The organism is Collinsella sp. LCP21S3_D3, from assembly GCF_052118305.1.
Classification (GTDB): domain Bacteria; phylum Actinomycetota; class Coriobacteriia; order Coriobacteriales; family Coriobacteriaceae; genus Collinsella.
In genome coordinates this window covers 230,229-276,062 of the sequence record NZ_JBQKHK010000001.1, presented here as the reverse complement: position 1 = coordinate 276,062, position 45,834 = coordinate 230,229, and the positions used below count along the sequence as shown (strand labels likewise).

Annotated in this window: 33 protein-coding genes and 3 tRNA genes (1 of these 36 cut by a window edge); 13 read left to right on the top strand and 23 right to left on the bottom strand. The window is 58.1% G+C overall.

Going from position 1 to position 45,834, the window contains the following annotated elements; all coding sequences use genetic code 11:
- Positions 1-221 precede the first annotated feature (221 nt).
- From ACTQ1S_RS01115 to ACTQ1S_RS01070, 10 genes are all read right to left on the bottom strand, one after another.
- Positions 222-2,432 carry an N-acetylmuramoyl-L-alanine amidase family protein gene (locus tag ACTQ1S_RS01115; RefSeq protein ID WP_441535737.1) on the bottom strand — a complete coding sequence of 737 codons (2,211 nt, stop codon included), beginning with the start codon at positions 2,430-2,432 and terminating at the stop codon, positions 222-224.
- 80 nt (positions 2,433-2,512) lie between these two features.
- Positions 2,513-3,742, bottom strand: coding sequence for a hypothetical protein (locus ACTQ1S_RS01110; protein ID WP_441546861.1), 1,230 nt, complete (start codon positions 3,740-3,742; stop codon positions 2,513-2,515).
- A 560-nt stretch (positions 3,743-4,302) separates the two neighbouring features.
- Positions 4,303-4,515, bottom strand: a complete 213-nt coding sequence (locus ACTQ1S_RS01105; RefSeq protein ID WP_441535736.1) for a glycosyltransferase family 2 protein — start codon at positions 4,513-4,515, stop codon at positions 4,303-4,305.
- Positions 4,516-5,147: 632 nt separating this feature from the next.
- On the bottom strand, positions 5,148-6,227 hold the full coding sequence (locus tag ACTQ1S_RS01100; RefSeq protein ID WP_441535735.1) for an acyltransferase family protein: 1,080 nt from the start codon (positions 6,225-6,227) through the stop codon (positions 5,148-5,150).
- 40 nt (positions 6,228-6,267) lie between these two features.
- The gene (locus tag ACTQ1S_RS01095; RefSeq protein WP_441535734.1) at positions 6,268-6,834 is read right to left on the bottom strand and encodes a hypothetical protein; all 567 of its coding nucleotides are present in this window, start codon (positions 6,832-6,834) and stop codon (positions 6,268-6,270) included.
- A 193-nt stretch (positions 6,835-7,027) separates the two neighbouring features.
- Positions 7,028-9,514: a glycosyltransferase gene (locus tag ACTQ1S_RS01090; RefSeq protein WP_441535733.1), complete on the bottom strand. Its 2,487-nt coding sequence runs from the start codon at positions 9,512-9,514 to the stop codon at positions 7,028-7,030.
- Positions 9,515-10,582: a glycosyltransferase gene (locus ACTQ1S_RS01085; RefSeq protein WP_441535732.1), complete on the bottom strand. Its 1,068-nt coding sequence runs from the start codon at positions 10,580-10,582 to the stop codon at positions 9,515-9,517. It lies immediately after the preceding gene.
- Positions 10,583-10,594: 12 nt separating this feature from the next.
- On the bottom strand, positions 10,595-11,713 hold the full coding sequence (locus tag ACTQ1S_RS01080; protein ID WP_441546860.1) for a glycosyltransferase family 2 protein: 1,119 nt from the start codon (positions 11,711-11,713) through the stop codon (positions 10,595-10,597).
- A 74-nt stretch (positions 11,714-11,787) separates the two neighbouring features.
- A complete protein-coding gene (locus ACTQ1S_RS01075; RefSeq protein WP_441546859.1) occupies positions 11,788-12,828 on the bottom strand; it encodes a glycosyltransferase family 2 protein in 1,041 nt (346 codons plus the stop codon).
- 6 nt (positions 12,829-12,834) lie between these two features.
- Positions 12,835-13,938 carry a glycosyltransferase gene (locus ACTQ1S_RS01070; RefSeq protein WP_441546858.1) on the bottom strand — a complete coding sequence of 368 codons (1,104 nt, stop codon included), beginning with the start codon at positions 13,936-13,938 and terminating at the stop codon, positions 12,835-12,837.
- A gap of 111 nt (positions 13,939-14,049) precedes the next feature.
- Here ACTQ1S_RS01070 and ACTQ1S_RS01065 point away from each other — a divergent pair, with 111 nt between their 5' ends.
- Both ACTQ1S_RS01065 and ACTQ1S_RS01060 read left to right on the top strand, forming a co-directional pair.
- A complete protein-coding gene (locus ACTQ1S_RS01065; protein WP_441546857.1) occupies positions 14,050-15,195 on the top strand; it encodes an acyltransferase family protein in 1,146 nt (381 codons plus the stop codon).
- Positions 15,196-15,350: 155 nt separating this feature from the next.
- Positions 15,351-16,370 (top strand): glycosyltransferase, encoded by a 1,020-nt coding sequence (locus ACTQ1S_RS01060; protein WP_441546856.1) that lies wholly within the window; start codon positions 15,351-15,353, stop codon positions 16,368-16,370.
- An 11-nt stretch (positions 16,371-16,381) separates the two neighbouring features.
- Here ACTQ1S_RS01060 and ACTQ1S_RS01055 read toward each other — a convergent pair whose 3' ends face one another.
- From ACTQ1S_RS01055 to ACTQ1S_RS01045, 3 genes are all read right to left on the bottom strand, one after another.
- On the bottom strand, positions 16,382-18,178 hold the full coding sequence (locus ACTQ1S_RS01055) for an AAA family ATPase (protein ID WP_441546855.1): 1,797 nt from the start codon (positions 18,176-18,178) through the stop codon (positions 16,382-16,384).
- A 202-nt stretch (positions 18,179-18,380) separates the two neighbouring features.
- Positions 18,381-20,048, bottom strand: a complete 1,668-nt coding sequence (locus ACTQ1S_RS01050) for a hypothetical protein (RefSeq protein ID WP_441546854.1) — start codon at positions 20,046-20,048, stop codon at positions 18,381-18,383.
- A 138-nt stretch (positions 20,049-20,186) separates the two neighbouring features.
- Entirely contained in the window at positions 20,187-20,618 is a 432-nt protein-coding gene (locus tag ACTQ1S_RS01045) for an RrF2 family transcriptional regulator (RefSeq protein WP_441546853.1), read from the bottom strand.
- A 223-nt stretch (positions 20,619-20,841) separates the two neighbouring features.
- On the opposite strand from ACTQ1S_RS01045, the gene sufC reads away from it, so the two are divergent.
- The 5 genes from sufC to sufU are packed head-to-tail and all read left to right on the top strand — an operon-like array spanning position 20,842 to position 26,195.
- The gene (gene sufC, locus ACTQ1S_RS01040; RefSeq protein ID WP_441546852.1) at positions 20,842-21,642 is read left to right on the top strand and encodes a Fe-S cluster assembly ATPase SufC; all 801 of its coding nucleotides are present in this window, start codon (positions 20,842-20,844) and stop codon (positions 21,640-21,642) included.
- Between the two features lie 12 nt (positions 21,643-21,654).
- Entirely contained in the window at positions 21,655-23,067 is a 1,413-nt protein-coding gene (gene sufB / locus ACTQ1S_RS01035; RefSeq protein WP_154518287.1) for a Fe-S cluster assembly protein SufB, read from the top strand.
- The gene (locus ACTQ1S_RS01030) at positions 23,067-24,446 is read left to right on the top strand and encodes a SufB/SufD family protein (protein ID WP_441546851.1); all 1,380 of its coding nucleotides are present in this window, start codon (positions 23,067-23,069) and stop codon (positions 24,444-24,446) included. The genes sufB and ACTQ1S_RS01030 overlap by 1 nt, the downstream gene beginning before the upstream one ends.
- Complete coding sequence (locus ACTQ1S_RS01025; RefSeq protein WP_441546850.1) at positions 24,443-25,768, top strand: aminotransferase class V-fold PLP-dependent enzyme; 1,326 nt, start codon at positions 24,443-24,445, stop codon at positions 25,766-25,768. The genes ACTQ1S_RS01030 and ACTQ1S_RS01025 overlap by 4 nt, the downstream gene beginning before the upstream one ends.
- On the top strand, positions 25,761-26,195 hold the full coding sequence (gene sufU, locus ACTQ1S_RS01020; protein ID WP_427718807.1) for a Fe-S cluster assembly sulfur transfer protein SufU: 435 nt from the start codon (positions 25,761-25,763) through the stop codon (positions 26,193-26,195). The genes ACTQ1S_RS01025 and sufU overlap by 8 nt, the downstream gene beginning before the upstream one ends.
- A 632-nt stretch (positions 26,196-26,827) precedes the next feature.
- On the opposite strand, the gene ACTQ1S_RS01015 is transcribed toward sufU, so the two are convergent.
- Entirely contained in the window at positions 26,828-27,640 is an 813-nt protein-coding gene (locus ACTQ1S_RS01015; RefSeq protein ID WP_441546849.1) for a transposase, read from the bottom strand.
- A 403-nt stretch (positions 27,641-28,043) separates the two neighbouring features.
- Between ACTQ1S_RS01015 and ACTQ1S_RS01010 the strand changes: the two genes are divergently transcribed.
- From ACTQ1S_RS01010 to ACTQ1S_RS01000, 3 genes are all read left to right on the top strand, one after another.
- The gene (locus ACTQ1S_RS01010; protein WP_006235554.1) at positions 28,044-28,778 is read left to right on the top strand and encodes an iron-sulfur cluster assembly scaffold protein; all 735 of its coding nucleotides are present in this window, start codon (positions 28,044-28,046) and stop codon (positions 28,776-28,778) included.
- An 18-nt stretch (positions 28,779-28,796) separates the two neighbouring features.
- Entirely contained in the window at positions 28,797-29,801 is a 1,005-nt protein-coding gene (locus ACTQ1S_RS01005) for a GGGtGRT protein (RefSeq protein WP_154518278.1), read from the top strand.
- A gap of 256 nt (positions 29,802-30,057) precedes the next feature.
- On the top strand, positions 30,058-31,584 hold the full coding sequence (locus ACTQ1S_RS01000) for an FAD-dependent oxidoreductase (protein ID WP_441546848.1): 1,527 nt from the start codon (positions 30,058-30,060) through the stop codon (positions 31,582-31,584).
- 493 nt (positions 31,585-32,077) lie between these two features.
- Here ACTQ1S_RS01000 and ACTQ1S_RS00995 read toward each other — a convergent pair.
- From ACTQ1S_RS00995 to ACTQ1S_RS00985, 3 genes are all read right to left on the bottom strand, one after another.
- A tRNA-Lys gene (locus ACTQ1S_RS00995) sits at positions 32,078-32,153 on the bottom strand.
- Positions 32,154-32,196: 43 nt separating this feature from the next.
- Positions 32,197-32,272 (bottom strand) — tRNA-Lys (locus tag ACTQ1S_RS00990).
- 22 nt (positions 32,273-32,294) lie between these two features.
- Positions 32,295-32,371 (bottom strand) — tRNA-His (locus ACTQ1S_RS00985).
- Positions 32,372-32,536: 165 nt separating this feature from the next.
- Between ACTQ1S_RS00985 and ACTQ1S_RS00980 the strand changes: the two genes are divergently transcribed.
- Both ACTQ1S_RS00980 and ACTQ1S_RS00975 read left to right on the top strand, forming a co-directional pair.
- Complete coding sequence (locus ACTQ1S_RS00980) at positions 32,537-33,718, top strand: pyridoxal phosphate-dependent aminotransferase (protein ID WP_441546847.1); 1,182 nt, start codon at positions 32,537-32,539, stop codon at positions 33,716-33,718.
- Between the two features lie 140 nt (positions 33,719-33,858).
- Entirely contained in the window at positions 33,859-34,749 is an 891-nt protein-coding gene (locus tag ACTQ1S_RS00975) for an ROK family protein (protein ID WP_441546846.1), read from the top strand.
- A 112-nt stretch (positions 34,750-34,861) separates the two neighbouring features.
- Here ACTQ1S_RS00975 and ACTQ1S_RS00970 read toward each other — a convergent pair whose 3' ends face one another.
- The 4 genes from ACTQ1S_RS00970 to argS all read right to left on the bottom strand — a co-directional run bounded on the left by ACTQ1S_RS00970 (position 34,862) and on the right by argS (position 42,292).
- On the bottom strand, positions 34,862-35,311 hold the full coding sequence (locus tag ACTQ1S_RS00970) for a VanZ family protein (RefSeq protein WP_427727924.1): 450 nt from the start codon (positions 35,309-35,311) through the stop codon (positions 34,862-34,864).
- A 6-nt stretch (positions 35,312-35,317) separates the two neighbouring features.
- Complete coding sequence (locus ACTQ1S_RS00965) at positions 35,318-36,766, bottom strand: hypothetical protein (RefSeq protein ID WP_441546845.1); 1,449 nt, start codon at positions 36,764-36,766, stop codon at positions 35,318-35,320.
- Between the two features lie 313 nt (positions 36,767-37,079).
- A complete protein-coding gene (gene rho, locus ACTQ1S_RS00960) occupies positions 37,080-39,458 on the bottom strand; it encodes a transcription termination factor Rho (protein ID WP_441546844.1) in 2,379 nt (792 codons plus the stop codon).
- 980 nt (positions 39,459-40,438) lie between these two features.
- Positions 40,439-42,292, bottom strand: coding sequence for an arginine--tRNA ligase (gene argS, locus ACTQ1S_RS00955; RefSeq protein ID WP_441546843.1), 1,854 nt, complete (start codon positions 42,290-42,292; stop codon positions 40,439-40,441).
- A gap of 342 nt (positions 42,293-42,634) precedes the next feature.
- Between argS and ACTQ1S_RS00950 the strand changes: the two genes are divergently transcribed.
- Positions 42,635-43,120: a CarD family transcriptional regulator gene (locus tag ACTQ1S_RS00950; protein ID WP_427727935.1), complete on the top strand. Its 486-nt coding sequence runs from the start codon at positions 42,635-42,637 to the stop codon at positions 43,118-43,120.
- Positions 43,121-44,004: 884 nt separating this feature from the next.
- Here ACTQ1S_RS00950 and ACTQ1S_RS00945 read toward each other — a convergent pair.
- A complete protein-coding gene (locus tag ACTQ1S_RS00945) occupies positions 44,005-44,604 on the bottom strand; it encodes an HD domain-containing protein (RefSeq protein WP_154518251.1) in 600 nt (199 codons plus the stop codon).
- Positions 44,605-44,775: 171 nt separating this feature from the next.
- Positions 44,776-45,834, bottom strand: partial view of a glutamate-5-semialdehyde dehydrogenase gene (locus ACTQ1S_RS00940; RefSeq protein WP_441546842.1) — the 3' portion only. The gene runs 228 nt beyond the window's last position; only the last 1,059 of its 1,287 coding nucleotides appear in the window; the start codon falls outside the window, past its right edge; its stop codon occupies positions 44,776-44,778.

The following is a 45,834-nucleotide window of genomic DNA, read 5'->3' as shown; positions in this document are numbered from 1 at the left end:
GTCCTTTCCTAGAACCTGTTGTTGTGGTGATTTCAGATTCTAGGACGAAGGCCGTTCTTCGTTAAACGAGCGCTAGGGTGTCACCCTTACACCAACATTTTCGACGCGATCATCTAGCACCCATCGTTTAACATATTAGAAATATGTTGGACACAGTCATCAAAAAGACGCCAAAAAGATGCAAAGAAGTAGGGGCAACTTGGCCCCTACTTCTTTGCAGTTTAGCGAATCAAGATTACTTTCGATGGACCCAAAGCAGTCAAACCGGAGATGCGATTTCCATAACCATCACTATGCCAGAACAAATTTTCGCTCGGCGAATTGCCCCAGAAAAAGCCAATGTGGCTATCGTCCGCATATGGGTTGTAAGGATTGAAGAACACAATGTCCCCCTTACGAGCCAAACCGCTACGTAACAACTCATCAATAGAGTTGAAATAAGTCACGTTCGCGCACGTATCGATAGCGTAGCCGTACCAACGATACGCGTTTACGCAGCCGCCCCTTCCGGGACCTCCACTCCAAGGGGAATGGCTCTGCTCGGCGGCAATGGGAGCTAAATTACCGCCCGCTTTCATATACGCATGCGATACAAATCCACCACAATTCATGCCCGTATAACCGTCCCAACGCGGATCGCCCTTTGGGTATATGCACGTTTCCTGGCTGAGATGTGTGTCGTAGCGTGTTCCACGGTAATAGCCATCGTTTTCGTGGCTCATAAGCCAATTGACCAGGCTGGACCTATTGACCCCCAAAACAGAACCAGACGTATTCAACCATGCACCGCTTGCATTGAAGTAGTAGTCGACGCCATCAATTTTCAGCCACCCATTAGCAAACATGGCGCCCGAAGGCTGGAGCCAGTACCACGTACCGCCGTCATTAAGCCATCCAGTTTTCATCTTGAATGTAGAAGGGTCCATCCAATACCACGCACCGTTGACATATTGCCAACCAGACTTAAGGACACCATTGGAAGATGCGTAGTGCCAAGAATTGCCATTTTCGTCAGAAGCGTCATTCGACATAATCCAACCAGATGCCACATTAACGACACCGTTTGCGTCCGCATAGAAAACCGCGTCTCCAATATGAATTGTACCTGGCAATGAAGACAAGTCGGCACGATCAGCGATTACGGGAGATCCATCAGATGAAGTAGGCAACGGCTCGCTCAGTGCTCCAGACGAATTCGCCCATGACATACCGTCGCCCAAGTTAATCCAGCACGAAGATGCCATCGCGCCGGAATCATAAGAAAAATAGCGCGTGCTTCCTACCGCGAATTCACCAGTACGCATTGCGCCGGATACATCATCAAGGTAATACCAGGCGCTTCCGGACTTTATCCACCGTCCTCGTTGAATAGCTCCGCTTGATGCGGCGTAATACCAAGTACCATCAGCAAGTGCCCAGCCTGTTGCCATGGCACCTGAACTCGTAAGGAAATAGGTGGACGAGCCCACTTGCACAAAGCCCGTGAGCATAATATGGCTTCCTGGATCCAGGTAATACCAAGAATTCCCTAGAAGCAACCAGCCTCCATGCAGCAAGCCGTTGGAGTCAGCGTAATACCAGTTATTGTCAACAAGTGCCCACTGAGAGGAGAGCATGGCCCCCGACCCGTTAAAGATATAAGGGGTTCCATTGCATGCATTCAGCCCGGTTGCCATAGAACCGTCCGCAGGATCAAGCCAGTACCAACGGCCCCCATCCGAGAGCCAGCCCTTTACCAGGGCGCCAGAGCCGGAGAAATAATGCCAGACGGAAGCATCAAGGTGCCATCCGATAAGCATTGCGCCAGAAGAGGAGAATCCATACGTGGCTTCCCCGATCTGCAGCATTGTATCGTGGACCATCTTGCCCTCATCATCCAGCCAATACCAGTTGCTGCCGTCTGAAAGCCAGCCTTTTACCATGGCGCCAGAACCGGAGAAATAACGCCAAGCAGAAGTGGAGCCCGTAGAATCTAGGTACCAGCCGACACGCATTGCGCCAGAAGAGGAGAATCCATAAGTCGCACCACCGACTTGGACCAATCCATCCTGAGCCATTCGGCCTTCGTCGTCGAACCAGTACCAGCTACCGTTTATATGTCTCCAAGAAGAAACAGCAATTGTTCCGTCGGACAAGCCCCAACGCCAAAAACCAGCCCCCTCTTCGGGCGATATCCACCCCTGATGCCAAATAATTTGATTCGAAACCTCAGAAGAGACCTCATTATCCACCTGAGAGTTCTGCTCAACGGCGAAGGCCGATTCGCGCTGAGCATCAACACATGATTCGACAGAAGCAATAACAACGGCAGAAGAAGGGCCCTCATCATGGTTTGCCAAATCAAGAGCGCATGACATCGAGGGAGAACCCAATAGGAGCCCAAAAGAAATGAGGCCCGAAAAAACCAGCACTCCGAATGACCATTTCTTCATAGCAGCACGGTATCCAATCACGCAGCGACCCCGTCACCTCAGGGCAACGGGGCCTCAATCAAAACTAGCTCAATAATGCGTTAGCCAATTTGTTGGCAGTTCTTGCACTCTCGTAAAGCACCGCGCTTCTGGGCCTCCTGGATAGAGATCTGCGAATAGCCCTTTGCGTCCTTGCCAACGGTACGACACTTATGCGTATGGTAAACATCGCTACCGCTCTTATACCAAACTAAACCGTAGCCCGGAATCCACTTGCCGTCCTCGCCGACATAGTAGGAGCCAACCCAGGCATTCGTAGCCATGGCGCCAGAAGACTGGAGGTAGTAGTCGCCGACCCAGGCGTCGTGGGCCATAGCGCCGGAACCGCTAAAGTAGTACCAGGCGCCGCCGACCTGACGCCAGCCGGTGGCCATCGCACCGGAATCGTCGAACCAGTACCAAACTCCACCAACGTTAGCCCAAGAGTTAGAGGCCATAGCGCCCGAACCTCCGAGCCAATACCACGTGCCGCCATTGCTGAGCCAGCCGGTTGCCATGGCGCCCGAACCGCTCGCATAGTACCAAGAGCCGCCTGCCAAGAACCAGCCAGTGGCCATTGCACCGGAGTCGCCGAACCAGTACCAGGAGCCGCCGAGGCTGCGCCAGCTGTTAGCGACCATGGCGCCCGAGCCGTCGAGGTAGAACCAAGTACCGCCGATGTTGAGCCAGCCAGTGACCATCGCACCGGAGGCATTAGTGTAGTACCAGGTACCCGAATCGTTGATCCAGCCAGTCAGCATGACCCCAGATTCATTGAAATAGTACCAAGCCCCGCCGAGATTATGCCAACCGGTCAATAGCTCACCGTCGGAGGTCGCATAGGACCACTTTCCGTAGATGGAGTCGTAGAACCAGCCGCCATGCTGCATGCGGCCATCGGCGTTGGCGCCAGGGGTGTTCAGGAAGTAATTCTTGCCGTCAATTTGAACTCGGCCGTATGCCATATCATGGCTTTCGGGGTAGAAGTAGTACTTGTCCCCACCGATAGACTGCCAGCCCGAAACTGCGGTCCCGTCAGCGCCAAAATAGTACCAGACGGCTTCGTAATCGTTATGCCACTGGTTCGTGACCATGGCGCCAGTTTTCGGATCGAAATAGCGAAGTTCGCCGTCCTCGCACCAGACGAGTCCGGTCTTCATGAAACCATCTTTGTTGAAATAGTATGTACCTGCGGGACGTGATGTAACTACAGAAGAATCGGTCCTCGAGGCGCTCTGATCAATTGAGTTTAAGCCTACTAGAAAATCCCTGTGAGTAGTCCCCCCCAGCATTGCACTCAACGCTATACCGCGTAAGAGGGTCAGACGTCTGTTCATTTTGAGTGCCGTTCCAACCGTCATAGCCCCAGTAAGAAATCGGACGACCGTCGGAACACCATTCCGTAATCGGTCCACCGCCTCCGCCACCGCCAGCAATATCAGCAAATGAGGGCGCCGGGGCAACCGTCATGCAGGCAGCAGCAAATGCAACAACTCCCAGCACTGTTAGTCCGTGCCATCTTTCTCGAAGGTTTTTCATACGACATCCTTTCTCCGAGATTTAAGGCTCTCTAAAGTTATTTTTAAACTATCAATTCAGTTTTTCAACGGGAATTCGATAAAAGGTGTCTTTGTAGCTGCAATTTAAATATGAGTCACCACACCTCAACCGTTACGTCAAATAGCTTCTGAGTCAAACCGAGCACATAAGCGAACCAATTTAATACAACCACCTGTAAAAATTCTGAGGCACGTTTTCGATATGACAAGAGCTGCTTGAACGAGGAGTACTTGAACCCCACCGCTCTTGCAGCTCTTGAGGGCACTTTGCCGGATCTTGAAATTACTTCGCTCTAAAGCAAGAAGTACTCACTGTCGGAGGATAGGTTCGGCCCGAGCCACGGATCGCCATCCAAGAAGAACTCAGGCCAGCGCCGCATGAACAGTGCTTGCAAGCGCTTCCAGCGGCGCAGTTTTTCCTCGTTGCCCTCTCCCCTGCCGCGCGAGGTGAACTCGTGGTGGTACAGCTCTGCATAGGGCGTAAAGATGGTGCGGTAGCCGGCCACCCACACCCGAGGGCAAAAGTCTGCGTCGTTAAAGCCGGCGGCGAGTTCCTCGTTGTAGCCTCAAACCTGCTCAAATACGTCGCGTAGGACCATCTGGTAGGCGCCCGTCACGGCACTGAAGTTGCCCGGGCGCACAGCACGGGCAAGATAGCCCCCACGCTTTGCAAAAGGCATCTTTGTGGCCGCAAATTAAAAAACGCAATATCATGCCCATATCGATACGTCATATGCGGCCAGCGCATTCTATTGATGTGGAAACCGGTTCGATTCCTTGATTTAAACCGAAGCCTCTACAGCAATTAATAGCGCCTCCAACAACACCAGCACCAGAGGCATACCGACCGAGTCATCATCGACGGTCTCAGAAACTTAGCAACGGTTACCATGTCAGCCTTCGGCTCGATCGGCTTCTTAACAGCAGCCTCGGTGATAGTCGTCTTAGTTGCAACAACCGTGGGCGTTACCATGCCTCTAACAGGTTTCGCGTGCTCACGACGCGCTTTCCTAGATGATTATCGACCAATCCGCTACAACCAGTGAACGTTGGTTCGGAATCCCAATCTTTCCACCACCAGCGTAGCGGGATCGTCGTCAAATCACGTATGCGAAAGAAAATATCAAAAGTCTTGGTTCTACGACAAAGCTTTATTTAACAAATCGAAAGGGCCGATAAAACGTATGATGAAACCAATCAAGAGCTTCCTGAGACCTTCCAACATTAAGCAAATCGTGAACACAGCTGTTGGAACCAGAAGCACCTGCAACATTCCCAGTCCAACGCCGACACGCGTAAAGGGAAACTGCGAGCTCCAGAGCCAACTTTGGATAGGCCCATAGTCAGAAATAAGATAAGTAGCAAAACAAAGTTTCGCAACAGTGTTAACGAAACGGGAGGAAAAATGCGGCATTTTTAAATCAATCAACAAGACAGAGATGGCTATAACTAGTGAAAAAATAGACGCCGGCGAACCAAAAAAGCCGTTATACAAATTCGCAAAGGTCGAGCCCAGCAAACCATCAAAATGGAATTGACCATAAAACGAGATTGCAACTCCAACAAAAGAAGCAATGCAGCAAGCAACCAAGTGCCTTATATTCACTGTTGACAAATCTACATACCAGCGAATATAGCAAACAAGAACGCAAATTATAATAAAATCCACTAGTAGCCCGTCGATGGGAATCCAAAAGAGCGGCACATAACGCAGGAATCCAAAGGCGAAGACCAGAAAGATTGATAGATAAAGATGTAGTTTCTGGTCCAACGCATGCAAAGCCGGAATTAAAAAGGGCAGTAAAAATACAAGCCAAGCATAGACGGTTACAAACCACCAACTAGAACCAGTAAGAATTGGTGCAAAAATATCTATCAAATTGGTTGGACTTACTTGAATATCGCCGCGAAGCATGAAGAAAAAACCCAGCGCAACACTATAAAAGAGAACCGTGCCTTCAATTGAAGCTATCTGTTTGACAGCTTGTTTAATGGAGTATCCAGCTTTCCCCGCAACAAACCAGATTGTTATTGCAACAAAACAGCCGACCGCAGTTCTTCCAATTGGATAGAAAAAGATATTGTAGAAAAACCTAGTAAACGAACCAGGAAATACGGAAACAGAATCAGCGTTGTGAACAACAAAATGATGAGCCATTACCGTCCACATAAGGACAATGCGAAGTAATTCGATACGGGAATCTCGTATTTTTGCCATAATGCCCCCAAGTAAAATCAAAACCTAATTAAGCCTCGACCTAGAACCGCTCGAGAATCTCCTCGGCATTTTCTCGCAGATAAATATCTAAATCCGGCACGGCAAACTGCACGTAACCCCTCTGTGGTGCCTGAATAACCTCTCTTTGTAGCAATTTGGCCCTAATAGAGCTGATCTCATTGGTCTTTTTACCCATGCGCCTAGCAATCTCGGCTGATTTGGACTGTTGTTTATCCTCGCACATGGCCAAAAGGTATTTGATATCGTTGAGCCCCAGTCCAGAAATCGCGGGCTCGTGAACAACATCGTGAAAACGAGCCTCTGCCAGCGCAATGCCTTCGGTGACGTCGCGCTCGCTCACAATGGCACTTTTAGCACGATGCAAGTTGACGCGCTGCCAAATGGAATAACCGACCAGTTGCACCAGATAGGCATAGCCCTTAGTGGCCTTAGCGGCTCTCGACAGAAGATCGTCCTCTATGGTCAAACCAGTCGCGACAAAGCTATCGCCCATAGAGAGCGCTACCTCCACCTGGTTGATAGGCGCCAGATCTTCGGGGAGGGCACGACGCAAGAACGTAAGCGCCTTGCCGTTAATAATATCCATAACGCCGGCCGGTAAGCCGGCAAAGGCAAGTGCGATATCTACTTATATCGGATAATATCGAGTTATATAAGCGTGTATAAACTTATCGCGAAAGTATCGACCTTTCGTAATTTGTCTTAAATAAGTAGTCCAATGTTGCTTTCTTCCAAGCTCATAGCGAAAGAAAGTTAAGGACTTCCTAAAAACCATTGCCTTAATACGAGAAATACTCGCTCTCAGCGGATAAATTCGGCCCCAACCACGGATCGCCCGTCAAAAAGAACTCCGGCCAGCGCTGCATGAACAGGGCCTGTTCGCGTTTCCAACGGTGCAGCTTTTCCTCGTTGGCCTCTTCCCTGCCGCGCGAGGTGAACTCGTAGTGGCACAGCTCGGCATAGGGTGTAAAGATGGTACGGTAGCCCGCCTCCCACACACGCAGGCAAAAGTCCGCATCGTTAAAGCCGACTGCGAATTCCTCGTTGTAGCCTCCGACCTGCTCAAATACGTCGCGTCGGACCATCTGGCAGGCACCTGTTACGGCGCTAAAGTTACCCGGACGTACGGCGCGGGCAAGATAGCCCTCGCACTTTGCCGAGAAATCCTGATTGGCATGGGCAAGTGCGCCACGCACGCCAACCAATACGCCAGCATGTTGCACCAGATGATCGGCAAAATAGAGCTTGGCGCCCACCACGCCCGCATCGGGACGCTGCAGATAGCCCATCATCTCTTCGATAAAGTCCGGGCTTATGACCTCGGTATCGTTGTTCAGCAGCAGCAGGTAGTCGCCCTTGGCATGCTCAACGCCAAAGTTGATGATTTGCGAATAATTAAACTCGCCCGGCCAGTACGCAACGCGTGCGCTACCTTTGCCTTCAGATACTGCGACCACGCGCTCCGGAAGGGTTTCGTAATACGAAAACGTCTCCGGATCTTCGCTGTTGTTCTCCACCAAGACGATCTCGTAGTTGGTATACGTGGCCTTCTGGGCGATCGACATCACACAGGCGTCGAGCGTCTCGACGTGGTCCTTGGTGGGAATCACAATACTTACCAGCGGTGCAGGCTCCGGCAGCGCATAGCGCATGCGGTAGACAAACGGCGTCTCAGTCTCATCCGCCGTTCCGTGAACGTCCAGCGAGTCAAAGTGACGTTGCAGCGCAAGGCGTCCGGCCTCGATGGCATACGGCTTGCTATCTGCAGAGCCATCGGCGGTAGAACCGGGATGCACGCGCCAGTGATACAGCACGTGGGCAATATGCCCAAAGCGTGCGCCCGATGCAAGGCAGCGAAGCGTCAGATCATAATCCTGGGCGCCCGCAACGTCTTCCGGCGACATGCCAATGCGATCGATAAGCGCCTTCTCCACCATCAGAAAATGCGTCACGCAGTTATGGCTATAGAGAAGGTCGACGTTGAGCTGCGTCTTAAAGACTGGCTGACCCCACTCCCCCGTTTTCTGGAACATGTCCTCGTCACAGAACAGGACCTGCGGACGCTCTCCCTCTGCCGCTTTGTTCAACGCGGCGACATAGTGGAACAACGCATCCGGCTCCAAGATGTCATCGTGGTCCAAAAATGCGATATAGTCGCCCGACGCTTGTTGAATGCCAGCGTTGGTGTTGAGCACAATTCCGCCGTTTCCCGGCAGCTCAACACAACGAATCCGCTTGTCATTGGCGACGGCCGCAAGATTGGACACCGCGCCCCATTCGGGCGAGGCGTCCATAAGCAGCAATTCCCAGTTGTCATAGCTCTGGGATAGCACAGAGTCCAGCAGCTCGCGCAGATAGACCCGATCGGTCTTATAGCACGGCACCACAACGCTCACGAGCGGCCTGTAGGCGAATGCCGCCGCTGCAACGCACTGACACGCCAGGTCGCCCAGCTTCGCGCGATGCTGCTCGAACCAACGTCGATAAGCAGCGTCGTCCGCGCGTGCATCCTTCATGCGGTTCCAGCTATCGTCGACCATGCCGTTGTACAGACGACCATCCATGGCACAAAACCCGCTCTGGATCTGCTCTGTGGGATCGCTCGCAATCGCGACAAAATCTCGTATATCCTGAGGTATCTCAACGCTCAGATACGTTTTATTGACGCGGCATCCGTTCTGCTGCGGCACGTCGACCTGCGACTCAAACACATGCACGGTAGCATCAATCGCATTCATGTGCGTATCGAAGATCTGGAGCCCAGGGACGCGCTGGGGATCTCCCGCCCACTTGACCTCATAGCGCCAGACGGCGCCCTCATCTGCCGGTAAATAACGAACGGCATCAATCTCGTAGCGACCGCAGCACTCGCCGCGCTGCGCATCGCGGATAAGCGCGCACATCGCAGGCTTAGCCTTGTAGTTAATCTTAGATTCAAGCTTGGCAATACGACTATCAAGGCGAATGGAGCCCAGCCTTTTGCCGCCGGGCGCAAATGAGACATCAATTGTAGAGCCGTCCATAAACGGAAGCACCAAAACGACGAGTTCGCGCTCATAATCGGCAACGGAGGGACAAAGTGCAAGCACGCGGCCATGATCGACCGGCAGTGCCAAAGACGGCACGCAAGCGCGATTGGTCGTCGCGCGAGCAAAGGCCTGGGAACCCTCCTGCTCAATAAGCCCCGCGATATCCTGGCCGACAAAGCGAAGCAGGACAAACAGACGACCCTGACTGCGGCAAAGCGCCAAACGCTTGATACTCATCTACACTTCTCGCTTTCCCAGAGCGTTCGCAGCCATGCGCTTGCACGCGCCCAGGCGCCCAAACCTCAAGACGTCGTAATCGAACATGAGTTTTTTGCGCGAACGAGCAGCAGGAGCCTTACCGACAAGCGCCGCACGCACCATAGCGGCAACAGAAGGAGCGCATTGTGCGAGCGCAGCATCGCTGCCCACGGCAGAACCGGCAAGCGCCGTGGCAACGGCAGCAAACACCTTGCCGCAGTCCGTACCCAACAGCCTGAGCGCATCGTACAGCACCAGATCGCATAGAAAGTACGCCAGGTCATCGGCATGCTGGGCATCGAGACCGTGGCGCCGCCAGTCAGCCAGCACCGCGGAGTAAATCTTCACGTGCTCCAGCAGACGTGTCTCGTCGTCGTAGCGCATGGTGTCCATGAGCGAACCCTTGCGCGCCACGCGGTAGTCGTACAGCTTGTTCGAGATAAGCGCAGTCTTGCGCGAACGACCATAGACGGCAAAATCGAAGACCTGATCCTCGCCATACTTAACGGTTTCATCAAACACGATCCCGCTACCCAGCAAAAAAGCGCGCTTGCAGGCGGTGCGCCATGCAAAGGGGCGAGACGCTTCCTTAAACAGCAGGTCGGAGCTATAGCCCTCAAACGAAACGTCGCGTGGACTCAGCACATAGTTAAGCCACGGATACCCCGCCTCCAAGGGATACGGGTTCGCGCCAAAGGTCAAAACGTCGCAGTCCTCGCGCTCAAAGGCATCGACGATCACACGGCATGCATCGGACGTAAAGCGGTCGTCGGAATCCAAAAACGCGACGATAGGCGCCGTGGACGCAGCGATGCCTGCATTACGTGCACTCGACAGACCACCGTTGGGCTTATCGACAAGCTTAAAGCGCGTATCCTTTTCGCAATAGGCAGCGGCGATGTCGCGCGACCCATCAGGCGAGCCATCGTTAACCAGCACACCTTCCCAATCGGGCATATCCTGCGCGAGCAGGGAGTCCAGGCACCATGCCAGACAATCCTCCACCTTGTAGATGGGAACGACAACGGAAATCTTAGGGGTAACCATAATCACGCGCTCCTACTGTGCCGCCGGCACGTCATCGGGATGCGGGTTATCGCCATAGGCGCGCTGATACGTCAGCACGCGCCAGACCAGCGGCAGGCCGCCAATCTTAAAATAATGCTTAAACGTATTGAGCTTGCCCGGCTTCTTAAAATCAAAACGCGAATCGATATAAGCACGGGGCGACTTGATCATCAGGCGCAAGTCGGTCTCGCCACGCGGATCGAAGAGCGACAGGTCAAAGCGACCGGCATCCCAATCGGCCTTGAGCTCAGGTGAAGCCTTCTCCCAAAACTGCTCGCGCAACTCATCAACCAGGCGCTCATCATTCCAACGGTACGTATCGACCTTCATGCGCATTAAAATGCCCTGAAGCCGAGCCTTAAGCTCGGGGCGTTCATCCAAAAAGCGCTGCATCTCGGCATATTCGTCGCGCACGCAAAATACCTTGTTGGGCGAATTAACAGAGCTCTTCTCGTTGTCTTGGCGATAGCACAAAATGGGGTCCGCAATAAACGCGGCACGCTCGGCGCATGCCCAAACCTTAAAGTTAAAGCCTGCGTCCTGATACGAGGCGCCCGGCGTGGGAAGAAACCGAATCTGATTGTCGTTGAGGAACTCGCGCCGATAGATGGCAGACCAAATGGAAGGCTTGCGGTAGAAGATGCCCGGGCGATCGACGGGGCGATACGCGGCGCCCGTCATATGCTCGTCGATAATCCCAAACAGCTCACGGCGCTCGCTGGGCGCAGACCAGTACAAGTAAAAGTCGCCCTTAACGACATCGGCATGCTCAGCATCGGCCTTGGCGACCAGCTTTTGGAGCGAATCCTCAAACATAAAGTCGTCGGACTCAAGGATGCCCACGTACTCGCCGCGTGCCATCTCCAGGCCGCGATTCATCGAGTCGCCGTAGCCGCTGTTGGCCTTGTCGATCATCTTTACACGGGGGTCGCGCTCCATGTACTCGCGGATGATATCTGGCGAGCTATCAGTAGAGCCGTCGTTGATGCAGATGATCTCAATGTCCTTGAGCGTCTGCGCCACGGCGGAATCGAGGCACTCGCGCAGGTAGCGCTCAACATTGCAGATGGGAACAAGCAGCGAAACTTTAGGGGTATCAGAGTTCTGCAAGAGAACCTCCTGTTGAATAGCGTGTAACAGGGTTATTTTAGCAGCCGAGTTGCGGCGGGCGGCAGCGCTTGGAATTAGATAAAGCGTTCCAGGCAGGCCTTAAGACCGCGGGTCGAAAGATAGAACAGCGTGGCATCTGCCATCGAAACGCCCGAGGTCGCCGCTACGAGCTTATGGGCAACACGGCGAACGGCGCCCTGAGCAGGCATATCCGCCCACTCCGTTCCCAAAAACGTCGTGAGGTCCATGTTGACGCGAGCCGCCACGCGATGGAAGTCATCGGCATCCAAGCGTGCCAGGTCGAACACAATGAGGTCCAAAAACCAAGTTATCAGCTCGCCGGGGCACAAGTCCAAAAGACCGTAGGCCGCCCAGTCCTCCAAGACCTCCTCGAGCATCCGCATGTGGGCGTCAAGCTTTTTGGCACGAGCCTCGGCGCTGTTGAACTCGTGCGTCGCCGATTTGCTCTCCATCACGTAGTGGTAGAACCTGTCCGGCATAACAACGGTCTTGCGGGCAAGCGCATAAGCCGCAAATTGGAATACGACATCCTCGCCCAAGGCCAAGCCGGGGGCAAAGCGTATGCCTTCGCGATTGAGCAGTTCGCGCGAAAAAGCCGCGCGGCACGCATAGGGCTGTGCGTTTGCGTGGAACAGCAGCTGGGGATCACGAGCGCCAAAAGTGCCCACTTTGGGGCTCATGAGTTGCTGGACGCGTTTGGGTGCGGCGTCGGACGGCTCGCAGACACCACCGAATACGGCGACCTCGGCATCCGACGACTTCATGGCCTGCAGCACGCGCTCCACCGTTTGGGCGTCGATGTAATCGTCGGCGTCCACAAAGAAGATGACCTCGCCCTCGGCGGCATCGATACCGGCATTACGAGCGTACGAGACGCCCGCGTTTTCCTGGTCAATCACAAGCACACGGTCGTCGGCCTGCGCAATCTGGCGCAAAACGTTCAACGAATCATCAGTCGAACCGTCGTTGACGCAGACAACCTGAATCGAGCGCTCGGACTGTGCCAACAGCGAGTCGAGGCATCGCCGAATCGAGCGCGCCGAGTTGTATACGGGAACGACAATAGTCGCTTTGGGGCTCGTGGCCTCTCCCATGCCGATCTACCCCCTCAGCGATTCGATGAGAAAGGCGGCGACCACGCCAGGGCCTCCAACCGATGCGTAGTACTTGGCACGCCCCAAGGCACCATCCGTCGCAAAACTCGGATGCTCGTCAACCCAGCCCTCAGGATCTTTGAGGATGGCAGCAAGATTCGCGCGCTTCCACGGCTTGAGGTCGTCAAGCGAAAAATCCCCCGCGTCCAAGGCCGCCTGAAATTCCTTGGCCATCTGAACCAGGAACTCCTTATAGAATTTGGGCGCCAGGCGCACGTAGTTCCACATGTACGAATCGTACTTAATGAGCTGATTGAACTTGAGCATGCGGGTGACGTCATCACTTGCGTGGTCGCGAGCATAATCCTCTCGAATCCAACGCTCGATCTCGGCATACTCGGTATTGACGCAAAAGACCTTGGCTGAAGAATTAACCGAGGAATTCTCGTTGTCCTGGCGATACGACAGCACGGCATCATGCAGGTAAATAGCCTTATCGGCACACGCGATCACCTTAAAGGCAAACGACGTGTCCTGAAAGGATGCCCCCGGAGTCGGCAAGAACTTGATGCCGTTGCGCTCAAGAAAATCGCGACGGTACACGGCCGACCAAATCGACGGCTTTTGCTTAAAGAACTGCGTCGTGTCGCTCGGATGCACCGGCTTGTCACAGTCCCTTGCCTTAAACATCTCGTGCAGCGAGCGGCGCTCCTCGGGCTTAGACCAGTAGAAGTCAAAATTCGCCTTCGCAAAGTCGGCGTTACTGCTCTCGGCTGCCAAGACCAGCTTCTCCAGCGCATCGGGTGCCATAAAGTCATCGGACTCTAGAATGCCCACGTACTTGCCGCGCGCCATATCGAGCCCGCGGTTCATCGAGTCGCCGTAGCCACTGTTGGCCTTATCAATCATCTTCACACGCGTATCACGCTCCATGTACTCGTGGATGATATCCGGCGAGCTATCGCTAGAGCCGTCGTTGATGCAAATGATCTCAATGTCCTTGAGCGTCTGCGCCACAGCGGAATCGAGGCACTCGCGCAGGTAGCGCTCAACGTTGTAGATGGGAATAAGCAGCGACAGGACGGGGCTGCCAGAGGAATTAGTAGACAAATGTGCTCCTTAGGAAATACCTGCCGTTAATGGTATCAAAGGGTCGTCCCGCCCGCGGTCGTTTATATAATCTATGGAGCTCGCAGAAGGAAACCGATACGAAAGGATGTCATGCAGCCCAAAGCCGCACGCAACATACCCATCGAAGCTCTGCGCTTAATCGCGATCGCCGGCATCGCGGTATTCCACACGTTTCAGTGGACCTTCCAAGCCGTCTGCGTCGGCTTGCCGGAATACGCGCCACTCACGGTCTTACCTTATTCAGGTATCTTGGGGTTCATCAACCTGCTTGGCTGCTGGGCCAATGAGGTCTTCTTTATGATCTCGGGTTACTTTCTCATTGCCTCGGCGGCTCGCGCCTGGAGTGACGGGGCCACATGGACGTCGCAACTACAGCGGACAACGCAGCGCCTTAGCAAGGTCATCTTGCCCACCGCTTTTTATTGCCTCGCGGCACTCGCATGGTCCACAGCCGTCTCCCCCATTCCCGGCGTCTCCTTTCACACGCACTATTGGTACATGCTAGGCCTTGAGTTTATCTGGGTCTATGCCGCCACGGTCTTTATGGCGCCGTTGTTTGGACTGGCTAAAAACCGACTCGGTAAGAAAAGCCACACAGCAGCAGTTGTCGCCGTCGGCGTCCTCGTTTTTATTGTCAATGGCCATCTGGCGACGCAATACTCGGCAAGCAGCGCTGAGTTTTCTTGGCTGCAGAAGATCATGAGCGCCGTCACCTACGTCGTCGCCTTTTTGATGGGAGGGCTGCTCCGCGACTATACCGGGACGACAACTCCGCGCAAAGCGCGCACCGTCGCCAAACGATTGCTTGCAGCAGTTTTGATCATCACGATCGCCCTGGAAGCCGCACTCTCCGCAACCGGTAATCTGTCGGCAATGGCAATGCTTTCCTATAAGTCGACCTCGTTGATCTCGTTTGCCCTCGCCGCCGCCTCCCTGCTCTTTGCGGCAACCCGACGCAGCTCCTTAGGCAATCCGCGGACTGCAGGTATCATCGTCACCCTATCGGCCGCCACACTCGGCTTCTATGTGATGCAGTCGCTCACCAGCAGCCTTTGGCGTCCAATCTTCAACACGACGCTTGCAAACATACTGGTCAGCACAAACAACCCGGCAGCCATATGCATCGTTACCGGCACGGCCATCAGCATTTTCTTTGCGCTGACGCTTCTCATCATCGATGCAGCTAGAAGCCTTATCGCCCGTAGTCTCAAGCAGCGATCGACGCATCACCATTGAGTATCGCGGCCACCATGCCCATGGCAGGTTCCTGCGTTTTATTCAAACCTTGCCTACATGGCGCAGCGACCCTTTACAATAGGTGCCGTCCAACGGACGTATTCGATAGCTTCCGCGCAGCGCTCGCCCGCCGCGCGTGAAAGGATATATTCCCCATGACTTCTACCCTCCCCGCCCCCATCGACAAGCTCGCCATCGTCGTCGTCACGTACAAGCGCCAGGAACTTCTGGCCAACTTGTTCGACTCCATGACCGAGCTCACGGCCGCGCCGTGGCGTATCGTGATCGTCGACAACGAGAATTCGCGCGAGACCGAGGCCATGTGCGCAGCATTTAACGAGCGCCTCGCCAACTTGTGGGGTATCGACGCCGATCAGCCCGACGCGCAGGGTGGCACCGACCGTGTCATCTACGCCCCGCAGCTCGAAAACGGCGGCGGTGCGGGCGGCTTCTCCGCCGGCACCAAGTGCGCCTACGATCTGGGCGCCCAGTGGTTTTGGGTGATGGACGACGACGTGCTCGTCATCCCGGAGGGCATCGAGCGCCTGGCCAAGTGGACGGACCGCTACGACGTTATCCAGGGTTCGCGCCTGGACTTTGACGGCGGCGCCTTCTTTTGGCAGTACCAGCTCATCCTTTCGCTTGGTATCCCCAACCCCATCGCTAAGTGGGACCTGGGCCCCGAGGGCTACCGCGCCATGAACCAGTTGTGCTTTGAGGGCGGCCTGTTCTCACGCCGCGTTGTCGACAAGATCGGCCTGCCCGACGCTCGTTTCTTTATCTACGGCGACGATGCCTGCTATGGCTATGTCGCCAGCCAGCATTTCCCCGCTGCCGTAGTCGCCGATGTGGTGCTCAAGCGCGCCCGCGCCGTCTCCAACTGGGATATCGCCGGTAAGCGTCAGCTCAATTCCACCAGTGACACCAATCGCTACTACATCATGCGTAACCGCGGCTACTTGGCCCGCTACATGCAAATCTACGGTGATTACCACCCCATTTTGTTCCGTTTGGGCAATGTGGCGACCTTCTGCAAGGAGTTTATCCGCCTTGCCGCCGTCGACAAGTGCTTTAAGACCGGCATTCCGGCGCTGCGCCGTGGCATGAAGGATGCCCGCAAGATCGTGCGCGACCCCAACTGGAAGCCCATGCCGCCCATGAAGGAAACCGAGTAAAGCCGGCCCTCCTATAACCTCTGACATGCGACGGCAACTCGTTGTCCATCAAAGCCAAACCCCCAGCGCATGCGGCCCACGGCAGGACGTGGCACGCGAATGTCGTCGAGACCGCTCCGCTCGATATCGAGCAATGCCTGTACTGACAGAAGCTCTAGGCCCAACGCATCGACATCGGGGTCGTACAGCATGCTGACCGAGATCAGCGGGCGGCTATCCAATATGCCAAGCGTATCCGCCGCATCAAAGGTATTGACGGTCGGAAACACCTGGAAACCCCCAAGCTCCGAACCGTGCGCTCGTTTTGTAACGGGGTCGGCATACCCAGGCAACCCAAAACAAAGACCCTGCAGTGCCAAACGAAAAGCCAGCAGCAAATCCGACTCGTCTCCATTGACGCCCAAGTCATTAATAATTACGCCCAAAGCTCGCCTAACTGCACGCTCGTCTCCGCGGCAAAGACCCTCTTGGAAATCATCGATAGCCTCGGCACTCTCGGCAGCGCACTCGAACCATTCGACAATCACAAGACGCAGCGCATACCGGAGCTCGTTATTGGGAAGGCGCAGGGCGCGGGGCAGACTGCCGTCCGCCTGGCGATCAGTCGCATCTGTCGTCAGGAGTCCACTCAAATACAAATCGGTCCAAATACCTTCCGCTGTCCCGGCATCAGGCTTCACGGCGTCTATGCACAGCGGCGCCTCAACACAGCCATACGGATTAAGCAAATCAAACATTGCCGCAAGCCATCTCAAATCCCAGGCGCCCACAGTCTCGTTCAGACAATCGGCATAGCAACATACATCAAAGCGCGTTGGCGGCAGGCAGCCCCGAGCCAAGAACTCAACCACACGAGCCGGGTTCGAACAATAGAACCCGCCAAACCGGTAGCCTTCGAACCATTCACGCGCGCAAGCCAGTCTGTCGCTCTGACCAGTGTAATCTAGCAGCGCCCTGTTTTCGGCATCCGAAAAACCAAACCGACGATCGCACCAGCTCGATAAGGGCGAAGCCAAACAATACGGGCAGTTGCGATGCGCAAATGCCGCCTGTGCGGGGCCGGGTCGCTCCCCCATCAAGCAAACCAGCCGCAAAGAATCGACCGAGGAGACAATGCCCTCAAAGAGCAGGCGGTCAAGCAACTCGATAAAGCACGAGCCATAGGCGGCCTGCACCTGCATATGATTCGTAAACGCCGCGTCATACCCATCAACCAGCAGCACAACCTGTTCATCACATGCCATACGGAGGAGCTCGATTAACACGCCAAGAGCCGAATCGATTTCATCAGAACCGGCAACACCGCGCGCTACGCGCTCGATATGGCGCACGTCGCCGCGCGCTAAATCGGGAACTTCCAGCAGCGGCAACAGACGAGCGCACTCACGAGCGACGACATCGCGCATGGTGGCCTCGACATCGGCGCCTCGATAGGAGGAAGTGGAAAAATCCAAAGCAATGACCGGATAGCGTGCATACTCATCACGATAGATGCCATCTTCTGCGTCCCATATTTGGCTACCGATGAACAGATTCACGCTCGACGAGCCGGGCACAGGACGCTCCAGATAACATTTGAGCATGGAGAGGTTCATACTCTTGCCAAAACCATGAGGCCGACAACAGAGCGCCACAGTCGATTCGCAATCTAAGATATCGGCAATAAACATGGTCTTATCAACTAAAACACAATGATCGGCGGCGTCGGCAAAATCATGAATATCAATCGGCAGAACGGCATTTCCGCCGGGATTGAGCAACTTCACGTCAAAGGTGTTATCAATATCATACATTGCCTGTTCAGACACCGTTTTATCTCCCCTTTTAGAACAACGATGCCATTTTAGCGACCATCTTGATAACAATTTTATTGTTCAACAAATGATTCGGGTAACGGTAGAAATGACTCCATAAGGGGGGCATAACAAAACGATTCGCAACAAATAGGGGTCCGGTGCTATCGCATCGGGCCCCTATTTGAATCGCTAAGGCAAAACGCTCGCTGAGAGCCTACTTTTGGGCGTCTTTCTCCGCAGCGTCTTTGTTTTGCTGGTCAAGTTTATGCTTACCGCTCACAATAGACGTAGCGCCCAATGTGGCCAAGCTCGCGCTGGCAAGGCTCGCCATCAAAATCAAGTCACCCGTCTTGGGCATGCTGCCCTTAGAGGACTGAGTCGTCGTGGCTGAGGCAGTCACAACCTTGGTTTTACCCTGGTTCTGATCGGCGGCATCATCAACCAGGCCCTTGGACCCATTGTTATCCGCCTGCTTGCCATCCTTACCAAGGCGGGGATCCTTCGATTCCGCACCGTCTGATTCCGTGCCCTTGTCGGAATCGGACCCCTTAGAACCCTCGTCCTTCGAATCGCCCTTAGCGTACTCGGTCTGTTCCGTAGCGCCCTCGTCGGATCCATCCTTCTTGGAAGACGATCCGCTGTTGATGCCAGACATCAGCGAGAAGCCAAACATGGAGCCAAGCTGTTCGCTCGCAGAGGGTTTGTCATTCGTCGACGAGTCGCTCGAACCGGCAGTCGATCCACCGGCGGAAGAACCAGACCCTGCCGCAGCATCTGCGGAATTCGAAGGCGAGGCAGACCCCGCGCTGCCGGCCGAAGCGACATCGCCATTTCCATCGCTTGCTCCGGCATCGTTCGAAGGAGTATCGACGGTATCCTCGTCAGCACCATTGGTATCGGCACTAGACCCAGAGGGAGCAACGGGAGCGGCGGGCGCCGGAGTCACGGGCACGGGCTCGGGCTCGGGCTCAGGCTCGGGCTCGGGCTCAGGCTCAGGTTGAGGCTCGACCGGCGGCGTCGCCGCGGCCTCGTCCTCGGTAATATAGACCAGGCAATCCTTAAGCTCGTTCTTGTAACGGTTCTTCCAGCCCTCGTGATATTGCGGCTGGCTCGAGTACTTACGGGCAACGTTATTGACCACGCTGCTGGAAAGCGCCGTCACAAATTCACGGTCGGTCATATCGTTTGTAAGATTTGCCCAGCGGAAAAAGTCCTGGCAGCCATAGGTGCCGCACATGTTGGTGATGCTCCACACCATACCCTTGACGCAATCGGCGCGGCCAGAGATATCAATACCAAGCGCGCTCTTGAGCCAGGCCTCGGTCACCGCGTAATAGGAGTTGTATGCATATGAATCTTGCAGCGCCGAGAACTCAGCCGGATCGGCGTTATAGGCGCCCTGGAAGGCCTCCTGTGCAATGCGGCCCAGATCCGTCAGCTGACCGTTCGAATGCATGGGGTTGCTTGCGTTGGAGATATCGCCCCCGCGGTCAATTGCAGACTTAAGCATGCCGTACTTGGCAGGATTGTAGTTATAGACCTGCTTCATAAACGGAATGAGCGACCAACGACGGTCGAACTGGTAATAGCCCAGCGCGTTATAGCCGTCGCCGTACGAAAAGCCCTGGTTATAGTTGCCGTGGCTCTCATACTTGGTAAAGTACTTCATCTCGCTGGTCACATTGACAAACGAGACGCCTTGGACCGACCTCAGCACGCCCGAGAAAGACTGCTGGGTATAAAGGCCCTTATCGATATCGGTGGCATCCGAGGCAACGCCCGGCGTGGGCTCATCCGCAGCAGCGGGCGCGGGCGCGGCAACGGCGCCAAACGAAAGAGCCAGCGTCAATCCGGCAACAATCGCAGAATGCTTGGGCTGCATAAGATCCTCCTTGCATTGGTGTAGTTAAAGTGCAGTTTGCAAAGATAGATGTAAGTATCGCAGCAAGACCGATGTCGTACAACAACAACTCGACAAACGGTGACGCCCTCCGCGAAATCTTGAGGAATTGCGCTCGAGTTACAGCTTGATATCGAAGTTAATCTCGGGCACGGCCGCCAAGTCGGCCAACGTCACGCCGTCGACGTACTTTTCAATCACGTCGTCCAGACCGCGCCAGAATCTCACAGTAGAGCACAGATCGCTGCGAGTGCAGTTGTTATCGATGCCATCGCATGCGACGGGCGCCGTGCTGCCCTCGACGGCGCGCAGTATATCGCCGGCTCGCACCTCGGCCGGGTCCACGGCCATCATGTAGCCGCCGCCCTTGCCGCGCACACTCTTGAGCAGGCCCGCCTTCATAAGCGGACGGACCAGCTGCTCCAAATACTTTTGCGAAATATGCTCACGATCGGCAATCTCGCGCAGGGCGATTTTGCCCTCGGCGTCACCGAGCGCCGCGATATAAATCATCAAACGGAGGGCATAGCGGCCCTTAGAAGAAATGAGCATACCTACCCTCCCGGTGCGCTTGAGACAAAATCATCAGCAGAGTTTGCCCCCGATGCCAAGCGTGTGGGACAGACGATCCCGACTATTATGTCCCACATCTGAAAAGTCGAGTGGATTAGTCGGGTTTTCCCTTGACTAACGCCGAACCCATAGTAACTTTATTCCGAGAAGATTCCTAGGGTTTAGTACACCTATGAGTACACCATAAACAGAGAGGGACAGCATGAGCGCAAATCCGCTGCTTTCCATCGAAGGTCTGACCGCCTCCGTGGACGAGAAGACCATCCTCCACAACGTCAACCTCAACGTCGCCGCCGGCGAGACCCATGTGCTGATGGGACCCAACGGCGCCGGCAAGTCCACCCTCGGCCACTTAGTCATGGGCGATCCCGTCTACACCGTGCAGAACGGCCGCATCGTCTTTGACGGCCAGGACATCACCGAGCTCACCACCGACAAGCGTTCGCGCGCCGGCCTGTTCCTGAGCTTCCAGGCTCCGGTCGAGATCCCGGGCGTGCCGCTGTCGAGCTTTTTGCGCGCCAGCATCGCTGGCCGCCCCGGCCTGGAGATGAAGGGCAAGGAATTCCGCCGTCGCGTCAAGGCGCTCGCGGCCGAGCTCAACATGGATACCGCCTACCTCAACCGCGAGCTGGGCGTAGGCTTCTCGGGCGGCGAGAAAAAGAAGGTCGAGATGCTCCAGCTTCTGCTGCTGCAGCCCAAACTCGCCATCCTGGACGAGACCGACTCCGGCCTGGATGTCGACGCCCTGTCCACCGTCAGCCACGGCATGGACGCCTACCGCAAGAGCTGCAACGGTTCCATGCTCATCATCACGCACAACACGCGCATCCTGGAGCACCTGGATGTCGACCGCGTCCACGTTATGGTCAAGGGCCACATCGTGCGCGAGGACGACGCCTCGCTGATCCCCTGGATCGACAAGAACGGCTTTGAGACCTTCGAGCGCGAGGCCGCCGAGCAGCGCGCCCAGGCCGAGGCCGCCGCTGCCGAGCAGCAGGCGTAAAGGGGCGACGCAATGACCAAGAACCGCACCGAGGTCGCGGACATCGACCGCAGCCTCTACGACTTCACCTATGGCGAGGAGGGATTCGAGCGCCTCGACGCCGGCATCACGCCCGACATCGTGCGCGAGATCAGCGCCAAAAAGGACGAGCCACAGTGGATGCTCGACCTGCGCCTCAAGTCCCTCGAGATCTTCAACCGTTTTCCCGACCCAACGTGGGGCCCCTCCATCGAGGGCCTGGACATGGACAACATCGTCACCTACGTCAAGCCCAACACCGACCAAAAGCACGACTGGGAGTCGGTGCCCGACGACATCAAGAACACCTTTGAGCGCCTGGGCATCCCCGAGGCCGAGCGCAGCTACCTGGCAGGCGTCGGCGCGCAGTACGACTCCGAGCTCGTCTACCACAACATGCAGGACACGGCGTCCAAGATGGGCATCGTCTACTCCGGCATCGAGGAGGCCCTGCACGACCCGCGGTGGGAGCCGCTCATCCACGAGAAGTTTATGACGCTCATCCCGCCCACCGACCACAAGTTTGCGGCCCTGCACGGCGCCGTATGGTCGGGCGGCTCGTTTGTCTACGTGCCCAAGGGCACCAAGCTCGATTTTCCGCTGCAGAGCTACTTCCGCCTCAACGCCAAGGGCGCCGGCCAGTTTGAGCACACGCTCATCATCGTCGAGGACGACGCCGACCTGCACTTTATCGAGGGCTGCTCCGCACCCAAGTACAACGTGGCCAACCTCCACGCCGGCGCTGTGGAGCTCTTTGTGGGCAAGCGCGCGCACCTGCGCTATTCGACCATCGAGAACTGGTCCAAGAACATGTATAACCTCAACACCAAGCGTGCGCGCGTGGATGAGGACGGCGACATCGAGTGGATCAGCGGCTCCTTCGGCAGCCATGTGGGCTACCTCTACCCCATGAGTGTGCTCAACGGCCGCCGCGCCCGCTCGAGCTTTACCGGTATCACCTTTGCCGGCGCCGGCCAGAACCTCGATACCGGCTGCAAAGTCGTGCTCAACGCGCCCGATACCTCGGCAACCGTCGAGACCAAGGGCATCTCCAAGAGCGGTGGTATCCAGACCTTCCGCAGCTCTATCGTGGCCACGCCCAAGGCCGAGGGCTCCAAGGCAACCGTGAGCTGCCAGTCGCTCATGCTCGACGACCAGAGCCGCTCCGATACCATCCCCGCCATGGACATCCGCGCCAAGAATGTCGACATCGGCCACGAGGCCACCATCGGCCGCATCGGCGACGACAAGGTGTTCTACCTGATGAGCCGCGGCATCTCGGAGGAAGAGGCCCGCACCATGATCGTCAACGGCTTTGCCAACCCGGTCTCCAAGGAGCTGCCGCTTGAGTACGCCGTCGAGATGAACAACCTGATCAAGCTCGAGATGGAAGGAGCGATCGGATAATGAAACAGACCACGAACACGCCGAACGCATTTACGTCATCCGAGCTTCTGCAGCGCGACGTATCGGGAGCGACGAGCCCGACGACGCGTACTAAAGGTACGCGAGGAGGGTCGGAGCCCCGAGACGGCGTGCTGCAGGAGATCGGGGGCGTCAACGCGATGCCGGCCGCCACATGGGGCTGGCTCAAGATGAACCAGACTAAGCTCGAGCTTTCGGACGAACTTGCTGCCGCTCCCGCCGAGGCCATTGAGGTCGAAGGCCTGGACGAGCAGATCCATGGTGCGGCCGACGCCTTCGATACCGCCATGGAGGCCATGGCCGAGCGCTTCCCCGAGCGCCGTGCCTCAGCCCCCGGCGACGCCGCCGACCGCGCCCGCATCACGCCCGAGACCGAGCTCGACGTGCCCGCCACCTCTGTCTACCAGGCCGGTGCCATCAAGCTCGAGGAGGAGCTCTCCCCCGCCGAGGCCTTCGAGACCGGCATGGGCGAGGCCGCCTACACCTATCTGGCCGACCATGCCACCAAGCGCATCGTCATCGACGTGTCCGCCTACGGCCGTGCCACGGTTACCGTGCGCGTGAGCGGCATCGACGCCGCCGCTGCCATCGCCGCCATCGATGTCGTCGCCCGCCCGCAGGCAACGCTCGACCTGCAGATCGCCCTGGACTCCCCCGTTACCGGCGAGGGCGTCGTGGGCTCCGTGCTGCGTGTGTGCGCTCACGAGTACGCCACCGTCAACGTGACCTGCACGCAGATGCTCGACGACAGCTGGATCGCGCTCGACGACACCGGCCTGTTCCTGGACGAAGGCGCACGCGTCAACGTGCAGCACACCGTACTGGGTGCTGGCGCCAGCGCCACCGGCCTTGCCGGCGACCTGCTGGGCGACACCGCCAAGGTGACGATCGATACCGATTACCTGGGCGCCCGCCAGCAGGTGCGCGACTTTAACTACGAACTTCGTCACCGCGGCCGCAAGACCGAGTGCGAAATCGATGCCAACGGTGTACTGACCGGCACGTCCAAGAAGGTCTACCGCGGCACCATCGACCTCGTGCACGGCTGCAAGGGTGCCGTCGGCACCGAGCGCGAGACGGTGCTGTTGGCCAACAAGGGCGTCGACAACAAGACCGTTCCCGTCATCCTCTGCGACGAGGACGACGTCGCCGGCAACCATGGCGCCACCATCGGCCACGTCCGCGACGAGCAGCTGTTCTACCTCGCCTGCCGCGGCCTTGACCAAAATGCAGCCGAGGACCTGTTCATCCGTGCCAAGCTGGAGGACGCCGCACTTTCCGCGACCGACGAGCGCACCCGCGCCGCCGTCGTCCGCCTGGGCAACAACCTGATCGATAACTTTGAGGAGGAGCTCGCATGATCGACACCGAGCACGTTAAATGCGATACCTGTACTGCCCCCGAGCCCATGGAGTTCGACGCCAGCGATGAGTCCTCGCGCGGCTGGCCTACCGTAGACATCGAGATCAATCCCTACAAGGCGCAGTTCCCGCTGTTCCAGCAGCACCCCGAGATCGCCTTCCTCGATAGCGCCGCCACCGCGCAGCGCCCCGCCTGCGTGCTCGACGCCGAGCGTGACTTCTACCAGCGCATGAACGCCAACCCCCTGCGCGGCCTGTACTCGCTGTCCGTCGAGGCCACCGAGGCTATCGCAAAGGTGCGCCAGCAGATCGCCGACCTCATCGGCGCCTCCCAGGCTAATGAGATCGTCTTCACCCGCAACACGAGCGAGTCGCTCAACCTGGTCGCCAAGAGCTTTGCGCCCACGGTGCTCGAACCCGGTGACGAGGTCGTCATCACTATCATGGAGCACCATTCCAACCTGATTCCGTGGCAGCAGGTCTGCCGCGAGACCGGCGCCAAGCTCGTCTACCTCTACCCCACCAAGACCGGTCAGCTCACGACCGAGGAGGTTCTATCCAAGGTGGGCCCCAAGACCAAAATCTTGGCCGTGGGTCAGATCTCTAATGTGCTGGGCGTCGAGAACCCGGTCAAGAATCTCGGCAAGCTCGTGCACAAGTACGGCGGCTATCTGGTCGTCGACGGCGCGCAGTCGCTGCCGCACATGCCGGTCGATGTGGCCGATCTGGGAGCCGACTTCTTTGCCTTTAGCGCGCACAAGGCCATGGGCCCTATGGGCATCGGCGTGCTGTGGGGCAAGATGGATCTGCTCAACGCCATACCGCCCATGCTTACCGGTGGCGAGATGATCGATTCGGTCACCGAGCAGGACGCCGTCTGGGCGCCCGTCCCCGAGAAGTTCGAGGCCGGTACGCAGGACGCCGCCGGCATCTTCGCCACGGGCGCGGCGCTTGATTACCTGGTCAACACGGTGGGCTACGAAAACATCCAGGCCCGCGAGCAGGCACTCGTCCACTACCTGATGGGCGAGCTCATGCAGCTCGACTTTGTCCAGATCATCGGCTCCATCTATTGGGACAACCACCACGGGGTCGTCAGCTTTAACGTCAAGGGCATCCACCCTCACGACGTCGCGAGCATCATGGACATGGACGGCGTCTGCATCCGTGCCGGTCACCACTGCGCGCAGCCGCTGCTCACCTGGCTGGGCGTCGAGAACCTTGCCTGCTGCCGCGCCAGCGTGGCCTTCTACAACGACAAGGCCGATATCGATAAGTTCATCGCCGGCCTGCATCACGTTTGGAGCACGTTCAATGGGTAATCTGTACACCTCCACCACGTTTATGGAGCACAACTCCCACCCCGACTACAAGTACGAGATGGATGCGCCCACGCACGAGCACGACGGCATCAACCCCAGCTGCGGCGATGAGCTCACCCTGCAGCTGCGTGTCGAGAACGATGTAATCGAGGAGGCCTCGTTTACCGGGCACGGCTGCGCCATCAGCCAGGCCAGCGCCGACATCATGGCCGACCTCATCACGGGCGAAACGGTCGAGGAGGCTCGTCGTCTGGCAGGGCTTTTCCTCGCCATGATCCGTGGCGAGGAGCTCTCCGAGGAAGACTTGGAAGACTTGGACGAGGCTGCTCAGCTCCAGGACATCTCACACATGCCCGCCCGCGTCAAATGCGCCGAGCTCGCCTGGCGCACCCTCGACGGCATGCTCGAGGGTCAGGCTAACCAGTAACGGATGCCCCGAATCCAAGGTTTTTGATTGCCGAGCCGCCCGATACGGGCGGCTCGGCTTTTTCATAACGAGCGCACGCGCAGCCACGCTTCCGGCGCCCAATCTTCATTTATCGCACGGCCAACCGCAAGCACAAGCGTTTTTCACAGTACCAAAGGCTTGCCACAGGGCCACGGGGCACGCCGAGCAAAGCGCCAGGCACCGTCCTACTAGGCTCCGGCTCGCCTCCTGCCTGCCGCAGACGGGTCCCATAGGGTGCGGCGTGCATTTTTGCGAGTATTCAGCACGCCAAGCTATGTGCATACAAATCACGAGCATAAATTAGCGCCTTCGGGCGCGTGTATATTGCGTTTTAGAACAGGCATTACGGTCTACGGGGACGCAAACGCGTGCTTCGGGGCGTAATGGCAGACAAATAATTGTCTCGGGGCCCGCAAGTTGCAAGGTTATAGTAGTTCCGACAGCACTACGATGCTGAAAACTCCGCTTTTTGCACGGCGTGGACGGGGGTAGGCACGGGCAAAACCGGACTGAGCTATTGTTTTATGCAAGACGGCAATCATTCTATGCATATTTAGAAGTGTAGTTAACGTCCAAGCATTTAGAATGATGGTCCCAGTGGGCAGACAGCCCTATCCCAGGCTGTCATCAGTCCGCACCGCCGTTCGAGCACGGGCGCGCACAATACGAGAAGCGGTACTTTTGCTTATCCCCGTATACCGCTCAATCTGGCGCACCGTAAAACCAGCATCGTGCAAGCCAAGAATAACGATATTGCGCTGCGCCGGCGGCGCCGCCTTAACCCCCCGGAGCGCAACCCCGAATCCCTTCGCCAACTCATCGGCAAAGACGCGCCGCTCCAACTCCATCTCTACCAAATCGCGCATCGCCGGATCGCCGCCGTCGGGCGTCGAAAGCGAATAGGCAATAAAGGCCTTGGCAGAACCAAAAAGCTCAAGCACGCAAGAAGGATCGGAAAATCCCCTCGTAGCATCTGCCTCGTCACCGTCGTAAACGCGCAGATGCTCCGCAAAGCTGCTCCAGGGATACCGCTCAATTAGGTTGATGCCCGCATCCTGCGGATCGGCGTGAACGGAGCGAACAGCCTCCATCACCTGCCGGTCGGTATCGAGCGAACAGCGCTCAAAACGTTCCCGGAACAGGCAGCCCGATCGCCCAGTACGCTTATTGAACCGACGAGCATACGTCAACAGCAGGCGTTGCATGGCTGCACTCATGTTGTCCTCATAATCCAAAAGTACCAGATCAACATGGTCGCCCATGAGGCACCACGCCACAATCGTTACCTGGGCATCGCGGCAGCAGTCGCGCATCAGCTCCAAAAACTCCCACCGGTCCTCGTCGCTCTCAAAGATCAGCTGACTGCCCATACCGCGGGCACAGACATGGTAAAAACCGGTGATCGTTTTCCAAACACGCTGCATGGCGCTCCCTTCGCCGGGACCTGCTTACCATCCAATACATCACGATTGAAACGTGCCATCAAAACATTCACGCAAAATGGCACCCGTCGACGGTAAAAGGCGGCAAACCGACGGCGAATGGCATCATAACCACAGGCTAGACACCGCAACAAGGGCAAGAACTAACCAATAACTTGACCAGAACTGACCCCCTATAACGTATCGCATAACCGCAACCAAGCTTGTTAAATCGTTTCAATTGAAAGTTCCGCGCTTCTCGTTACGAAAACTGCGCCGTTCGCCGAATATTCCGTGCATTTCGCGGTATTATAGGGGCTGCATGTCATGTCCCTTTCGAAGGGTCGCCCGGCAATCACCAGCCACGACCTCCAGACGGGACGCCAACACGATAGAGAGGAGAGGCATGCAGTACTCACAGGAAGTGGAGAACATGTGCCCCGTTGCCAAGGGTGCATACCACGGCCCCGCACCCATCCCCGAGGAGGGCAAGTGGGTCCAGGCTAAGGAGATTTCCGACATCTCCGGTCTTACGCACGGTGTGGGTTGGTGCGCACCTCAGCAGGGCGCCTGCAAGCTCACGCTGAACGTCAAGGACGGCATCATCGAGGAGGCCCTCGTTGAGACCATCGGCTGCTCGGGCATGACCCACTCTGCTGCCATGGCTTCCGAGATCCTTCCCGGCAAGACCATCCTCGAGGCCCTCAACACCGACCTCGTCTGCGACGCCATCAACGTTGCTATGCGCGAGATCTTCCTGCAGATCGTTTACGGTCGCAGCCAGACCGCGTTCTCCGAGGGCGGCCTGCCCGTGGGCGCCTCCCTCGACGACCTCGGCAAGGGCCTTCGCTCTCAGGTCGGCACCATGTTCGGCACCAAGGCCAAGGGCGCTCGTTACCTCGAGCTCGCTCAGGGCTACGTCACCCGCATGGCTCTCAACGACAAGAACGAGATCATCGCGTTCGAGTTCCTGAACCTCGGCAAGTTCACCGACGCCGTCAAGGCCGGCAAGACCCCCGAGGAGGCCATCGCTGGCGCCATGGGCCACTATGGTCAGTGGGAGAACGCTGCCAAGTACATCGACCCGCGCACCGACGAGGAGACTCACTCCGTCGCCAGCGTGTTCCCGGTTCACGAGTAGAAAGGGAGGGAAATAACTATGACTGTTACGTTCGAAGGTTACGAGCGCCGCGCTGACAAGATCAACAAGTGCCTCGCCGACAACGGCATCGCCTCCCTCGAGGAAGCTCTGCAGATCTGCACCGACAAGGGCTTCAACCCGCGTGAGATCGTCAACAACACCCAGTCCATCGCCTTCCAGAACGCCGAGTGGGCCTACACCCTCGGCTGCGCTCTCGCTGTCAAGCGTGGCGCCAAGAACGCTTCTGAGGCTGCCGCCATCATCGGCGAGGGCATCCAGGCCTTCACCGTTCCCGGCTCCGTCGCCGAGGACCGCAAGGTCGGTCTGGGCCACGGCAACCTGGGCGCTATGCTGCTCTCCGACGACACCGAGTGCTTCGCCTTCCTGGCCGGCCACGAGTCCTTCGCTGCCGCTGAGGGCGCTATCGGCCTGGCTCTGAACGCCAACAAGGCTCGCAAGAAGCCGCTGCGCGTTATCCTCAACGGTCTGGGCAAGGACGCCGCCCAGATCATCGCCCGCATCAACGGCTTCACCTACGTGAAGACCCAGTTCGACTACTACACGGGCGAGCTCAAGGTCGTCGAGACCATCCCCTACTCCGATGGTCCCCGTGCTGCCGTTAACTGCTACGGCTCCGACGACGTCCGCGAGGGCGTTGCCATCATGTGGCACGAGAACGTCGACATCTCGATCACCGGTAACTCCACCAACCCCACGCGCTTCCAGCACCCCGTCGCTGGCACCTACAAGAAGGAGCGCATCGAGGCTGGCAAGAAGTACTTCTCCGTCGCTTCTGGTGGCGGCACTGGCCGTACCCTGCACCCGGACAACATGGGCGCCGGCCCTGCCTCCTACGGCATGACCGACACCATGGGCCGTATGCACTCCGACGCCCAGTTCGCCGGTTCTTCCTCCGTGCCTGCGCACGTCGACATGATGGGTCTCATCGGCATGGGCAACAACCCCATGGTCGGTGCCACTGTCGCCTGCGCTGTCGCCGTCGAGGAGGCCCTCAAGGCCTAATCGCGCCCGCGCGATGCTCATATAGTTGAGCTTTCGAGCCGCTATCCACCCGGGTAGCGGCTCTTTTTGTTTGCACTGCCGCAGGGTTGCTAATGCCGATATATCAGTTGGGACGAAATACGAGATGTGATGAGATGGAGCGTCAGAGCGTCCATAACGCCCATCTGCCATATTTGCCCTTTACCGATTTACCGAGTCTTTTCGGCATCATTGTCGATCACCCATGCGAAAATGCGCCGGACGAGAAAGGAATCCCATGGAATCGACTGATGTACTGGTAATAGGATCTGGCATTGCGGGCCTTTGTGCCGCCATAGAAGCGGCGCGCGCGGGCGCGACCGTTGCCGTCGCAAGCGCCGGCAAGACCATGAGCGGATCGAGCTTCTTCCCGGGCACCTGGGGCCTTGGCCTTATTGGCCCCATCGACGAAGACGACGAACAGGACCTCATCGACACCATCCAAACCGTCGGCGGCGGTGTCGCCGACCCTACGCTCGTCCAGACGTTCGTCCACGGCATTCCCCAGGCCATCCAATGGCTCGAGCAGAATCTAGGTGTTGAGCTCCAGCGTCCGCAAAGCGCCGAGAGCGCCCAGCAAAAGCAATTTATCCCCTGCTTTGACCATAAGACACGCAATTGGCGCGGCCTCACCCGCAAGCCCCTTGAGGACGCGTGTGCGGCCCAGATCAAGTCTCTCGGCATTCACCTGCTCCCCAGCCACGAGCTTATCGACCTTGTTGAGGACACAACCGGAAAGATTATCGGCGCCGTACTCTACGACCGCACAAACAAGCATCTCGTACCTATGGCAGCCAAGGCCACCATCATCGCTGCGGGCGGCACGGGTGGCCTGTTCGAGCGCAGTCTCACTTCCGCCGACGTGCTCAGCTCCTCGCAGGCCATCGCGCTGGCACACGGCGCAACGCTCACTAATATAGAGTTCATGCAGATGATGCCGGGCTTCATCGAGCCCAAGCGCAACCTTGTCTTTAACGAGAAGACCTGGCGCTACGTACATGTAGACCAGCCGGTCGATATCGCCGACGACAAGCTGGACGATCTACTTGAGCAACGCTCCGGATATGGTCCCTTCACCTCGCGCTTGGCCTCCCGCGCCATCGATCTTGCCATCGATCAAGCTGGTACCGAAGGTCTGGCGCTCCACTACGATTTCCCCCGCGAAGACGTCCCCGAGTTTGTGCAGACCTTTGCCACCTGGCTACAAGACGAGCACGGCATCGCGCCGACCGACGAGATGCGTGTGGCGATGTATGCCCACGCCGCCAATGGCGGCATCAACATCGACAAGACCGCATACACGGGCGTTGAGGGCCTCTACGCCTGCGGCGAGGCGACAGGCGGCATGCACGGGGCCGATCGCATTGGTGGCCTGTCAAGCGCCAACGGCATCGTGTTTGGGCGCATCGCGGGCGCCTCGGCAGCCCAAGCAGCACAGAATGCACCTGAGGTGGCCCCAAAGGCGGATGTCGCCCTCCCCCAGTATGGCATTGCCACAACAGACGCCGAGCGCCTGACCCGCGGCCTTAAGCACACGATGAGTACCTACTGCATGATCAACCGCACCGAAGCAGGCCTCTCCAAGGCGCTGCAAGAGCTTGAAAGCCTGCAAGACGAGGTCACCATGCTGAGCAAGCCATATGTCAATGACAGCGAAATCGCAGCCCTCGCCCGCCTGCAATCGCAGATTCAACTAGCGCAGGAAATGGTCAAAGCCATGCGCAAACGGACCGAAAGCCTCGGATCGCACTATCGACCGAACTAAACTAGACACCCATCTAAAGCAGAACACAACTAATCGATATCTATGGGCCCCGTGAGCTCGAGGTGGCACGGGGTCCATTGTACGTGGCAGCCTCATCGACCGTGGAATTGTCCCCGAGAATCTACCGCCTGCCGAGGATACAAAGAAGCTCGAACGTCGCGTGAAAGCAGACGAGAAAAAACTCAAGGGGGCACAGACGGATTCACCGACCCCCAGGGCAGGCTCGACTTGTAAAGCGTCTGTGCCCTTTCGGGTTCGGCCCCATGTATGGTTAACAAAAAAGCGACTAGCCGAAGCCAGTCGCTTTAACATACTTTGGTGGGCCGTCAGGGGGTCAGCCTGCTGCGCAGGCGGCCGCTGCGGCGCTTCGCGCCTTGCGCGCTGCGCTGGTAAATGCTCACGCATTTCCTCAGCTCCGCGCCCTTTCGGGTTCGACCCCATGCGAGGTCAACAAAAAAGACGGCCAACTTTCGCTGACCGTCTTAACATGCTTTGGTGGGCCGTCAGGGGGTCGAACCCTGGACCTTGGGATTAAGAGTCCCCTGCTCTACCAACTGAGCTAACGACCCAAAGCTAAAGTCCGTAGTAGCGGACTTTAGAGGAGATATCGTGTGGTGGGCCGTCAGGGGGTCGAACCCTGGACCTTGGGATTAAGAGTCCCCTGCTCTACCAACTGAGCTAACGACCCGATATCAACACGAAGCAAGAACTGGGGTGGGTAAAGGGACTCGAACCCTCGACCTACGGGACCACAACCCGTCGCTCTAGCCAACTGAGCTACACCCACCGTGTCCTGTGCGCTTCGCGCTCGACTATTATTGCAAGGAACGCCACGCGACGCAAGCCCCAATTTTCAAGAATTTTGAAAAGAGTTTTTCGGATCCATTTCGAGCAAATCCCACCGGTTCCATAGGAGTAAACTTGCCCCACCCCGATGTTCGAAAGGACAAGCATGAAAGAACTCTCCAATCGCACGGCAACCTTTACCGATTCGGTCATCCGCCGCATGACGCGCATCTCCGATATGTACGGCGCCGTCAACCTCTCGCAGGGCTTCCCCGACTTTGATCCCCCAGCGCAGCTGCTCAAGAGCCTGGGCACCATCGCCACCGATCCCAAACCGCTCTACCACCAGTACTCCATCACCTGGGGCTCCCAGGCCACGCGCGAGGCGCTTGCCGCCAAACAGGAGCACTTTATGGGCATACCGATCGACCCTAACCAGAACATCGTGGTCACTTGCGGCTCCACCGAGGCCATGATGGCTGCCATGATGACGGTCACCAACCCCGGCGACAAGGTCGTCATCTTCTCGCCCTTCTACGAGAACTACGGCGCCGACACAATCCTTTCGGGTGCCGAGCCCATCTACGTGCCGCTCAACCCGCCCACATTCGACTTTGACCGCGAGACACTCGAGGCGGCCTTCCGCGACAACGACCCCAAGGCCATCGTCCTGTGCAACCCTTCCAATCCCTGCGGCAAGGTCTTTACGCGCGAAGAGCTCACCTTTATCGCCGATCTCTGCAAAAAGTACGACGCCTACTGCATCACCGACGAGGTATACGAGCACATCGTCTACGCACCCCACGAGCACGTCTATATGGCCACGCTGCCCGGCATGTTCGAGCGCACCATCAGCTGCAGTTCGCTATCCAAGACGTACTCCATCACCGGCTGGCGTCTGGGCTACACCATCGCCCCGGCCCAGATTACCGAGCGCATCAAGAAGGTCCACGACTTCCTCACCGTGGGTGCCGCCGCTCCCCTGCAGGAAGCCGTCGTCACCGCCCTCAACTTCGACGACAGCTATTACCAGGAGGTCCTCGATCTCTACACAGCCAAGCGCGATCTGTTCTGTCAGGGGCTCGATAGCATTGGTCTTGAGCATAACGTGCCGCAGGGCGCCTACTACGTCATGATGGACATCTCTGAGTTTGGCTATGACAGCGACCTCGACTTCTGCGAGGACCTCGCGTCTAAGGTGGGCGTGGGCGCCGTGCCCGGCTCGAGCTTCTTCCGTGAGCCCGTCAACCATCTGATTCGCCTCCACTTTGCCAAGCGAGACGAGACGATTAACGCGGCGCTGGAGAACCTCAAGTCGCTACGCGATAAAATCAAGCCGCGCGGGTAAGGACGGCCCGGCAACTAAAGCACCCAAAGAAGCCCCGCACCGCACGCGCGTTGTAGGGCTTCTTTTTATAGCGCTTTCTTAATTTGTTTAAAGCGCTATACTTTAGTCACGGAGCAACTCGTCCCAGGGGAAGGAATACTATGGCAGAGCAGCAGCTTATCGGAGCGCTCGAGGCCGGCGGCACCAAGATGGTCTGTGCCACGGGCTATGCAGACGGTACGGTCCTGGAGCGTGAGCAGATCGCAACCACGACCCCGCAGGAGACCGTTGAGGCCGTCAACGCATGGTTTGCAAACAAGGGCATCGCCGCGCTGGGCATCGGCGCCTTTGGCCCCACCGCAGTCAACCCTGCCTCGCCCCAATACGGCAAGATCTTGGAGACGCCCAAGACGGCATGGCGCTACTTTGACCTGCTGGGCACCATCCAAAACGAGCTCAATATTCCCTGTGGCTACGACACCGACGTCAACGTCGCCTGCCTGGGCGAGGTCAGCTTTGGTTGCGCCCAGGGCCTCACCGACGTGGTGTATCTGACCATCGGCACCGGTGTGGGCGCCGGCGTGCTCTCGGGCGGCCAGCTCGTGCACGGCATGATGCATCCCGAGGCAGGGCACATCCTGGTCACACGCGATCCGCGCGACACCATCGGCGAGCACAGCGGCTGTCCTTTCCACGACAACTGCCTCGAGGGCCTCATCGCAGGCCCCGGCATTAAAAAGCGCTGGGATGGCAAAAGCGCCGGAGACATGGCCGATGACCCGGAGGCCATGGACCTGCTCGCAGGCTATCTGGCACAGGCACTCATGACCTACACGCTGTGCTATGCGCCGCAAAAGATCATCATCGGCGGCGGCGTGGCCGACCACACCCCCATCGTGCCGCTCGCCCGCAAAAAGTGCGCCGAGATGCTCAACGGCTATATCGTCACGCCCGAGGTCAATGACATCGATACCTACATTGTCAACAACAGCCTCGATGGTAAGCAGGGCATCATGGGCTGTCTGGCCCTTGGCGCACAGGCGATCCAGTAAAGGGTGCACCAACGACACACGGTATTGCCGGGCCCGTATAACGCGCAGACAACGCTATCGCGCCCTGCAGGGCCCCCAAACGCACAAGGCCGCTAGGACCAAGCAAAACGTCCTAGGCGGCCTTTCTGGTGCATACAAGCGATCGGAGGAGATATCGGAGCACAACGCCGGTAGCCGCTCCGCAGCAGTCAATCATCACGTCGGTGATCATACCGGCGCGCCCCGGCACAAATAACTGAATCGTCTCGTCGATTGAGGGGACCAGCAACAGAAAAACCACCGTGGGAAGCAGTCTGTCAAAAGTGCGTCGACCCTCGATATCAAAGGCATGTGTCACCAAAACACCAAGCACCATATACTCGGTAAAGTGTGCGCACTTGCGGACGACAAAGTTGGTTACCCATTCATACGGCAGGCTCAAGCTATGCAATAGCCCGCGGACGTCCTCCATGATCGCCAAGCTCAGTGAGCCGGACCCCGTGCCCGGAACCAGTGAATTGCCCCAGATCAGCAACACCATGGCGCAGGCCGCAACCGCCCACTTACGATCGATCTTAATCATGCAGAACTAGGCCTCGGCACGAAGCGGCGTAAAACTGGCGGTACCGCCCTCGATAACACTCAAATAGGCACGGCCCGTACGCTTGGCGGTAGAGGACTGCAGGCGCTCGATCTCTTCCTCAAGGATCTGATTGACGCGCTCGTGGCGACGGTTTTCAATAACGCCGGCGGCGATAGCCTCGGCGCGCTCGATACTCTCGCGCGAGATACGCGCGGTATCCTCGGGAAACACGGAGCTGTGGCGGCCGACATAGACGGGAGCAACAGACACAGGTGAGGCTGCAGGCGTGGGCATCGGCGCGGGGGCGGGCTCGGCGACCTCGGCCATGATCGCCATAGCGGCGGCCCACATGTCCTCGTGGCCCGAATAATCGGCCATGGGGATATCTTCCTCGAGGGAGGCATCGGGGAGACTGTCGGTATCCACGCGATTCTGGGCATCGATAGAGGCAGTGATGGCGGCGGGCTCGTCCAAATCGGCGAGATCCACACCCTTGGCATCGGAAATGATGGGCATGCTGGCGAGCTTGGCGTTGTACGGCACCGCCTCCGCGGCCTGCATTTGGGCCGAAGCGCCCCAAAGCGAGCTTTCGGCAGCACGACGAGCGGCGATGGTCTCCTCGTCGACAACCAGGGGCTCATCGGCAAAGGGGTCGGCGACAGGAGCCGGCTGAGCTGCGCCCTGCTGGCCGGTCGAAGCGGCCGCCGCGGCAGAGGCGTACGCAGCCGAAGAAGCACCGTTATAGGCGGCATTGTTGGCAGCGTTGGCCACAAGCGCCACGAAAGCTGCAGTGCTGCCCGCAGGAGCGGCATGAGAGCCCGAGACGGCACGTGCGGCAGCAGCGATGTCGTCGCGGTTATAGGAGCCAGTCTTTTCACCGTTTGTGAGCTCGTCAATTGCGACCTGGTAGATATCGCGCGAGCGAGCGGGATCGCAGCTAACCGGCGAATCGTCGTCGAGCATGCTATCGATCATAGCCCAGGCATCGGCCTCGTCCATGGCATTGGCGGCACGGGCGATGGTCGGAACGCCATCATCGGTGTGGCGGCGCTGAAACGCGCCGGTCAGACCGGAGAGAAGCGAAGAGGATTGACCCTGCTCGTCCAAAGTGACAGGAGCAGCAGCCCGGGGAGCGGCCTCCTCCTGCTGAACGGGAATAGAGGCGGTCTTGAACTCGTTGTAGGTCCGACTAAACTGAGCGGCGCCGCCCACGGCATCGGGCTCAAACAGGCGGCCATCGTGCTCCGCACGATACTCAGAGATACCCAGCGAGGCGGCATAGATACCCACGCCGGCCACTGCGCCCACGGCAAAGGGAACAGCACCCGCGACGACCGTCTCGTTGATTGACGAAAACGGCAGTGTAGCGGCATACACGACCACGGGTGCGGCAAGGCCGATCCCGCAGGAAAGTCCGGCAAGGACTGCTCGTTGTGTTGCATCAGAAGAAGCCATGAGCTCTCCCCATCTTCCAGCACCCAAATCGCATCATTCAGTTGGCTGCGCGAGAGAAGATGAAGCGGGGCCTGAGCCCCAAAGCAACGGTATAAGGTTCGTTTCATCTGCGTTTTCCGTCGCGAAGCTTAACTGCTATTATGCGAAACCCCCTTGGGGATTGCAAGCGACGAAGCGGAATTGAAACGGGAAAATCGCTGCTTGCCGGTCGTGAGGTCAATAATCGTTGGCGAGCGGCTATACGAAAAGGGCCAGGATCTAAACCCCGGCCCTTCTGGCATGTCTATGGTTGCTGTCGCGTGCAGCGGACGGACTAGAACATCTGCTCGTAATCGCTGTGCTTTTTGGCCGAACGCACCAAAAATTCCTGGTTGGTATTAGTGCCCTTAAGGCCCTTGATAAACGACGCGGCCGCGCGCTCGGTATTGTTCATGCCGGCGAGGATGCGGCGCAGGCCAAAGACAAACGGACGCATTTGCTCGTCGACCAGCAGGTCCTCGTTGCGCGTGCCCGAGGCAACGGGGTCGATGGCCGGGAAGATGCGGCGGTCGGCCAGATCGCGATCGAGCTTGAGCTCCATGTTGCCGGTGCCCTTGAACTCCTCAAAGATGACCTCGTCCATCTTGGAGCCGGTATCGATAAGGGCGGAAGCAAGGATGGTGAGTGAGCCGCCGTTTTCGATATTGCGGGCAGCACCCAGGAAGCGCTTGGGCGGATACAGGGCCGCCGAATCGACGCCGCCCGAAAGGATGCGGCCCGAGGCGGGCGCCGCCAGGTTGTACGCACGGGCAAGACGCGTGATGGAGTCGAGCACCACCACGACGTCGCCGCCCAGCTCCACGATGCGCTTGGCGCGCTCGATGACGAGCTCGGCCACGCGGGTATGGTTGTCGGCGGGCATATCGAAGGTGGAGGCCACGACCTCGCCCTCAATGGAGCGCTGCATATCGGTGACCTCTTCGGGGCGCTCGTCGACGAGCAGGCAGATGAGGTGCACCTCGGGGTTGTTGATCGAGATAGACTGGCAGATCTTCTTGAGAATCGTGGTCTTACCGGCCTTGGGCGGTGACACGATCAGGCCACGCTGGCCCTTGCCGATCGGCGACACGATATCGATGGCGCGACCGGTAATGGAATCCTTGCCATGCTCCATGCGCAGCGGCTCATTGGGGTAGACCGGCGTGAGGTCGCCAAACTTGGGGCGATTGCGAATCTGCTCGGGGTCCAAACCGTTGACGGTCGTAATTTTGGCGAGACCGGCACGCTTGTCGCCGCCGCGCGAGGGGCGAAGCGAACCCTCGATCACGTCGCCCGTGCGCAGACGCGCGGAGCGGATGAGGTAGGCGGGCACGAAGGCGTCGTCATTGGACTTCATGTAGCCGTGAGCATGGATGATGCCGGAGCTGTCCGGGCGAATCTGCAGGATGCCCTTAATATCGCGGAAGCCCTCGGCCTTCGCGGCGGTCGTGTAGATCTCTTCGACGAGCTCGGCCTTCTTCTTGCCGGTCGTCTCGATCTCGAACTCCTTGGCCTTCTCGCGCAGCTCGGCGACCTTCATGGCCGCGAGCTCCTCGCGCGAAAGCGTTGGCTCGGTCGGAGCTGCGTTGCGCTCCTTGTTGCGCTGTTTGCGGTCGCGCTGACGGCTGCGGCGGTCGTTGTTGCGATCATCCTTGCGCTCGCTGCGCTCATCGTTACGCTTGTGCTGACGGCGGTTGGGGCGGGAACCCTCTTCGGCCTCAGCGCTCTCGACGGCAGGCGTCGTGGGCGCATCGGCGGTCGCCGGGGTCTCGCCGTCCGACTGAGCGTCGGACTCGGGCTGTTGCTCAGCATCCCCCTGCTGTTCGGCAGACTTGGTCTTGGAAGATTTCTTGCGCGTGCGCTTGGGCTTCTCGCCTGCCGACCGATCGGCGCCCTCCGTCTCGGGAGTCGTGTCGACACTCGCCTCGGTAGACTCAGCTACCGCAGATTCGGCGCCGGACTTCGCCTCTGCCTTAGCTGGGCGTTTGGCTGCGGTGTGACGGCTGCGCCCGGGACGAACGTCGGCAGACTCGGCAGCGGAAGAAACAGCGACCTCAGGAACATCAGCACCCTCGGCCGAAACCACGGCAGCCGCTGTAGGCTCGACGAACGCCGGGGCATCTTGGACAGAAGCCGCGGCAGCGGCCGCCTTCTCCGCCTCGACAAATGCCTTGGGCTTGCGGCCGCGGCGATGCGGGCGCAAAGCAGGATCGACGACAAATGCACCGCCGGCCTCGGCAGGCACGACAGACTCAGCAGAGGAAGCGTCCTCCCCCGCCGCAGAGCGAACCGGGGTCTCGGCGGCATCGGACGAAGCCTGCTCGGCAGCCTGCTGGACCTTGGCCGCCGTACGACGGCGCGTGCGCGGAGCCGGCTTTTCTGCTACCTGCTCGGGAGCCGGAGCCGAAGGCGCCTCGGGGGCGGACGGAGCCGCGAGCTCGGTCAGAGCCGCGGCATCGCGCTCGGCGGCACGACGGCGAGCACGAACAACCTGGGCTTCGCTGATCTGCGCAAGCGCGCGGGCCTGCGCAACCTCATCTGAAAGCGGCGCCGAAACCTCGGCTGAAACCGGACGCTTGGCACGCGTCGTGCGCGTGGTGCGGCGTTTGGGCTTTGCAGCCTCATCGCCATCCGCAGCGGGCTTGGCCACACGACGCGTGCGCTTGGGCTTCACGGGCGCAGCCTCCTCCCCGGTAGCAGGCGCGACGGGAACAGGGTTCTCACTCGAAGCCGAGACAGCGTTCTGGTGTGTCTCGGGGACCGACGCCTGCGACGGTGCGGGTTTCGCGATCTGGTCCAACGCAACCGGTGCAGTGGGAGTGGTTTGTGCCGTGCTTATTTCATTTTCTTGCTGTTGATCAGACACAGTGTTTGCTCAACTTTCTTTTAAAGCCCTGTGATCACATGCTCCCTGCATAAACCTTCAGGGCGGCTAAACAGTCTAGCTCCGTTCAAACACAACGGACATCATTGATCTGTATCGAGATGATTGCGTCAAATACGCAGCGTTAGTGTAACACAACCGCCACCACCTGCAACTTAGTCATTGGACGTTCTTATACAACTGGTCAAAAGGGACACTCTCCCTCAAAAGCGCTTCCTCTGTCGCACCAGAGGAGTGAAGCCGTGGCATCCGGAATAGCTTCGCCACGAAACGCGCCTATCTACTACGTTTGACCCGCGACCCCTGACCACCCCCTCGATCTTCCTAAAATCGCAAGCCCGCTACCTGCGGTTTTAATATCGTACTTTTCGGCATGGTTCGGGGTATGCGACTAAACGTAGTAGATAAGCCCGATTTGTGGCGGACGGTTTCGCACCGCTCTCCCACCAGACAAAAATGATCCGTTTTCCTCCGTCCCCAAGGGGTCGTTTTCAAAACGATCGCGGATTACGGTGCAAGAACGGCGTAAGCCAACCATACCCTGCATTTTTAATATTTGGCAAGCCGTCTACCTGCGATTTTATTTTCGCTGCTGTTGCTATGGTCGCCAGGCAGCGATTCAGCCCCGTAAACCGGTATAGTTGCGTTTTTGTAGCATTTTCCAACACGCCAAAAAGCCCCGCCAAACGCAAAAAGCCCGACCTCCGCATGGGAGATCGGGCTTATAGGGCTCAGCAAAGCCAAACCTACACGGTCAAACGACCCGTAGATTACATCTGCTCGGGTGCAGAAACGCCAACCAGAGTGAGCACCAGGGCGAGCGTCACGCGGACGGCGTCGCAGGCGGCCAGACGGGCGCGCGAAAGCTCGGGATCGACGGGACGGCCCTCTCTCGGAAGTACCTGGCAGGCAGCATAGAAGCTGTGGAAGTCGCCGGCGAGCTCCTCGGCAAAGTGCGTCAGACGGAACGGGGCGCGGTCGCGAGCACAGCTGGCAATGAGGTCGGTGAGCTCGTTGAGCTTACGCGAAAGGGCAAGCTCGGTGGGGTCGGTCAGCAGCGAGTAGTCGACGTTCTCGCCGATGGCCTTAGCGGCGACGGCCTTCATGCCCATCTCGTCAGCCTGCTCGGGCGTAACGTCAGCGGCACGGCGCAGAATGGAGCACACACGAGCGTGAGCGTACTGCACGTAGTAGACCGGGTTGGAGTTATCACGCTTCTTAACGGCCTCGATATCGAAGTCGACCATCTGGTTGGAGCTCTTGGAGATGAGCGTGTAACGGGCGGCGTCGGAGCCGACCTCGTCGACAAGCTCCTGCAGGGTCACCATGGTGCCCTTGCGCTTGGACATACGGACGGGCTTGCCGTTGCGCAGCAGGTTGACGAGCTGGCCCAGCAGAACCTCGAACTTGCCGGGATAGCCAAGAGCGTCGCAGACACAGCGGACGCGGTCGATGTAGCCATGGTGGTCGGCGCCCCAGATGTCGATGACGTGGTCGACGCGCTGGAACTTGTCCCAGTGATAGGCAACGTCGGAGGCGAAGTAGGTGTACTCGCCGTCGGACTTGATCAGAACGCGGTCCTTGTCGTCGCCCAGGTCGGTGGAGCGGAACCACAGAGCGCCGTCCTTGGTGTAGAGGTAGCCCATCTTGTCGAGCTTCTCGAAAGCGCGGTCGACGGCGGAGGTGCCGGCGGTCTCGCCCTCGGTGTCCTTCACGTACAGCGAGCGCTCGGAGAACCAACGATCGAAGTCGCAGTTGACGGCGTGGCAAAGGTCGCGCATGTTGTCGACCATCTTTACGTAGCCGCGCTCGCGGAAGCTCTCCATGCGCTCCTGCGGATCGGCGTCGACCCACTTGTCACCGTCGGTGCGCCAGAACTCGGCGGCCTCGTCGATGATGTAGTCACCGCCGTAGGAGTCCTTGCCCAGAGTCTCGGCAAAGTTGTCCTGATACGGATGGGTCTCGGGATGCTCGTCGTTCTCGTCGGCAACAAAGGCATCGCGGTCGGCAATCAGCAGCTTGTGAGCCTCGTCGATATCCACGCCCTGCTTGGCGATGATGTCGGCAAGCTGCATGTAGCGCGTGCTGATGGAGTTGCCGAAGGTGTTCATCTGAGAGCCGTGGTCGTTGATATAGAACTCACGCTGGATATCGTAACCGGCATGGTCCATAACGCGGCAGAGGGAGTCGCCCAGAGCGGCCCAACGGCCATGGCCAATATGCATGGGGCCGACGGGGTTGGCGGAGACAAACTCGACCTGGGTCTTCAGGCCGCCGCCGACGTTGGACTTAGCGAAGTCCATGCCCTTCTCGCGAGCCTCGCCGAAGATGGCGTTCTTAACGGCGACGGAGAGGTAGAAGTTGATGAAGCCAGGGCCGGCGATCTCGACCTTCTCGATCGCGGGATCCTCGGGCATATGGGCAACGACGGCCTCGGCGATCTTGCGCGGGGCGCAGTGAGCCAGCTTGGCGGACTTCAGGGCCATGGTGGAGGTCCACTCGCCATGAGAAGTGTCAGCCGGTCGCTCGATAGCGCAATCGTCAAGTTCAAATGCGGAAAGGTCGCCGGCCTCCTGGGCCGCAGCAAGCGCAGCGCGTACCAGCTCTTCAATCTTCTCGGGCATAGATCCTCCTTGTGTTAAAGCCCCCGAGCTCTTGGTCACTCGTAGGGCAAAAGCCAGAGTTTGCAGCACTCTATCACAAGCGGTAACTACTGTCGCAGGGTAAAGTCAATCGATATTGCATATGCACAAAATTGACTACAGCTGTCGCAAGGCCATTCAAAGATGGCGGTCTGCCTGCTGATCGTGCACCCGCCGAAAATGCATAAACATGTGCATGAGCCGGACAGAGTATCGAATACTCTTACCTATCGGATTTGTGTGCTTTTCCTGCATAAAGTAAGGGTTTGCGCACGTCAGCGTGGTATTCTAGACATACGTAAATTCGTATAAGTTGGAGGTAGCATGTTCTCAATCGGTCAACACGTCATTCATCCGGGTCAGGGAGTCTGCACCGTCGTCGGTTTTAGGGAAGACACACCGCAGCCCATGCTGTTGCTCGAGACCAAGCAGGGACATGCGCAGACGATCCTCATGTACCCCGTGGCGCAGGCCGACCGTCTGCATGCCGCCATCTCCCAGCAAGATGCCGAGCACCTACTGAGCCATTACGACGAGCTGGAGTGCGACACCTTTACCGAGCGCAACAGCTCGCTCGAGGAGACGCACTTTAAGCAGCAGCTCAAGCTGGGTGCGCCCGAGACGGTCCGCGTGGCAAAAACAATGATGCACCGTATTCGCCAGGCCGAGGAAGCAGATAAAAAGCCCAGCTCCTACTACATGCGCGTACTCAAGGAAGCCAAGCGCCGCTCCATCGAGGAGATTGCCGTGGCCCTGGGCGTCACCGAGGAAGACGCCGAAGCCCGCCTATCCCAAGCCGCCCTCAACTAACCTGCCAAAAAGGGACAGGTTTATTTTGGCAGGTTTTATCTGGCCAAACGTCAACAAACAATTGGTAAATGGTCGGGTGCTCCGTTTTGTTTGTAAGCCCCGGCCATTTTTCTATCGCCGCGAAAATGCGTGAAGCCCATTTGTGATGACATCACGCGAGGGCCGTCCAGATCGACGCAACCAACGCCCGTATCCGCAACAAGCGCACCCGTCTTGCTCAATTACCATTAAAAAGCATCAATTTGAAAACGCAATAACATTTCGGCAGGTAGCAGCTATAGTCGGTAAACTGAATCTCGACAACCGAAGCCTCCGAATGAGGTATCTTCAGCCCATCCAAGCTAAAGGAGGGGCCATGCCGAGAAAACCTCGTTCAAAGTCACCAACCGGTTATTTCCACGTCACGTTGCGTGGAAACGGAGGGCAATTGCTGTTTGACGATGCCGAGGACCGAATCGCCATGCTTCAGATCCTCGATGCAATCCTCCCCAAACACAATATCGAGCTTATCGCTTGGTGCCTTATGGGAAACCATATTCATTTGGCACGGCAATCGTGCAGAGTGTCGCAGGATGCGCTCCGACGGAACTCAAATCTGTCTCCAAGCCACTTCGCAATGAGGCGATTCTCGCGCTTCGAAAACAAGGGCTAACCGTTAAGCAGGTTCAGCTGCTGACCGGACTCGGAACATGGATTATCAAGAACGCGTCCTAGCGTCGCGTTTACCGAGTTACGGATACGGCGAAGCGCAGCTGCCTGTCGCGAGGCGCCGCCATTCGCAAGCGCCACCATGTTAAACAGAAAACGCTTCCGCTGAATAACGTCCAACGGAAGCGTCTTCCCAGATAAAACCTACCAAAATAAACCTGTCCCTTTTTGGCAGGTTAGGCCTGGAAGGTGTCGCGGTCGGGCGCGAAGGACTGCATGGCCGCGATGGTGCGGTCGAAAAGCTCGGGGAGCTCCCAGCCCAGCATCTCGGCGCCCTGCGTAATCACGTCGCGCGAGCAGCCGGCGGCAAAGCGCTTGTCCTTGAACTTCTTCTTGAGCGACTTGGTCGTAAAGTCCATGACGCTCTTGCTCGGACGCATGATGACGGCGGCCCCGATCAGGCCGGTAAGTTCGTCGCAGGCAAACAGGATCTTTTCCATCTGCAGCTCGGGCTTGGGCAGCGAGGTATTGAAGTCCGAGGTATGCGTCTGGATGGCGCGGATGAGTTCGGGCGATGCGCCCTCGCTCTCGAGGATTTCGGCCGCATAGATGGTGTGGTTCACGGGGTCGTCCTCATGCTCCTCCCAATCCAGGTCGTGCAGCAGTCCGACGATGCCCCAAAACTCCTCGTTCTCGGGGTCGAACTCGCGAGCAAAGTAGCGCATGGTGCCCTCGACCGTCTCACCATGGGTGATGTGGAACGGATCTTTGTTGTGCTCGTTGAGCAATTCGAACGCACGGTCGCGGGTGATTCCGGCGGAAAGCGTCTGGGACATGGCAATACCTCCAGGTGAGTCGGTGCTAAGACACGGTGTCACTATCGTATATCGCCGCGGCTCAAGCCGAAAGGCAGAAAAGGCATACGGAGAAAAAAGCCGGGCGAACGCGTCGCCCGGCAAAACCGCAGATAAAACCTGCCAAAATAAACCTGTCCCTTTTTGGTAGGTTTAGGGGCGGACCTGGCCGGTGCCGCGGAGCTTGTATTTGTAGGTGGTGAGGGCCTCGGCGGCAAAGGGGCCGCGGGCGTGGAGCTTTTGGGTCGAAATGCCGATCTCGGCGCCCAGGCCAAACTCGCCGCCGTCGGTAAAGCGCGTGCTGGCGTTGGCATACACGGCCGAGGCATCGATCTCATCCAAAAAGCGCTCGCAAGCGTCCGCGTCCTCGGCGATGATGGCCTCGGAATGCATAGTGCCATAGCGGTTGATGTGCGCGATGGCCTCGTCCTCGTTCGCCACGACCTTCACGCTCATCTCGAGCGCCAGGTACTCGCGGCCCCAGTCCTCCTCGGTTGCGGCCACGTAGTCATCGCCCTCGGCAAGACCGGCGTCGGCGCATGCGGCACACATAGCCTCGTCGCCGTGAATCAGCACGCCGTGGTCGTGCAGCACGGCCACGACCGCCGGTAAAAACGAATCTGCCACGGCGCGGTCCACAAGCAGCGACTCGGCGGCGTTGCACACACCCACGCGCTGGGTCTTGGCATTAACGATAATGTTGAGCGCCTTGTCAAAGTCGGCCGACTCATGCACGTAGATGTGGCAGTTTCCCGTGCCCGTCTCGATAACCGGCACGAGCGACTCGCGCACGCAGCGCTGGATCAGGCCCGCGCCGCCACGCGGAATAAGCACGTCGACGATGCCGCGAAGCTTCATGAGCTCGCCGGTGGCCTCGCGATCGGTGGACTCGATCATCGAGATAGCCTCGCGCGGGAAACCCTTGGCCTCGAGCGCATCGGCCAGCAGTTCGGCAATCATGGCGCACGAGTGATAGGCCAGCGAACCGCCGCGCAGAATGCAGGCGTTGCCGGTGCGGATGCAGATGCCCGCGGCATCGGCCGTCACGTTGGGGCGCGCCTCATAGACCATGGCGACCAGGCCCAGCGGCACGCTCACGCGGGTGAGGTCCACACCACTTGCAAGTACACGGTGGTCGAGCACGCGGCCGACAGGATCGGGCAGCTCAGCGAGCTTCTCCAGGCCGGCGGCCATGCCCTCGACGCGCTCGGG

What these genes read in the sequence shown, in the direction of transcription:
- ACTQ1S_RS01115 (WP_441535737.1), bottom strand. Translation starts at nt 2,432, where the DNA reads ATGAAGAAATGGTCATTCGGAGTGCTGGTTTTTTCGGGCCTCATTTCT.
- ACTQ1S_RS01110 (WP_441546861.1), bottom strand. Translation starts at nt 3,742, where the DNA reads ATGCTGGGGGGGACTACTCACAGGGATTTTCTAGTAGGCTTAAACTCA.
- ACTQ1S_RS01100 (WP_441535735.1), bottom strand. Translation starts at nt 6,227, where the DNA reads ATGGCAAAAATACGAGATTCCCGTATCGAATTACTTCGCATTGTCCTT.
- ACTQ1S_RS01095 (WP_441535734.1), bottom strand. Translation starts at nt 6,834, where the DNA reads ATGGATATTATTAACGGCAAGGCGCTTACGTTCTTGCGTCGTGCCCTC.
- ACTQ1S_RS01090 (WP_441535733.1), bottom strand. Translation starts at nt 9,514, where the DNA reads ATGAGTATCAAGCGTTTGGCGCTTTGCCGCAGTCAGGGTCGTCTGTTT.
- ACTQ1S_RS01085 (WP_441535732.1), bottom strand. Translation starts at nt 10,582, where the DNA reads ATGGTTACCCCTAAGATTTCCGTTGTCGTTCCCATCTACAAGGTGGAG.
- ACTQ1S_RS01075 (WP_441546859.1), bottom strand. Translation starts at nt 12,828, where the DNA reads ATGGGAGAGGCCACGAGCCCCAAAGCGACTATTGTCGTTCCCGTATAC.
- ACTQ1S_RS01065 (WP_441546857.1), top strand. Translation starts at nt 14,050, where the DNA reads ATGCAGCCCAAAGCCGCACGCAACATACCCATCGAAGCTCTGCGCTTA.
- ACTQ1S_RS01060 (WP_441546856.1), top strand. Translation starts at nt 15,351, where the DNA reads ATGACTTCTACCCTCCCCGCCCCCATCGACAAGCTCGCCATCGTCGTC.
- ACTQ1S_RS01050 (WP_441546854.1), bottom strand. Translation starts at nt 20,048, where the DNA reads ATGCAGCCCAAGCATTCTGCGATTGTTGCCGGATTGACGCTGGCTCTT.
- ACTQ1S_RS01045 (WP_441546853.1), bottom strand. Translation starts at nt 20,618, where the DNA reads ATGCTCATTTCTTCTAAGGGCCGCTATGCCCTCCGTTTGATGATTTAT.
- sufC (WP_441546852.1), top strand. Translation starts at nt 20,842, where the DNA reads ATGAGCGCAAATCCGCTGCTTTCCATCGAAGGTCTGACCGCCTCCGTG.
- sufB (WP_154518287.1), top strand. Translation starts at nt 21,655, where the DNA reads ATGACCAAGAACCGCACCGAGGTCGCGGACATCGACCGCAGCCTCTAC.
- ACTQ1S_RS01030 (WP_441546851.1), top strand. Translation starts at nt 23,067, where the DNA reads ATGAAACAGACCACGAACACGCCGAACGCATTTACGTCATCCGAGCTT.
- ACTQ1S_RS01025 (WP_441546850.1), top strand. Translation starts at nt 24,443, where the DNA reads ATGATCGACACCGAGCACGTTAAATGCGATACCTGTACTGCCCCCGAG.
- sufU (WP_427718807.1), top strand. Translation starts at nt 25,761, where the DNA reads ATGGGTAATCTGTACACCTCCACCACGTTTATGGAGCACAACTCCCAC.
- ACTQ1S_RS01015 (WP_441546849.1), bottom strand. Translation starts at nt 27,640, where the DNA reads ATGCAGCGTGTTTGGAAAACGATCACCGGTTTTTACCATGTCTGTGCC.
- ACTQ1S_RS01010 (WP_006235554.1), top strand. Translation starts at nt 28,044, where the DNA reads ATGCAGTACTCACAGGAAGTGGAGAACATGTGCCCCGTTGCCAAGGGT.
- ACTQ1S_RS01005 (WP_154518278.1), top strand. Translation starts at nt 28,797, where the DNA reads ATGACTGTTACGTTCGAAGGTTACGAGCGCCGCGCTGACAAGATCAAC.
- ACTQ1S_RS01000 (WP_441546848.1), top strand. Translation starts at nt 30,058, where the DNA reads ATGGAATCGACTGATGTACTGGTAATAGGATCTGGCATTGCGGGCCTT.
- ACTQ1S_RS00980 (WP_441546847.1), top strand. Translation starts at nt 32,537, where the DNA reads ATGAAAGAACTCTCCAATCGCACGGCAACCTTTACCGATTCGGTCATC.
- ACTQ1S_RS00975 (WP_441546846.1), top strand. Translation starts at nt 33,859, where the DNA reads ATGGCAGAGCAGCAGCTTATCGGAGCGCTCGAGGCCGGCGGCACCAAG.
- ACTQ1S_RS00970 (WP_427727924.1), bottom strand. Translation starts at nt 35,311, where the DNA reads ATGATTAAGATCGATCGTAAGTGGGCGGTTGCGGCCTGCGCCATGGTG.
- ACTQ1S_RS00965 (WP_441546845.1), bottom strand. Translation starts at nt 36,766, where the DNA reads ATGGCTTCTTCTGATGCAACACAACGAGCAGTCCTTGCCGGACTTTCC.
- argS (WP_441546843.1), bottom strand. Translation starts at nt 42,292, where the DNA reads ATGCCCGAGAAGATTGAAGAGCTGGTACGCGCTGCGCTTGCTGCGGCC.
- ACTQ1S_RS00950 (WP_427727935.1), top strand. Translation starts at nt 42,635, where the DNA reads ATGTTCTCAATCGGTCAACACGTCATTCATCCGGGTCAGGGAGTCTGC.
- ACTQ1S_RS00945 (WP_154518251.1), bottom strand. Translation starts at nt 44,604, where the DNA reads ATGTCCCAGACGCTTTCCGCCGGAATCACCCGCGACCGTGCGTTCGAA.